This window comes from Modestobacter sp. SYSU DS0657, from assembly GCF_054050925.1.
The window spans coordinates 1-43,440 of record NZ_JBJHAG010000034.1 but is presented as its reverse complement, the minus strand read 5'-3'; the positions used below and the strand labels follow the sequence as shown (position 1 = coordinate 43,440).

The following is a 43,440-nucleotide window of genomic DNA, read 5'->3' as shown; positions in this document are numbered from 1 at the left end:
CCCCCCCCCCCCCCCCCCCCCCCCCCCCCCCCCCCCCCCCCCCCCCCCCCCCCCCCCCCCCCCCCCCCCCCCCCCCCCCCCCCCCCCCCCCCCCCCCCCCCCCCCCCCCCCCCCCCCCCCCCCCCGCGCTCCGGTCGGGGGGCTGCCGGCTGGAGCGCCGGGCTCAGAGCTGCGGGAAGCGCGGGTAGAGGTACCCGGGGCCCCAGTACGCGCCGTAGCCCCACCATCCGTACACGTCCTCGTAGTAGGCCGGGTCGCGGGTCACCTCGGGGTCATACGCGGGGACGTCGGTCATCCGGGCGCGGTCCCGGTCGATCTGGACCTGGTCGGGCTGGACCGACGTCACGGCGTCCACGGGGACCAGGAACCGGTCCTTCCCGATGCCCAGGAACCCGCCCGAGCCGATCTGCAGGAACCGGACGCGGCACTCCTCGTCGTCGACGAGGAGGTCCTCGACCGTGCCGATCTCCTCGCCGCTGCTGTCGACGGCCGAGCGTGCACGGACGTCAGCGGCCGGGTCGGCGATGGTCCGGTCCGTCTCGCTCAGTGGCACCAGGCGGCCTGGGGTGTTCGTGGCGGTCATCTCTCTCCTCAGCTGTCTCGTCGTGTTCTCCGCCGTCCTCGGTGGTGGACGGTGAGCTGCCGTGCGCGGCCGGCCCCTCAGCCGTTGCCGGGGTCGATGAGGGCCAGCCCCGATGCCGGGTCGTGCCGGCGATGCAGGTGGGCAGGGCTCGTCGTCAGGACCAGCTCGAGGGTCGGGCGGGTCACGGCACGCAGCAGGTGGCCGCCGATCGTCGAGCCGTCCCGTCGGCCGCAGACGGCGTGCGCGTGCACCTGCCACCCGCCCGAGCCGTCGAGCGTGATGTCCCCGGTCAGCGCGAGGACCTCGACCTGGTCGGTGACGGGGATCTCGGCGTACTCCTGGTCGTCCAGGTCGTAGAAGCCCAGCGTGGCCTCCGAGAAGGCGCCGATGCCGGTGAACGACGTGGCCGGGAGGCGGTTCTCGGTGGCCCAGTCGGTGAGGCCGGCGACGACCTCCTCGCCGGTGCTGAAGACGACGGCGTGCTGGCGGGGCGGGCCGTCGGTGAGAGCGGACGTCTGCACGTCGTTCCTCCTCCGCCCGGCCGGACGCGAGGTCGCGCATGCGGCCGGGCACGGTGGCTCGGCCGGGAGCGGTCGTGATCGGGCCGCTTCCGGCGCCGGTCGTGACGTCGGCCCCGCTCCGTGGGAGGCGACGTCCTGAAGCACCTACCCGCCGCGGCGCCGGCTCAACACGGACCCGCACCCGGCGGGTCGGTCACCGGCCGCGGCGCCAGGCCGCGAGCGCGGTGGCCAGCACTCCGGTGCCGACGGCGGCGAGCGCCCCGTGGTGGCGGCTCGCCCAGATCTGGGGGTCCCGGCTGCGGGCCTGGTGCGGGAAGCTCCCCTGGGCGCCGAAGTCCCGCCCGCCGGCGCCGTCGGCGGGCTCCCACAGGTTCACCGGGTCGTCGGACGACGCCTGCTCGCCCCGCTGCTGGCCGTCGTAGCCGGTGCGGGCCAGGTACCAGTCGAGGAACTGCGGCCACACCTTGTTGCCGAGGATCGTGTAGACCGTCGGCGTCCCGATCCACCACGCGCGGCGCCGCGGGTGCTCGCTGGCGTGCACCAGGGCCTCCGCCATCGGCGCCACGGCGTAGATCGGCGGCACCGGCTGCGGGCGCTCCGGGAGGCGGTTGAGCACCCAGTCGAACTGGGGGGTGTTGACCCCGGGCAGGTTGACCATCGTCACCCGCACGTTGCTGCCGTCGTGCTTGAGCTCGGTCAGCAGCGACTCGGTGAAGCCCTTGATCGCATGCTTCGCCCCGCAGTACACGCTCTGCAGCGGGATGCCCCGGTAGGCCAGCGCCGACCCGGTCTGCACGATCACCCCGCGGTCGCGGGGGCGCATCCGGCGCAGCGCCGACATCGTGCCGTGCACGAACCCGAGGTAGGTCACCTCGGTCACCCGGGCCCACTCCTCGGCGGAGATCTGGTCGAAGGGCGCGAACACCGTGCTGAACGCGACGTTGCACCACACGTCGATCGGGCCGAGCTCGGCCTCCACCCGGTCGGCGGCGGCGTCGACGGCTGCGGCGTCGGCGACGTCGACCGGGACCACCAGCGGGGTGCCGCCGGCCGCGCGGACCTCGTCGGCGGCGGCCGCCAGCCCGGTCTCCCCGCGGGCCAGCAGGGCCACCCGGTCACCCCGGCGGCCGAAGGCGACGGCGGCCGCGCGGCCGATCCCACCGCTGGCCCCGGTCACCACCACCACCCGCCCGGCGGATGACTCCTGTGAAACGGTCACGTCTCTCCTCCGCGTCTGTGGGCCAGGACCCGCCTGGCCTCCGTCGGTGTGCGCGACGGGGGGCGTGGGCAAACCCGCCGCGACGTCCCGGGAGGCGGGGGACGACCCCCATCGCCATGATCATCCGCATGGTCGACACGGGGGACGGGCGCGTGAGCGGGTCCGGGCAGCCACCGCTCGACCGCTGGGAGCGGGCCGCGGCGCAGGACCGGCAGCGCGCCCGCGACGACGCGCACGCCTTCCTCCACCGGCGTCCGTTCGGTCAGTACCTCGTCGTCCAGGTGGCGTGGGGCTGCCTGGGTGCGGTGGTGGGCCTGCTGCTCAGCGGCTGGGAGCTCGCCACCGTGAACTTCCTGCTCCTGGCCGGTGGGGGGCTGCTGGTCCGCGAGTACGTCCGCCGCCGCTACGCCCGGGACCGGGACCTGGACCGAGACCGGGACATCGAGCCCGAGGGCTGAGTGGGCGACGGGTCAGGAGGTCGGCGGCAGCAGGCGCGGGGCGAAGACCTCGTCGATCGGCCGCGGACCGACGTACTGCCGGCAGCTGCACGCCACCCACGTGTGCCCGGCCCACTTGCCCCGCTTGGTGTAGGCGTCGCGGGCGACCTCGGAGTGGCAGGTGCCCCGCTCCGGGTCGTGCTGGCTCAGCGGGTGACCGCAGCTGCAGGTCGCCTGCGGCAGTGCCGGCGTCGCGTTCCGCCGGCGGCCCAGCCGCCCGGCGACGTAGCCGGCCGCCAGCAACGCGCCGCCCACCAGCAGGCTCACCGGCTCCACTGGCCACCTCCTCGACTCACCGCTCCAACGGTAGCGCCGTCGGGTGGTCAGGTGACAGCGATGATTGACCAGTTGTGGCCTGGGGCACACAGAAGTGCGTGAACAGCTACGCCGTCGGCTTCGCCCGACCAGACCGCCGGTCCTGGGCCCAGCCGGCCGACCAGCCCATGTCCTGGCACGCGGTGGAGGCCCACCGCCCCGCCGACGAGCTCGACGGGGAGGTGGAGCTCGCCGTGTGCGGGGCGATCGTGCAGGTCTGGGGGTCGCAGCGGTGGGAGCGGGTCGGCGCCGGACGGTCCGGCTGCGCCGAGTGCCGACGGCGGACGGCGCCGGAGCTGCAGCAGGTGAGTTGAGTCAGATCGACTGGGGCGGCTCGGGAGCCGTCCGCGGCGCGGACCGGCGGCCGGTGATCGCGGAGATGCCGGTGACCTCCCGGCCCACGATGAGCGCCTGCACGTGGTCGGTGCCCTCGAAGGTGTAGATTGCCTCGATGTCCGCGTGGTGCCGGGCCACGTGGTGCTCCAGCAGGATGCCGTCGCCGCCGAGCAGGTCCCGCGCGTCGGCCACGATCGCCCGGGCCTTCTTCGCGTTGTTCATCTTCGCCAGCGACGCCATCGCCGCGGTCATCCGGTCTTGGTCGGCCAGCACCGACAGCCGCCAGCACAGCAGCTGCATGCTGGTGATCTCCGCCAGCATCCGGGCCAGCTTCTCCTGCACCAGCTGGTAGCCGGCGATCGGCTGGCCGAACTGCTCCCGCCGCAGCGTGTGCGCCAGCGCCAGCTCGTAGGCGGCCTCGGCCACGCCCAGCGCCCGCCAGGCCACCGTGTACCGGGTGCGGTCGAGCACCTTCGCGACGTCCTTGAACGAGGAGCAGCGGGCCAGCCGGTTCTCCGCCGGTACCCGCACGCCGTCGAGGGTGATCTCGGCCTGCCACACCGCCCGGAGGGCGGTCTTCCCGGTCATCCGGGTCGCGGTCCAGCCGGTCGAGCCGTTCGGGACGACGAAGCCGCCGACGTCGCCGTTCTCGTCGCGCGCCCAGATCAGCACCAGGTCGGCGATGGTGCCGTTGCCGATCCACTTCTTCGCGCCGGTGAGCACGTACTCGTCGCCGTCCCTGCGTGCCTGCGTCTCCAGCGCGACGGCGTCCGAGCCGTGCTGCGGCTCGGTGAGCCCGAACGCGCCGATCGTCTCCAGCCGGGCCATCGCCGGTAGCCAGCGCTCCTGCTGCTCGTCGCTGCCGAGCATGGCGATCGACTGCATGGCCAGGAAGCTGTGCACCCCGTAGAACGTGCCCAGGCTGCCGTCGGCGCGGGCCCACTCGCGGGCCACCAGGCCGGCCGCGACCGCGCTCATCCCGGGCGATCCGTGGCCCCGGACGGTGCCACCGGCGATGCCCAGCCCGGCGATGCCCGGCAGCAGCGCGAAGGGGAACTCCGCGCGTTCCCAGTAGTCGTTGATCACCGGGGTGACCTCGCGGGCGCAGAACTCCCGCACCCGGTCGCGGACCTCGACCTCCGCCGGTGCCAGGAGGTCCTCGAGGACGTAGAAGTCGGTGCCGGACGGGGTGGTGGCAGCGCTGCTCACCCGGCGGACGTTACGCCCGGCTCGGGCTCACCGGCGTTCGAGGGTGCCGCGCAGGTAGGCGGCCTGCCCGGCGTGCTGCAGGTCGTCGGTGATCACGCTGACCAGCCGGACGCCGAGGGTCACCGGCGGGTCCCAGCGCTCGTCGACGACGCGGTCGAGGTCGGGGTCGGTGAGGCCGCGGACGAACTCCGCCGTCCGGCGGTGCACCTCGGCGGAGTAGCCGGCCAGCAGGTCCGGGTCGGTGACCCGGGTGGCGGCGACGTCGTCGCTGCTGAAGCCGTAGCCGATGGCCGCGGCGTCGAACGGGAGGTCGAACCGGTCGGCCCAGCCGGCACCGGTCCAGGCCTGCTCGCGGCCGGCCACCTCGGCGACGTGGTCGTCCTGCACCCGGACGAGGTGCCAGACCAGCCAGGCGATGGTGTTGGCCTCGGGGTCGATCCGCTCGTTCAGCAGGGCCGGGTCGAGGCCGTCGAGCACACCCCGGACGGCACCCGCGACGTTGTCGAAGGCGGTCAGCAGCAGGTCACGGCTCAGCATGCCGCCCGACTACCCGGTGAACGGGTGGCGTCAACCGGCCCATCCCGACCGGCGGGTCGCGCGAGGCGCGCCGGATGGGTGCGGCGGGGGGTTGCGGCCGGGGCCGGGGCGACGTTGAGTGCCCCTCGTCGCGTTCGTGCCGGCGTTGGGGGAGACGTCCGGAGCGCAAGACCGCGTGCGGTCGCCGGGCGTTCCCCCGGGTCGGCCTGGGTTCGCAGTGGGGGACGTGCACCGATGGACGATCGCCAGGGCCACGGGCCGCTGGGCGGGCCACGCCACGCTGCGCCCCGGCCGTGCCGAAGCCGGGGCAGCCGTGTGGCCGCCGCCGGGCTGGCCGCCGGCCTGCTGATCGCCATGGGGCAGCCGGACGGCGCTGCAAGCACCCGGCCGGCCGCCCCGCAACCCCCCGACGACCCGTTGCCGTGGGCCGCCTCCCTCCCGCGCTCCGGCGGTCAGGTCGCAGAAGACGTACCGCCGTGGCGCCCCGAGTCGCCGCCGGACCCGCCGACGCCCGCGGAGGAGATGACCGCCTCCGCGCCGGCAGCCGAGGTCCACCCCGTCGTCCAGGCGCCCGGGAGCTCACCGCTGGCTGCCGGCGGGATCCCGGCGGTGGCACTGCGGGCCTACACCCGGGCGGCGGAGCAGGCACCCGCGGCGTGCGCGATCAGGTGGGAGCTGGTCGCGGCGATCGGCCGGGTCGAGTCGAACCACGGCCGGTTCGCCGGTGCGGCGCTGCAGCCCGACGGCACCTCGGCCCCGCGCATCGTCGGCATCGCGCTGACCGGCGCCGGGGCGACGGCGGAGATCCGGGACACCGACCAGGGCCGGCTGGACGGCGACGCCACCTACGACCGCGCCGTCGGGCCGATGCAGTTCATCCCCTCGACCTGGGCGCGCTACGCCGCCGATGGCGACGGTGACGGGCGCAGCGACCCCTTCGACCTCGACGATGCCGCCGCCGCGGCCGCCCGCTACCTGTGCGCCGCCGGGGGTGACCTGTCGACCCTGGCCGGTCAGGCCCGCGCGGTGTTCGCCTACAACCACTCCACCGCCTACGTCGCCTCGGTGCTGGAACTGGCCGCCGGCTACGCGGGGACGGCGACGCCCCCGCCCGCCCCTGCGTCGGCCGCCCCGCCGCCGGCCCCGGACCTGGAGTCGCCGGACCCCGCCCCGGAACCGCCGGGGGTTCTGCTGGCCGCCGAGCCTGCTCCGGCCGCCGCTCCGGCGCCGGGCCCGATCCCGGAGCCGAGCCCCGCGCCGGACCCGGAGCCCACTCCCGCGCCGACGCCCGGCCCGGAGCCCACTCCGCCTGCGCCTGCGCCGACGCCCGGCCCGGAGCCCACTCCTGCGCCGACGCCCGGCCCGGAGCCCACTCGTGCGCCGACGCCCGCTCCGGAGCCCACTCCCGCTCCGGAGCCAACGCCCACGCCCGGCCCGGAGCCCACTCCCGCTCCGGAGCCAACGCCCACGCCCGGCCCGGAGCCCACTCCCGAGCCGACGCCCGGCCCGGAGCCCACCCCCTCGCCGGCGCCCGGGGCGTGCGACCCCGAGTCGTGGACCGTCGACGTCCGTGACGGTTCCGGCGAGCCGGTGACCGCGGAGGCGTTCGCCGCGGAACTGCGGGAGGACGGCGCCGTCGTCGGGTCCGTGGCGCTCACCGACGCCCGGGCGGAGTCGGCCCTGGAGTTTCCGGCCGGCCGGGAGGACGAAGCCCGGGTGCTCGCCGAGGCACTGGGGCTGGCCGGACGTGTGCACGAGGCCGACGTCCCTCAGCTCACCGTGGTCGTCGGCGCCGACCTGGGGGACCTGCTGGCGGTGCTCGCCGAACTGCCGGGCCTGCCGACGCGGCCGTGCGAGGTGCCGCCGGAGGACTGACCGGGGCTCGGGGCGCTAGGTTGCCCCGAGCGTCCGACCCGGCAGGAGGCCCGTGTTCTTCTTCCTCTCCCGGCTGACCCGTGTGGTGGGCAGCCGGCTGCACGGCTGGCGGCTGCCGCTGCTGGTCATCGTGGTCGTCTTCCTCACCAGTTGGCTGGCCATGGCGCTGGTCGAGCCCCCGGGCAGCGAGATCGCCGCGCCGGGCAACTACTGGTGGTACTTCGTGGTCACCGCGGCGACGGTGGGCTACGGCGACCTGTTCCCGGTGTCCACCGCCGGCCACGTCGTCGGCACGTACGTCATCGTCGGCGGGATCGTCACGCTGACCCTGCTGTTCACGCGGCTGTCCGACTATCTGTCGACGGTCCGCGGCAAACGCCTGAGAGGTGTCGTGGCACTGGACCTGACCGACCACGTCGTCGTGCTGGGGTACACCCCGGGACGCACCGAGCGGATCCTCACCGAGTTGGTGACCGAGGGGTGCGGGGAGATCGTGCTGTGCGCGTGGGAGGACGTCGCCGAGCACCCGGTGCCCGAGCAGACCACGGTCTCCTTCGTCCGCGGCGACCTGACCGGCATCGACGTGATGACCCGGGCATGCGTCGCCCGCGCGCGGACGGTCATCGTCGACGGGCGCGACGACAACGAGACGCTGGCGATCGCGCTCGCTGCCGACCACGCCAACTCCGACGCGCACATGGTGGCCGCGCTGCGTGACCTCGGCCGCCGGGACGCCCTGCGCTACGTCGACCCGCGGATCGCCTGCGTGCAGTGGCACATGCCCTACCTGCTCACCGAGGAGGCGCTGGACCCGGGCATCACCGACGTCTACACCGACGTGATGAGCCATGGCGGGCACGGCAACACCTACTCGGTGCGGCTGCCCGCCGGCCACCGGTTCGCCGCCTTCGGCGACTGCCAGACGCACCTGGGTCGGGAGTTCGGCGCGACGGTCCTGGCGGTGCGCGACGGTGGCGAGCTGGCGGTCAGCCCGCCGTGGGACACCCCGGTGCCGGAGGGGATGACGCTCTACTACATCGGGCGCCGGCGGATCGAGCCGCGGGAGCTGCTCAGCCGCTGACCGGCGCGCCGGGCGAGTCGGCGGGCAGCAGCGTGCTGAGCAGCCGGGCGGTGTGCTCGACCGTGGGCAGGAAGCGCGCCGTGGTGCGCGGTTGAGCCCGCGCGGAGAACCCGCACAGCGTGCCGAACAGCTCGCCGGAGCGGGTCACCAGCGGCACCCCGACGTAGGCGGCGATCCGGCCGGGATGGCCGGCCAGCAGCTGGGAGTAGACCGGGACGGCGGCGGTGACGGTCGCGACCCGGGGCCCGGTGCCGCTCACCATCGCCCGGCAGAAGGTCTGCTCCCACGGGAAGGACGTTCCGGCGGGGACGGCCTCGCGGGGATGGGCGTGCAGCACGACCTGCTCGGTCCCGGTCACCTCGGTCAGCATCCAGACGTCGAGCCCGACGGTCCGGTGCAGGTGGGTGAGGGAGGCCCGGACGGCCGCGGGCCAGTCGTCGAACGGCGCGAGGTCGTCGACCACCAGAGGGCGCATGCGGCACCTTGGTCCCGCGCCCGGCCGCACGTCAATGCCCCCGGCCGCTCGGGATCCGGTACAGCCGGGTCCACACGCTGGGTCAGCGGCCGACCGCGATCAGTTCTCGAGTCGCAGTCGCCGGCGCAGCACCTCGTCCTCGCGCCGCAGCACGACACCGACCAGCTCCCGGACGGCGGCCTCCGCCTGCCGCCCGATCAGCGGGGCGTCGACCGAGGCCTCGCCGGTCACCGTCGAGCGGCTGCCGGCAGCGTCCGGGAGCAGGTGCCGCTCACCGGTGACCCGCACCATGCGGCCGAACACCTCGGCCTGCACGTCCAGGTCGCTGCGGTGACCACCGGCGCCGTCCGGTGTCCAGGCGGTGCGTTCGAGGACGGACACGCGGTCGCCGACGAAGCGGGCGAACACCGGGGGGATGCCGGTGGTCGGCGCCGAGAGCCGTACCTCCGTGCGGGGGCGGTCGCCGTCGGCGGACACGGTCAGGTCCTGCACCTGGGCGCCGAGCGCGGCCGCACGCTCGCGGAGGAACGACTCATCGGTCAGCACGGCCAGCACCGTGTCCGGGGCGGCCGGGTAGCGCTCGCTCAGGTCGAAGGGCACACCTCATCCTGCCGCCGGCCGGCTGGGACCGCGCTCCGCGGCTCAGTTGTCCCGGCCGACGATCCGGAGGTGGGGCCGGGTGCGCACTCCGGCGGGTTCGATCACCGGGAGCCCTGCCGCACGGCGCACGCGGTACTCGGGGACGCCGAGCGACCGGGCCAGCGCCCGAGCCACCCGGTCGCTGACGTAGACGGACATGCTCCCTGCGACCAACCCCCGGATCGCCTCCTTGGAGAGCGTCCCCTCGGTCCGCTGAGCCGCGTCCTCCGCGGTGAGACCGGCTCGAACAGCCGGCGCCAGATGAGCCGCTGCAGCGGGAGTTGGTGGATGGTCACCAGTGCGTCGATAACCGCCGGTCGGCGCGAGAAACGTCCACCGCCGGGGTGGCGCTCAGGGGAGTCCCAGTTCCGCGCGTGCAGCGGAGAGGGCGGTGGCGGGCGGGGGCAGCCGGCCAGACGCCAGCACCGCGCCGTCGGCGATCAGCGACTCCACGGCCAGCCCGGCGCGCACCGAGCGCCGCAGCGCGGCGCCCCGCAGGCCCCGGCGCCGCCCGTCGCCCACCAGGGCGGGCACCAGCCACAGCCAGTTGGACGGGGAGACGACCTCCACGGCCACCTCGTCGGGCAGTCCACCGCGCAGGGCGCGGTAGACCGCACCGACCGGGTCGTTGCTGCTCGTGCCCCGGTGGCCCGGGTGGGCGTGCCCGCCGGCGTCGAAGGGGCGCACGTCCCCGCTGCAGCACCCGCCCCCGGCCGGGCCGCGCGCACCGCGGACGAGCACGACCCGCGGGCTCACCGCGGCTCCTCCTGGGAGGCCGCCGACCGGTCCTCGGCACCCGCCGTCGTCCGCCGGTCACGGAACGCGGCGCGCAGCGCCAGCGCGGCCTCGACGATCAGCCACAGGGCCAGCAGGAAGATGACCGCGTCCAGCGGGGCCAGCACCCACTGGTCGTCGCGGACGAAGTTGCGCAGGTTCACCAGCAGCGCCCACGAGGTCATCAGCAGCAGGAACACGAGCGGGATCAGCACCGCCACCGGGCTGCGGCCGCGGCGGGTGACCCACACGGCGATCACGGCCAGCGCCAGGCCGGCGGTGAGCTGGTTGGTGGTTCCGAACAGCTGCCACAGCACGCCGAAGGTGTAGCCGGCCTCGCCGCCGCCGGGGAGCAGCGCCATCCCCAGCGGGATGAGCACGGCGATGGTGGTGGCGAGGGTGAGGTTGCGGGCCAGCACCCGGATGCCGGTGAGCTCACCGATCTCCTGGACGACGTAGCGCTGCAGCCGCACGCCGGTGTCCATCGTGGTGGCCGCGAAGCTGATCACCACGACCGCGGCGAAGATGGTGGCGATGTCCAGCGGGACGGCCAGGTTGTTGGCGAAGACCGCGACGCCGTTGACGAAGTTGCCGGTGGCGCCGCCGCTGGCGGTGGCGAAGTCGGGGTAGAGCGCCTCCCACTCGGCCTGGGAGGCGGCCACGCCCGCGGTGGCGGCGAGCACCGCGCCGGTGGCCAGCGAGCCCTCGCCGACGGCGCCCATGTAGCCCACGTACCGGGCGTCGGTCTCCCGGTCCAGCTGCTTGGAGGTCGTCCCGGAGGCGACGAGCGAGTGGAAGCCGGAGATGGCGCCGCAGGCGATGGTGATGAACAGGAACGGGAAGAAGCTCGGCGAGCCCTCCGGGACGTCGTTGACCACCGGCGCCTGGATGGTGTTCAGGCCGACGATCACGCCGAGGGAGATGACGCCCAGGGCGATGAACAGCTGGTGGCTGTTGATGTAGTCGCGCGGCTGGAGCAGCACCCACACCGGGATGCGGGAGGCGACCCAGGTGTAGACGAACAGCAGGATCACCCAGAGGTTGCGGGTCTGCTCGAACCCGAGCGTCTCGGCCAGCCCGTCGAGGGAGATCGGGAACGCGTTGCCCACCAGGATCAGCGCGTACAGGATCAGCACCCCGACGATCGAGGGGATGAGCGCCGAGGAGCGGGTCTTGTAGATGTACTGGCCGATGGCCATCGCGACCGGGATCTCCACCACGATCGGGATGACCGCCCCGGGGTTGTTCACGAACAGGTTGCCGATGACCACGGCGAAGACGGCGTTCACCAGGGTCAGCAGGAAGAAGATGATCGCCAGGAACAGGCCCCGGGCGCGGCCGTTGACGACCTCCCCGGCGAGGGTGCCGATGCTGCGGGCCTTGTGCCGCACCGACACGACCAGCGAGCCGAAGTCGTGCACGCCGGCGGCGAAGATCGTGCCCAGCACGATCCAGGTCAGCGCCGGCCCCCACCCCCAGAACACCGCGATCGCCGGGCCGACGATGGGCGCGGCCCCCGCGACGGAGGTGAAGTGATGGCCGAACAGGACGTGCTTGTTGGTGGGCACGAAGTCCACGCCGTCGTTGAACTCGTGCGCCGGCGTGACGAACGCCGGGTCGAGCACGTACACCTTCTGGGCCAGGTAGCGGGAGTAGTACCGGTACCCGAGGAAGAACAGCACCCCGACCACGGCGGCCACGACGACTGCGGGCACGGCGACCTCCAGCGCAGGGCGGCCCGAGCGGCCGCAGGCCCGCAGAGTAGACAGTGAACGTGACAGAGCGCACAACTCCGACGCGGGCGATTCGCGCCGCCGGCCTCGCCGAGCTGGTCTGGCGACGCCCCGGCAGCCCGCCCGGAGCACTCGGCGTGGTCCCGCTGCTGCTCGGCGAGCGACCGGCCGTGGCCCTGCCGTGGGCGCAGGTGGCGGCCGCCCGCAGCGTCGCCGCCGCGGGCGCCGCGGCGCTCGTCCTCTCCGATCCGCGGCTCACCGGGCCCGGCTGGGAGCCGCTCGCGCTGAGTGGCCGGTGCACCCTGGTCGAGGACGGCGACGGCCGCCTGTTCACCGACGAGCTGCTGCCGCAGGAGCTGCGCAAGCACCCGCCGTCCCGGGCGCTGGCCGACTCGGCGATGCTCCGCCGGGAGCACTGGTGGTACCTGCCGCGGCTCGTCCTCGTGCTCGAGGACGTCCGGGTCGTCCCGACGAGACGCCGCGACGGGCCGGCCGACGCCGTCCTCGCGGTCGACGACGGCGGCCTGCACGCCGGCACCGTGCGGGTGGGGGAGTGGGGCGCCGATCCGCTGGTGCTCGACGGTGCCCCGGCGACGACCGGCCCGGCGACGCTCGTCGGGCAGGAGGTCTCGGTGCCCGACGCCGAGCGGTGGACCGTGCACGTGACCACCGGGCGGCTGGCCGACGGGCGGCTGACCGACGTCACGCCGGCGGCCGGCCGCGAGCTGGAGCCGACGCCCGGGCTGCTGGCCCGGGTACGCCGGCAGCGAGCGCTGCACCGGACCTGCCTCGCCGCCCTCCGGGACGCCGGGCACGCCTGACCGGCGGGGGGGGGGGGGCAGGCCGCGTCGTCGCGCAGGGCGCCGGCGTCGCCGGCCCGCGCCGCCTCGATGCGCAGCCGGGTCAGCTCGGCCCGTGCCTCGGACAGGTCGCCGGCCGAGCGCAGCAGGTGGGCGAGCGCGCCGGCGTTGTCCGCGCGCGCCGCGCGGGCGAGCTCATCGAGGAGCTCGCGGCGGGCGCCTTCCTGCTCGCCGTGCTGCACGAGCCGGGCGACGCCGTTGACCGTGCTGCGGACGTCCTGGATCAGCAGCGGGGCCTGCCGCACCAGGTAACCGAACAGGACCAGCAGGTCGAACGGCAGGCGCACCAGCGCGATGACCGCCCCGACCAGGCCGAACCGCGGTGGTGGTGGAGGGGTGGCCGGGCCGAGGTCGTCGTGGTCGAGCAGCGCCTTGCCCCGGCGATGCCGGCGTTGTTGAAGATGACGTCGAGCTTGCCGAAGACGTCGACCGCGCGCTGCACGGCGGCCTCGACGTCGGAGTACACCGAGGCCGCCCAGCTCGGCACCGTCGCCGACCATGCCCACGACCGGGGCGTGGCGATGACCTTCGAGGTGCTGAACCGCTACGAGTCGGCGTTGATCAACACCGCCCGGCAGGCGCGGGACTTCGTGGCCGCGAGCGGGTCGGCGCACCTCCGGGTGCACCTGGACACCTTCCACATGGCGGTGGAGGAGGCCGACATGCTCGGCGCGGTCCGGGAGACGGCGCCGGTCCTCGGGTACCTGGAGCTGGGCCAGTCCGGCCGGGGGCCGCTGTCGGCCGGTTCGGTCGACGTCGAGGCGGTCGTCCGCGCGGCGATCGGCGCCGGGTACGGCGGACGGGTGGGGCTGGAGGCGTTCTCCCGGTCGGTGCTGTCGAGCGAGGCGAGCGACCTGCTCGCCATCTGGCGGGAGCCCTACGCCGACGGGGCGGCGGCCGAGGCGATCGAGCTGGTCCGGAAGGCCGAGGCGGCAGTGGGGTCGGTCAGCGACAGCCCGAGCTGAGCGCCGCGCGCCGCGCGCCGCGTGTCCACCGGTCCATCCGGGCGGCCCGGGGGTTGAGTCCCCGGGCCGCCCGGAGGTCAGGCGGCCGTGTCGTCCAGCTGGGCGCGCAACCCGGCCAGCACCTCGAGGGTCACCGGGGACCCGGGGAAGGTGGCGAGCTTGCGCATCGGCATGCTGCCGATCATCTTGCGCAGCTCCGGGTCGGCCAGCATCCCGCCGGCGCCGGCCACCAGCGGCGCCAGCAGCGGGCCGCCGGCGGGGTGCGCCAGCCACTCGTCGAGCGTCGAGTCGTCATCCAGCGGCAACGCCAGCGGCGGGGTCTCCACGGTGACCGTCCCGGTCAGCCGCAGGTCCCGCGATGACGCCCCGACGGCGATGTCGAACTCCCCACCTTCGAGCACCCAGTCCCGCAGCACGGGGTGCCAGTAGCTCAGGTCCCGCCGGGTCAGTGCCAGCTCCACCCGCTGCGACGCCCCCGGCGCCAGGTCGACCTTGGTGAAGGCCTTCAGCTCGCGCACCGGGCGGGCGACCTGGCTGACCGGGTCGCCCACGTAGACCTGGACGACCTCCTTGCCGGGGCGGTCACCGGTGTTGGTCACCGTCACCGCCACGGTCACCGGGTGCTCGGCCTCGGCACCGTGCACGGTCACGGCCAGGTCCGACCAGCCGAACGTCGTGTACGACAGCCCGTGCCCGAACGGATAGCTCACCTGCTGCGCGCTCGCGTCGTAGCCCCGGTAGCCGACGAACACCCCCTCGCCGTACCGCACCACCCCGAACTCCCCGGGGAAGTTCAGGTGCGCGGAGCTGTCCTCCAGCCGCAGCGGGATCGTCTCGGCCAGCCGCCCGGACGGGTTGACCCGGCCGAACAGCAGATCGGCGACGGCGGCGCCCCCGGCCTGCCCGAGCAGCCACCCCTCCAGGACGGCGCGGGCGTGCTGCTCCCAGTCCGACACCTGCACCGCCGAGCCGTTGGCCAGCACCACGACGACCCGATCGTTGACCTCGGCCACCGCGCGCAACAGGGCCACCTGGTTCTTCGGCAGCTGGATGTGCTCCCGGTCGAACCCCTCGGACTCGTAGCTGGCCGGCAGGCCGAGGAAGACCACGGCGACCCCGGCGTCCCGGGCGGCGGCGACTGCCTCGGCGCGCAGCGCCTCGTCGTCGGCGGTGGTGTCGACGCCGAAGCCGGCGGCGAAGGTGACGCGGTCCCCGGCCACCTCGCGGATCGCGGCGAGCGCGTCGTCCAGCCGGGTGGGGTTGACCTGCGAACTACCGGCGCCCTGGTAGCGGGGGGTGCGGGCGAACTCGCCGATGACAGCGATCGTGCCGGTGCCGGCCGGGTCCAGCGGGAGCAGGTCGGCGTCGTTCTTCAGCAGCACCGCGCACTCGGCGGCCACCTCGCGGGCCAGCGCGTGGTGGGCGGCGGGGTCGAACCGGCCACCGTCGACGACGGCCGGCAACGTCCGGTCCACCAGGGTCAGCAGCCGCTCGACCGCCCGGTCGAGCACCGCCTCGTCCAGTTCTCCGGCCCGCACCGCGGCGACGATCTGCGCGTCGGTGGCCCCGCCGCTGGCGGGCATCTCCAGCTCCAGGCCCGCGGCCAGGCCGGCGACCCGGTCGTTGACCGCGCCCCAGTCGGAGACGACGACGCCGTCGAAGCCCCACTCGTCACGCAGCACCTCGGTGAGCAGCCACGGGTGCTCGGAGGCGTACGTGCCGTTGACCCGGTTGTAGGAGCACATCACCGTCCACGGCTGCGCCTCGGTGACCACCCGCTCGAACCCGGCCAGGTAGATCTCGCGCAGCGTGCGCTCGTCCACCTCCGCGGATACCCGCAGCCGGTCGGTCTCCTGGTTGTTGGCCGCGTAGTGCTTCAGCGAGGTGCCGACGCCCTGGCTCTGGATGCCGCGGACCAGGGCGGCGCCGAGGACCCCGCTGATCAGCGGGTCCTCCGACAGGTACTCGAAGTTGCGGCCGCACAGCGGGGAGCGCTTGGTGTTGATCCCCGGCCCGAGCAGGACGGCGACCTGCTCGGCGCGGGTCTCCGTCCCGAGGGCAGCCCCGACCCGCTGGAGCAGCTGTGGGTCCCAGGAGGAGCCGAGCGCGGCGGCTGTCGGGAAGCAGGTGGCCGGCACCGAGGCGTTCAGGCCCACATGGTCGGCGGACCCGGCCTGCTTGCGGAGCCCGTGCGGGCCGTCGGTGACCATCACCGCCGGGATGCCGAGCCGTTCCACCGGCTGGGTGTGCCAGAAGTCCGAGCCCGAGCACAGCGACGCCTTCTCCTCCAGGGTCAGCTGGGCGAGCAGGGCGGGGACGTCGAGCCGGGTGCGCGTTGCGTCGACCAGGGTCATGCGGATGCGCCTCCAAAAGGCAGGTCGTAGGTCAGGCCGGTGCCGAACCGGAACAGCGGATCGGCGGTGTCGAAGGGGACGTCGGTGCGGCTGGCGAGCACCGCGGCGGTCGAGGACGGCAGGTCGAACGGCAGCCGGCCACGCGGGGCCGCCACCCCGAAGAGCACGTCGAACAGCGCGTCGTCGCTGGAGCCGAAGCTGGCCAGCAGGGCCGCCGCGGCGCCGGCGATCTCCGGGAGCACCGCCGGGCGGTCCAGGTGGACGTCGACCACCGTGGGCACCGTGGCGCACAGCTGCTCGATCCGAGCCCGTTCCTCGGCCGGGTACTCCAGCGACCCGGCGTGGAAGAAGGCCTCGAAGCCGCCGGGTCGCGGCTCGTACGGCCCCTCCAGCCGGACGACGGCGACGTCGGCGTCCGCGGGGGAGTCGACGACCACGCCGAACCGGCCGGCGACGGCGGGGTCGACGCCTTCCACGTAGATCCGCAGCCCGCGGCCCAGCGGCAGCAGCGGCGCGCCCTCCCGGCCGTTGGTCAGCAGGGTGAGGGCGGCCCGCTGGGCGGCCGCACCGGCGGCCCGGAACTCCGCCCGACCGACAGTGGCCGCCGCGGCGTCCTCGTCGAGGGCGGGCTGGTCGAACAGGCCGAGCACGAACTTCTCCCGCAGCAGCCGGCGCACCGAGACGTCGATGCGCGCCTCCGGCACCCGGCCGGACTCCACCAGCTCGACCACCAGCTCGGGGCAGGACTCACCGCCGAACTGGTCGACGCCGGCCGCCAGCGCACGCTCGGCCCGCTCCAGCGGGGTGAGGTGCTCCAGACCCCAGGCCCGGGCCGGCATCTCCTGGCCCATGATCACCGCGTCGGTGAGCAGGCCCCAGTCGGTGCAGACGATCCCGTCGAAGCCGTAGCGCTCGCGCAGCAGGCCGGTGATCACCCCGTGGTTGAAGCCGAAGGCCACCTCCTCGTACTCGGTGCCCACCGGCATGCCGTAATAGGGCATCACCTGCGCGGCTCCCGCCGCGAACGCCGCCTCGAACGGGCGGAGGTGGTGCTCGAAGGCGCCCCCGGGGTAGACCTGCTCCCGGCCGTAGGCGAAGTGCGGGTCCTCGCCGTCCAGCTGCGGGCCGCCGCCGGGGAAGTGCTTGACCATGGTCGCGACCGACGTCGTCCCCAGTTGCTCGCCCTGGAAGCCACGGACGTAGGCCAGGACGAGCCGGGAGGTCAGCTCGGCGTCCTCCCCGAAGGTGCCGTTGATCCGCGACCAGCGCGGCTCGGTGGCCAGGTCGATCTGCGGGTGCAGCGCCACCCGCAGGCCGACGGCCAGGTACTCCTGGCGAACCGTGTCGGCGAAGTGCGCCACCGTCTCCGGGTCACCGATCGCGGCCAGGCCCAGGGGCTCCGGCCACTGCGCGAACGGGCCGGCCATCGCCGCAGTCCCAGGGTTGTCGGTGAACGCGCTGCGCGGGTCGGTGGAGACGGTGACCGGGATGCCCAGCCGGGTCGACGCCGCCAGCTCCTGCAGCCGGTTGTGCCAGCGGGCGAGCTCCCGGGCGGTGGGGGCGGCGCCGAGCAGGTTGAAGTGGGTCATCGAGCGGCCGACGACCATCTCCTGCGCGGAGGGCAGCCCGAACGCCGGGTTGCCCTCGGGCAGCGTGCCGTCCGGACCGACGGTCAGCATCGTGTGGAACATCAGGCCGGCCTTCTCCGCCAGCGCCATGCGGGCGAGCAGGTCCTCGACCCGGTCGGCGACCGGGGCCTGCGGGTCCCGGTAGATGGCCTCCTGGATCGCGGTCACCGGACCGACCGGACGCGGTAGACGGCGAGCGCACCGGCCAGCGCGACGAGCGCGCCGAAGACGTACCAGGTCGGGTAGCCGCCCAGGGCCGTCCCCTCGCCGAGCGCGATCACCGCCGGTGCGATGAGGGGAGCCAGCGACTGGGGGAGGGCGTTGGCGATGTTGAGCACCCCGAGGTCCTTCGCGGTGTCCTCGGGGTCGGGCAGCACCTGGGTGGCCAGCGCCAGGTCGACCGACATGAACGAGCCGGCACCCAACCCGATGATCCCCTGGGCGAGGACGACGACGCCGACGCTCGGCGCGAAGGCGAGCAGCAGGAGCCCCAGGACCATGATCCCGCCCGCGGCGGCCACGAACGGACGGCGCTTGCCGGCGCGGTCGGACAGCCAGCCACCGGCCGCGCTGGACACGACCATCGCCACGGCGCTGGCCGCGCTCGCCGCCAGCACGGTCGCCACCACCTGGGACTCCTCCAGCCCGAATTGGCTCTGCAGGAAGTAGGGCAGGTAGGTGGCGATGCCGGCGTAGCCGAACATCACCAGGAACTTGGACAGCCAGGTCCAGCCGAAGTCCGGGTGCTTGCGCGGGTCGAAGACGAACGAACCGAGGAACTCCCGGGGGCCGAAGCGCTCGGTGGGCTTGCTCGCGCGCACCTTGTCCTTGAGCAGGGCGGCGAAGAGGAAGGACAGCAGCAGGCCGAGGGCAGCCGGCGCGACGAAACGGGTGACGTCGGAGCTGAACAGGTTGGCGATCAGCGAACCGGTGAGGATCGCCAACGGGATGCCGATGCCCACCAGCCCGGAGGCCAGGCCGCGGCGGTGCTCGGGGACCTGGTCGGGCAGCGTTGCGTTGACCGCGGCCAGGGTGCCGTTGAGCAGCGCCTGGGCGATGCACCAGCCGACCAGCAGCATCCACACGCTGCTGGCGGTGCCGACGAGGAGCAGGCCGAGGAACCCGCCGATCGCTCCGCCGACGATCCAGGGCCGGCGCATGCCCATCCGTGAGGTGGTGCGGTCCGACAGCCGGCCGACCAGCGGGTTGCAGACGAGTGCGAACAGCGCGCCGACGCCCAGGACGGTGCCGAGCACCGACGCCTGCCGCTCCTCACCGACCAGGTGCTGGACCTTCAGCGCCATGGTCAGCATGACCGGCGTCAGCAGCGCGATGTAGACGCCGAAGTTGGTCAGGGCGAGCGTCGGCAGGTAGGCCGCCGGCTCACGGCCGGCCGGCTCCTTGACGGGGAGCGGGGTCGCCGCCTCGGCGGCGGCGGTGAGCACGGGCTCGTGCGGGGGGACGGTCATGACGACTCCCGGTCCGGTGCGACCTCCATTGGTCGCCGTGGCGGGGACGGTAGACCAATACTTACCAGCCGGTAAAGATTTGTCGCCTGGGAGGATCGTGTGACCACGTCCCGACTGGATCCGGAGGAGGTCGGCATGACGGCTCCGTCCACCCGGGGGTACGCCAAGGGTCGCGCCCGCCGCGCCGAGATCCTCGACGCCGCGATCACGCTGTTCGGCGAGGTCGGCTACCGCTCGGCCTCGGTCCGGGAGATCGCGCAGCGGGTAGGCATCTCCCACGTCGCGCTGCTGCACCACTTCGGCGGCAAGGAGGAGCTGCTGGCCGCGGTCCTCGCGCACCGTGAGGAGCGGGACGTCGAGGAGTTCGGCTTCGAGTCGGCGCACGGCCTCGAGGTGCTCCGCCGGCTCATCGCGCTCGTCGCGGCGAACGCCGGGCGCCCCGGGATCGTCGAGCTCTACTGCGTCCTGTCCGCGGAGGCGACGGCGGCCGGCCACCCGGCGCACGACTACTTCCGGGAGCGGTACGCACGGGTGCGCGCCGTGCTGCAAGGGGCGTTCGAGGCCGTGGCGGTGGCCGGCGAGCTCCGACCGGGGGTCGACCCCCGGGCTGCAGCGGCCGGGGTCATCGCGCTGACCGACGGGCTGCAGGTGCAGTGGCTGCTGGACCGCGACTCCACCGACATGGCCGCGGAGCTGCGCCACTGGGTGAACGGCATGCTCGTCGACCCGCTGTAGCGGCGCGCGCGTGCGTGGGTGTCCGTGCACGGCCCGGGAGCTTGCGCCGCGAGGTGGACCCGGCCAGGGTGTGCCCATGCTCGGGCTGACGGTGCGCGCGCCGTACCTGTGGTTCGGCGGGCTGTACGCCGCGGCGCTGCTGGTGGCGCAGCTGCCCGGCGACCCGGGCGGCTCGTTCCCGCTGCCGTGGCTGGCCGTGGATGCGGTGCTGACCTTCCTGGCCTGGCGGGGGAGCCGGGTGGCGTGGGTGGTGCTGCTGACCCTCCACCTGCTGTTCCTGGGCAGCTTCCTCCTGCTGGCGTGGCCGATCGGGGGACAGCTCGCCGCGTTCTACGGCCTGCTGGCGCTGGCGGTGGTGCCGCTGCTCAGTCGGGAGGCCCGCGCGGCGCGGCCCGTGGTCGCGACCTGAGCCGGTCTCACCGCCGGTCGAAGCGGGTGACCTGGTCGGGGCTGGCGGTGAACGGGTTGGCCCACTCCGACGCGGCGCCGGTGATGGGCTGGGCGTCGGTGACCACGGTGAACGGCGACCCCGGGTAGATCGCCAACACCCGGGACGCCGAGGTGAGCTCTTCGGTGTGCTCGAGCACCTCCCCGCGGCGCAGCAGCCTGGTCGTGCGCTCGCCGCGCAGCTCTTCGCCGACCTCGGCGGTCCACCGGGCGTCGTCCTGCGTGAAGGTGATCGCGCGGACCCGCTCGCCGGCCGGGGCGGGCTCGCAGCCGGCGAACTCCGCCAGCGCGTCGTAGAGCCGCTCGGCCTGCTCGGCGTCGGCGGCGCGGGGGACGAAGAAGGCGACCATGACGTCAGCCTGCCCGCCGACACCGACGCTTTCGTGTCGACCCGGTGGGATGACCCCGGGTCGGGGGAACCCGGAGCCCGCGGCTACCCGGCGTGACGATCAGGGGGTGAGATCCACGGGTGACCCGACCCCAGGACCGCCCGACGCCGCCGCTCAGCCAGCCGAGGCAGGTGATGGCGTCGCTGCTCACCGTGGGGGCCGTTGCCGCCCTGATGCTGTTCGCCACCTTCGGGCAGTTCACCGTCGAGGAGAGCCCGTTCCCGCGGTCGGTGGTCCAGCCGGAGCACTCGCCAGGACGCAGCTGACGGCCACGGTCCGACGATCGCCGGACCGAGGGCCGCGCTCGTGACGGCGGCGCGGTGGTGGGGCGGGTGGGGCTCGAACCCACGACCCAGGGATTATGAGTCCCATGCTCTGACCGGCTGAGCTACCGCCCCAGGGCGTTCACGCTAGCGGTCGCCCTCAGTCGCCCAGCACGGTGCTGCCCAGCACGGCACCGTCGGCGTCCAGCGCCTCCACGGCCACGTACGCCGGGTCGCCGTCCACCGGGACCGCCGTCTCGAAGCCGGTGCGCCGCACCGGGTCGCCGGCCACCGCGCTCTCCTCGTCGTTCCCGGTCAGGAGCCGCCAGGCGGCGACCTCCGTGGCGCCGTTCCAGCTGACGTGCACCCTGCCGGCCTCCCGCACCGCATCGGGATCGGTGTCCGGCCGGCCGGTCCACTGGGCACGATCGATGCGGTAGTTGTCCCCGCCGCCGAGGGCCGCGTCGTAGCGCAGCGTGCCGTCGGCGGCGAACTCCGAGTAGAACGGCCGCGACCCCCAGCCGATCAGGACGCTGCCGTCCGGCAGCTGCTGGAAGCTGCCCTGGCTGCCGGCCAGCCGGTCCGGGTCGGGCGGCAGGTACTCGGTGACCACGGTGGCCGTTCTCGCCTGCTCGTCCAGGGCCAGGCGCAGTCCGCGGGACGTCGGGCCGATGTCGGGTTCGGACTGGTTGTCGAAGAGCGTCAGCGTGCCGTCGGCCTGGCGTTCGGCATCGTGCTGCCAGGCGAACTCCACGCCCTCGCCGAGGTCGAAGTCGCTCGCTTCGCCACCGAGCGTCCACTCGACGGCACCGGTCGCCCGGTCGACGTCGTAGACCGCCCAGGTGTTGCGCGCGGAGACCAGCAGCGACCCGTCGGAGTCCTCGGCGACCGAGTTGACGTGGAACCAGTCGAACGGCTTCTCCTCGGTGCCGCCGTCCTCGGGCAGCTCGCTCCGGGTCTGCTCCAGCGGCACGTGGTCCAGGGCGCTCCACTGGAGGACGACCTCGCCGGTGGCGACGTCCACCTCCTGGACGACGCCGTCCCAGATCCAGCCGTCCTCGGGGCCGCCCACCGGCGTGAGGTCGTGCTCCTGCTTGACGTAGGCGGTGAGCAGCATCGTCCCCCGGTCGGTCAGCCGTCCCTCGTGGAAGTCGGCCTGGCCGGGGTCGAGGTCGCCGCCGGTGGTGACCGTGCCGATCTCCTCGTAGGACTCGTCGACGAGCACGAACTCGCCGGCTCCCAGCCCGACGACAGGGCTCTCGCCGCGCCACCAGGTGAGCACCGGCTCGCCGCGGAAGGTCTGCACCCGGACGTCGTAGGCGCGCCCGTCGGTGGGGTGGATCCAGACCGGCTCCCCGGCGTCGTCGACGATCAGCACCCCGGTGAGCGGTGCGCCCTCGCTCTTGGGCCCCAGGAACACCAGGGAGCCGTCGGAGGCGCGTGCCGGCCCGCGCTGGTCGATGTCCAGATCGGGGGCGACGAGGTCGGGGCGGCTCACGAACTCCAGCGCCGGACCGGTGCTCGCCGCCGCTTCCGAGGTTGCCTCCTCACCCCAGCCGCAGGAGGTCAGCAGCAGTGCGAGGCACGTTGCCGCTGCGATCTGCCGGGCGTGTCCGCGGTGCACCTCTGGAGAATCTCAGGCGCGTGCAACTCGAACGCTCGCCGCATGCCGATCGAGCTGTCGGACCGCCACTAGCCTGGGCCAGGTGCGCGCAGACCAGTCAGGCAGTTCCACGGTCCCCGTTCCCGACGGTGGCCTCCGCACCGCGCCCGGCCACGTGGTCCGCGGCCTGGCGATGGGGGCCGCGGAGGTGGTGCCCGGCGTCAGCGGCGGCACCGTCGCCCTGGTCCTCGGGGTGTACGAGCGGCTGATCGACGGCGCCGCGCACGTCGTCACCAGCCTGCGCTACGCGGTCACCGGGCGGCTCGCCGAGGCGCGCGCGGAGATCGGCCGCGCGCACTGGTGGACGATCCTGCCCCTGCTGGCCGGCATGGCCGTCGCCGTAGTCGTCGGCGCCCGGTTGCTGGAGCCGCTGATCGAGGACCACCCGGTCGGCGCCCGGGCGGTCTTCTTCGGCATGGTGCTGTTCTCCATCGTCGCCCCGGCCCGGATGGTCGGGCGCTGGTCGACCCGCGACGTCGTCGTCGCCGTGCTGGCGGCCATCGCCGCCTTCCTGCTCACCGGCCTGCCGCCCGGCGGCGACGCGACCCCGGCCTTGCCCGTGGTGGTGCTCGCCGCCGCGGTGGCGATCTGCGCCCTGGTGCTGCCCGGCATCTCCGGGTCCTTCATCCTGCTGACCCTCGGCCTCTACGGCCCCACGCTGGCGGCGGTCAACTCCCGCGACCTCGCCTACGTCGGGGCCTTCGCCCTGGGGGCCGCTCTCGGCCTCGGGCTGTTCGTCAAGGCGTTGCAGGCGGCCCTGCGCTCCCACCACGCGCTGACGCTGGCCCTGATGACCGGCCTGATGGTCGGCTCGCTGCGCGCCCTGTGGCCGTGGCAGACCGAGGACCGCGCCCTGCTGGCACCCGACGACGGCGCCCTCGCCATGGCCGCGCTGGCGCTCGGTGCCGGCCTGCTGGTCGCCCTCGCCCTCACCGTGCAGACCCGGCTGGACCGCCGGGCGGCAGCGGAGGCCCTGGCGCGACACCGGGCCTGACCGGCAGACTCGTCGGGGGTCTACCAGCGCGGCCCCGGATGCGCCGAGCTGTCCACACCGTGGGATGGACACTTTCTGCCTGAATCGTCCACCTTTCGCTGCGAAAGCCGTGGTCGACGTGCGCCTCACTCGTCCCACTGGACACATCGGGCCTCAGACGTCTCGTTCGCCCCAGCTCGCACTGGCGCGCCGAGCGGCCCGTCGGGCAGACTGACGACCGGTTGCTCCTGGAGCCGCCGCAGTGTGAACGCAGTGCCACCGAACACGACAGGTCCGTTGGGGAAGACGAACCAGTCGAGTCGATGGAGGTGCGCCGTGCAGCGACGGTCAACCCAGGGTGTCGTCTTCGTGCACGCGTGCCCGAAGGCGTTGTGCCAGCACGTCGAATGGGCGCTCGAGCGCGTCGTCGGCGCGCCGGTGTCTTTGACGTGGGCTGACCAGCCCGTGGCGCACGGCTCCTACCGTGCCGAGATCGCCTGGACGGGCGCCCCCGGCACCGGGGCCAAGCTGGTTGCTGCCCTGAAGCAGTGGCCGATGCTGCGCTTCGAGGTGACCGAGGAGGCCAGCCACGGCAACGACGGTGAGCGCATGTCCTACGTGCCCGGGCACGGGGTGCACCGTGCGCCGGTCAGCGCCAACGGCGACCTGATCATCACCGAGCAGCAGCTGCGGCACCTGGCCGCCACCGCCACCTCGGTCGAGGCGTTCCGGCACGGCGTCGACCAGCTCCTGGGCGCCGCCTGGGACGCCGACCTCGAGGCCTACCGGTACGCCGGTGACGCCGCCCCGGTCACCTGGCTGCACCAGGTCGTCTGACGGCAGGCGGCGTCCCGACTCGACCGCCGCCCAGCCGAACGCGCAACGGCCCGGCACCCCTCGAGGGTGCCGGGCCGTTCGTCGTCCTGGCTCACCGTGCCTGCTCCTGGCTCACCGCAGGAGGTGAGCCAGGAGCAAGCACGATCAGCTGACCTGATCCCAGCGGGACCCGCGCTGCTCAGAGCGGGATGTTGCCGTGCGCGCCCCGCCCGGCCGGGGTCTCCGCCAGCGCGGCCACCAGCCGCCGCTTGGTCTGGGCCGGCTCGACGACGTCGTCGACGACGCCGATCTCCCGGGCCCGGTTCACCCCGCCGGCGATCCGCTCGTGCTCCTCGGCCAGCTGCGCGTGCAGCGCCTCCCGCTCCCCGGGCGGTGCCGCGGCGAGCTTCTTGCGGTGCAGGATGCCGACGGCGGCCTTGGCGCCCATGACGGCGACCTCGGCCCCGGGCCAGGCGAACACCGCGTTGGCCCCGAGCGAGCGGGCGTTCATCGCGATGTAGGCGCCGCCGTAGGACTTGCGGGTCACCAGCGTCACACGCGGCACCACCGCCTCGGCGAAGGCGTGCAGCAGCTTCGCCCCGCGGCGCACGACGCCGTCCCACTCCTGACCGACGCCGGGCAGGTAGCCGGGCACGTCGACCAGCACGACGAGCGGCACCCCGAAGGCGTCGCACATCCGCACGAACCGGGCCGCCTTCTCCGCGGAGGCGGAGTCCAGGCAGCCGCCCAGGCGCAACGGGTTGTTCGCGATCACCCCGACGGTGCGCCCGGCCAGCCGGCCGAGCGCGGTCACGATGTTCGGCGCGAACCGCGGGTGCAGCTCCAGGCCGGGGCCGTCGAGCAGGGTGGCGACCAGCGGCTTGACGTCGTAGGCGCGGTTGCGCTGCTCGGGCAGCAGCGCCATGAGGTCGACGGCCGGTTCGTCCTGGGCGGGGGCGAAGCTGCCCTGCGCGGCCAGCAGGTCGACCGCGGTGCGGGCGGTCTCCAGCGCCTCGGCCTCGGTCTCGGTCACCACGTGCACGACGCCGGACCGCCGACCGTGGGTGTCCGGGCCGCCGAGCTGCTCCTGGTCGACGACCTCACCGGTGACCGACCGGACGACGTCCGGGCCGGTGACGAACACCCGCCCGGCCGGGCCCATGATCACCAGGTCGGTGAGCGCCGGCCCGTAGGCCGCGCCGCCGGCGGCAGCGCCGAGGACGACGGAGATCTGCGGCACCCGCCCCGAGGCGCGCACCATCGCGGCGAACACCTCGCCGACCGCGTGCAGGGCGGTGACGCCCTCGGCCAGCCGGGCGCCACCGGAGTGCCAGATGCCGACGACCGGCACCCGCTCGCGCAGCGCGGTGTCGATGGCGTCGACGATGTGCCGGCAGCCGTCGACGCCCATCGCGCCGCCCATGATCGTGGCGTCGGTGCAGTAGGCGATCGTCGGGGAGCCGGCGACGGTGCCGCGCCCCGCCAGCACCCCGGAGGTGTCGCGGGCGGCCAGCAGCTGCAGCGAGCCCGGGTCGAAGAACCGGGCCAGCCGGTCCTCGGGGTCGCGGGGGTCGACGGTGGCGACCGGCGGCGCGGGGGTGGCGGTGGTCATGAGCAGCTCCTCAGAGGGACGTGCCGGAGGGAACGGCCGCGCTGCAGGGGCCCGCCGCGAGCGTGGACGGCCCCGTCCGGAGGCTCACTGCGAGCTTGCGAGCGGTGAGGGGGACGGGGTCCTTCACGGGGGGCAGCGGGGTCCTTCGTCATGCCGTGGTGAAGACCAGGGCCATGTTGTGGCCGCCGAACCCGAAGGAGTCGTTCAGCGCGGCGGTGAACGAGGCCTTCCGCGGCTCGCGGCGGACGATGTCCAGCGCCTGGACCGCGGCGTCGTCGTCGGGGTCGTCGAGGTTCGCCGTCGCCGGCACCAGCTGGTCGCGCAGCGCCAGGACGGTGAAGACCGACTCCAGCGCCCCGGCCGCCCCGAGCAGGTGCCCGGTCTGGCTCTTGGTGGCGGTGACCAGCGGGTGGTCGCCGATGGCGTTGCGGATGGCGGAGGCCTCGGCGGTGTCGCCGATCGGGGTCGAGGTGGCGTGCGCGTTCACGTGACCGATGTCGGCGGGGGTGAGCCCGGCGTCGCGGATGGCCGCGGCGATCGCCCGGCCGGCACCCTCGCCCTCCGGGTGCGGGGCGACCAGGTCGTAGCCGTCGGCGGTGGCGCCGGCGCCGGCCAGCCGGGCGTGGACGCGCGCACCGCGGGCCTTGGCGGCGTCGGCGCGCTCGAGCACGAGGGCGCCCGCGCCCTCGCCGAGGACGAAGCCGTCGCGGCCCTTGTCGAAGGGCCGGGAGGCGCGCTCGGGCTCGTCGTTGCGGGTGCTCATCGCGCGCATCGCGGCGAAGCCGGCCATCGGCAGCGGGTGCACGCAGGCCTCCGTGCCGCCGACGACGACCATGTCGGCGCGGTCGAACCGGAGCAGGTCCAGGCCCCAGCGGATCGCCTCGGCGCCCGAGGCGCAGGCGCTCACCGGGGCGTGCACGCCGGCCTTGGCGCCGACGGCCAGCCCGACGGCGGCGGCCGGGCCGTTGGGCATGAGCATCGGGATGGTGAAGGGGGAGACCCGCTTGGGGCCCTTGGCCTCCAGGACGTCGTCCTGGTCGAGCAGGGTGACCGCGCCGCCGATGCCGGTGCCGAAGACGACGGCGATCCGCAGGGGGTCGACGCCGGAGTCGGCGCCGGCGGCGTCGCGCCAGGCCTCCTCGGCGGCGATCACGGCGACCTGCTGGCTGCGGTCGAGCCGGCGGGAGCGGACCCGGTCCAGCTGCTCGGACGGCTCGACGGCGAGCTGGGCGACGAGCTGGGCGGGGAAGTCCGCCGCCCAGTCGGCGCTCAGCCGGCTCACCCCGGACCGGCCGGCCAGCAGCGCCTCCCAGGTGGAGGCGACGTCACCACCGAGTGGCGTGGTGGCGCCGAGCCCGGTGACGACGACGTCGGCGGTGGGCGTGCTCATGACTTCCTCCTGGGACTGGCTGGCCGGACGGCCGGGGGGGAGAACGGTGACGGGCTGGGTCAGCCCTGGTTCTTCTCGATGTAGGACATGGCGTCCCCGACGGTCTTGATGTTGCCGAGCTCGTCGTCGGGGATGGCCACGCCGAACTTGTCCTCGACGGCGGTGGCGATCTCCACCATCGAGAGCGAGTCGACGTCGAGGTCCTCGGTGAAGGACTTCTCGGGGGTGGCGTCGGCCGGGGCGACGCCGGCCACCTCCTCCAGGATCTCGGCGAGGCCGGCCTGGATCTCTGCGGTGCTGGGCACGCGGGGTCCTCTCTCTGTCTGCGGTTGGCGGGGCCGGGTGGCTCCGCCGTCGACCGGGACGGGCGTCCCGGCGAGGTCACTGGTCTATCAGGGCAGGCGGAGGACCTGGCCGGCGAACGTCAGTCCGGCGCCGTAACCGAGCACCAGGGCCAGGTCGCCGCTCTTGGCCTCGCCGGACTCCACCAGCGCGGTCAGCGCCAGCGGGACCGACGCCGCGGAGGTGTTCCCGGACTGCACGATGTCGCGGGCGATCACGGTGTCCGGGCCGAAGCCGAGCTTCTTCGACATCGACTCGATGATCCGGAGGTTGGCCTGGTGCGGGGCGAAGACGTCGATGTCGGCGGCGGTGACGCCGGCGGACTCCATCGCCTCCTCGAGGGTGGCGGTGAGCTTCGTGGTGGCCCAGCGGTACACGGCCTGCCCGGCCATCGTCATCGTCGAGCGGCCGGCGGCGATCTCGATGGCGGTGTACTGGTCGCCGTCGCTGCCCCAGGCGACCGGGCCGATGCCGGGCTCCTCGGACGGCCCGACCACGGCCGCCCCCGCGCCGTCGGCGAAGATCACCGCGGTCGAGCGGTCGGTCAGGTCGGTGACGTCGGTGAGCCGCTCGACGCCGACGACGAGCACGTGCCGGGCGTCGCCGGAGCGGATGGCGTCGGAGGCCATCCCCAGCGCGTAGCAGAACCCGGCGCAGCCGGCGTTGAGGTCGAACGCCCCCGGGCGGGGGACGCCCAGCCGGTGGGCCACCTGCGGGCCGATGCCCGGGATCGGGGCGGTCAGGCTCGCGCTCGCCACGATGACCAGGTCGACCTGGTCGGGAGCCAGCCCGCTGGCGGCCAGGGCCTTGCCGCCGGCGGCCACCGCCATCTCGACCAGCGTCTCGTCCTCCGAGGCCCAGCGGCGCTCGGCGATGCCGACCCGGGTCTGGATCCACTCGTCGTTGGTGTCCATCACCGTCTCGAGCTCGGCGTTGGTGACCCGCCGGCGTGGCCGGTAGCCGCCCAGGCCGAGGATCTGCGCGCCGGGCGCCCCCTCCCGCAGTCGGATCGACGTCACTGGGCAACCTCCGGGTAGAGACGGGCGATCGGGTCACCGGCGTCGACGAGGTCGCCGTCGGCCACCAGCCACTCGGCGAGGACGCCGTCGTAGCCGGCGGAGACGTTGACCTCCTCGCGGCGGCTGCGGATGCAGCCGAGCGGGGTGCCGGCCGGCAGGTGCGTGCCCTCGGCGACGTCGGCCGGGTTGACCGTGCCGCGGGCGGGGGCGACGACCACCCGCCAGTCGGGGGAGTGCTGGGCCTCCGCGCGCCCGCGTTCGGCGTCGATCAGCTCCCGCGCGCGGTCGAGGTCGGCGGGCTTGGTCAGCGCCAGCACCTCGATGTCGGTTCCCTTCCACTCCCGCTTCGCCAGGCCGGCGAGCGCACCCGCCGGGGGCAGCTCCAGCACGGCGGTGACGCCGAGGTCGCGCAGGGTCGCCAGGCACGCGTCGAAGCGCACCGGGCTGGTGACCTGGGTGACCAGCCGGGAGAGCACCTCGGCGCCGTTGTCGACCGCGGCGCCGTCGGCGTTGGACAGCAGCAGCCGGCTCGGGTCGGCCGGGCGCAGCCCACCGATCAGGCCCTCGAGCTCGTCGCGGGCGCTGGCCATGTACGAGGTGTGGAAGGCGCCGGCGACCGACAGCGGCATGATCCGCGCCTTCTCCGGCGGGTCGGCCTTGAGCGCGGCGAGACCTTCCAGCGAACCGGCGGCGACCACCTGACCGCCGCCGTTCATGTTCGCCGGGGTCAGGCCGTGGCGCTCGATCGCCGCGAGCACCTGCTCCGGGTCGCCCCCCAGGACGGCGGACATCCCGGTCGGCGTCTGCGCGCAGGCCCGGGCCATCGCCCGGCCGCGCACCGCGGTCAGCGCGATCGCGGCCTCGACCGAGAGCACGCCGGCCAGCGCGGCGGCGGTCAGCTCGCCCACCGAGTGGCCGGTAATGACGACGTCGCGGCCGGCGGCGGGTGCGTGGAGCACCGGGCCCGGCATCCCGCCGAGCTCGCGGGCGATGAACAGGCTCATCGCGACGACGAGCGGCTGGGTGACCGCGGTGTCCTTGATCGCCTCGGCGTCACCGGTCGTGCCGAGCTCCAGGAGGTCGGCGTCGGCGATCGCCCCGGCCCAGCGGAAGAACGGCTCCGCGCCGGGGAGGTCGAGCCAGTCGGTGAGCATCCCGGGCTTCTGGGCACCCTGTCCGGGGGCGAGAACGGCCAGCACGGAACAACCCTGGCAGGTGGCGGCGCCGCGCGGAGCCGGAAGACCCACGAATTACTGCGGTTGCTCTTTGGAGGAACCCTCCAAAAGCGGCCTCCGGAACTGCTCCAGATGACGGTTCGGGGTGGGGGAGGCCACAATGGCCGGTCCGGTCAGTGCCAGAGCGACCGGGCGCCCTCGAGGCGGGTCAGCGCCAGCGCCAGCTGCAGGGTCCAGGCCCCGCGGGGGTCGGTGATCGAGCACCCGGTCAGCTCGGTGGCCCGCTTGAGCCGGTACCGCACGGTGTTGGGGTGCACGAACAGTGCCCGCGCCGTCCCCTCCAGGTTGCCCCCGTGGGCGAGCACCGCCCGGACGGTCTCCAGCACCTCCCCGCCGGCGGCCTCCAGCGGGCCGGCGATCCGTTCGGCCAGCGCCGTCCGGGCCACCGGGTCGCCGTCGAGGGCGCGCTCGGGCAGCAGCGCCTCGGCGTCCACCGGGCGGGGCGCGTCCGGCCAGGCTGCGGCAGCGCGCAGCCCGGCGAGCGCCGCGGCCGCGGACTCGGCGGCGCGGGCCAGCGAGTCGACCTGCGGGCCGACGACGACCGGGCCCGGCCCGAACTCCCGGCACACCCGCTCGGCGACCTCGGTCAGCCGGTCGACGCCACCCAGGACCACCACCAGCTTGTCCGCGTGCACCCCCACGAGCACCTCGCTGCGCAGCGAGCGCGCCGCCCGCCGCACCGCGGCGCGGGAGTCCCGCTCCGCCGGCGGCGCGGCGCCGACCAGCACCAGCACCGGGCCGGTGGTGGCCCAGCCCAGCGCCGCGGCCCGGCCCGGCAGCTCCTCGGACCGGTCGCCGCGCACCAGGGCGTCGACCACGAGGGCCTCCAGCCGCGCGTCCCAGGCGCCGCGGTTCTCGGCGAAGCTGGCGTAGACGTGCGCGGTGGCGAAGGCGACCTCACGGCTGAACTGCAGCACGGCCAGCCGCAGCGGCTCGGCCTCGCCGGGCTCGGCGACCTGGCCCACCCGGGCCTCGACGACCTCCACGGTGACCTTGATCAGGTCGACGGTCTGCTTGAGCGGCACCGCGCGCGCCAGCTCCCGGGGAGCGGCGCCGAAGACCTCGCCGGTCAGCCGGGGCGGCCGGCCGGGGTTGCGGCACCACTCGACCAGCGAGGCGATGCCCGCCTGGGCGACCAGGGTGACCCAGGACCGCTGGTCGGCCGGCATCGCCCGGAACCAGGCGAGCTCCTCGTCCATCCGGGCGACCGCCTGCGTGGCCAGCGATCCGGAGGCCCGCTCCAGCCGGCGCAGCGTCGCCTCCGACGGGCGCACGCGCGCGGGCCGCGCCGCTGTGGTGTCCTCCACGGCGGCAAGGGTGTCATGGCGGCATCGACGGGGGATCCTGGAGACCGTGCACACACCACTTCCGGGGCTGGTGGCGACGTGACCGGTCTGGACTCGCGGGTGCTGCTGGACCCCGCGGACGGCTCGCTGGGCCCGCTGCTGCGGCTGGCCGACGACCGGCTGACCGGGGGAGCGGGCTACGGCCGGCACGCCCACCGGGACGTCGACGTGGTCGCCGTGGTGCTCAGCGGCTCGGTGCGGCACGCCTGGGGCCGGGAGGCGGTGGTCGGCCCGGGCGACGTCGCGGTGCTGCGGGCCGGTCGCGGTCTGGAGCACGACGAGGTCGCCGGCGCCGACGGTGCGCACGTCCTGCAGACCCACCTGCGCTCGGCCGCGCCCGGAGCGACACCGGCACACGACGTGCTGCTGCGGCCCACCGGCTGGATCGACCTCGGCCGTTCCGACGCCCGGCTGTGGCTCGGGACGGCCGGCCCGGCCGTACCGCCGGGGCTGCGGGTGGCCGTCGGCGACGACGGCGTCACGGCCGCCGTGGGGGAGGGGCCGGTGCCGGGTTCCGGCGTCGTCCTGGTCTGGCAGCTGGACACCGCCCGGCCCGCCTGGGCCGACTGACCTCCCCGGATCTTGAGCACTGCTACAGACTGGCCGACATGCCTGCCGATGCTGACCTCCTCGCCGCCGCCCGTGCCGACGCCGACCGCACGCTCGACCTGCGCCGCCGGCTGCACCGCCGTCCGGAGATCGGCCTGCACCTGCCGGAGACGCAGGCCACCGTCGTCGAGGCCTTCGCCGGCCTGCCCGTCGAGCTGACGACCGGCACCACCACCAGCTCGGTGGTCGGGGTGCTCCGCGGCGCCCGGCCCGGGCCCAGCTACCTGCTGCGCGCCGACATGGACGCGCTGCCGGTGCAGGAGGACACCGGGCTGCCCTTCGCCTCCGAGGTGGCCGGCGTGATGCACGCCTGCGGGCACGACACCCACGTCGCGATGCTGCTGGGCGCCGCCCGGCTGCTCGCCGAGCGCCGCGACCAGCTCGCCGGGCAGGTGGTGTTCATGCTGCAGCCCGGGGAGGAGGGCTTCCACGGCGCCCGGTTCATGCTCGAGGAGGGGCTGCTGGACGCCGTCCCCGAGGCCCCGGTGAGCGGAGCGTTCGCGCTGCACATCTCCACCATGTTCCCGACCGGCACGATCAACGTCCGGCCCGGCCCGATGATGGCCTCGGCCGACCAGTGGACGATCACCGTCCACGGCCGCGGCGGGCACGCCTCCACCCCGCACCTGGGCGCCGACCCGGTGCCGGTGGCCGCGGAGATCGTGCTCGCCCTGCAGACGATGGTGACCCGCACTGTCGACGTGTTCGACCCCGCGGTGGTCACCGTCGGCCACCTGGAGGCCGGCACCACCGACAACGTCATCCCGGACTCGGCGCTGCTGCACGGCACCATCCGCGCGCTGTCGGCGGAGCGGCGCGCGCAGGTTCTCGCCGCGGTGCAGCGGGTCGGGGAGCACGTCGCCGCCGCCCACGGGCTGACCGCGGTGTTCGAGCGGATCGAGGGCTACCCGGTGACGGTCAACGACGCCGACGTCGCCGCCCGGGTGACCGCTGCCGCCGGCGCGGTGCTCGGCGCGGACGCCAGCCGGGTGATGCCGGTGCCGCTGATGGGCGCGGAGGACTTCTCCTACGTGCTGGAGCGGGTGCCCGGTGCGATGGCCTTCCTCGGCGCCTGCCCGCCCGATCTCGACCCGGCCACCGCTCCGGGCAACCACTCGAACCTGGTGGTCTTCGACGAGGACGCGCTGCCCGCCGGCGTCGCCCTCTACGCCCGGGTGGCGCTGGACGCCCTCGCCGGCTGACCCGCTCGCCTGATGCGCGGCAGTGATCAGGTCACCTGATCACTGCCTGTCCTCCCGCAGCAGCATTGGTGCGGGAGGACAGGCATTGCTCCGGGGGGACGTCGTGGGCGTCAGCCGGCGGCGGTCGTGCGGGGCGACCGGAGCCCCCGGTTCCAGGACTCTGTCCGGTAACGCGGGGCGGCCCGGCGGCCCCGAGCGAGCAGCGACCACAAGCGGTCGACCTTCTCGCTCCAGGGGTGCCCGCGGTCCTCCGGGGTGATCCGTACGCCGTGCAGGTCGAGGTCCAGCAGCGCATCCTGCCGGCGCTTCTCCTCCCACAGCACCTGGGCGGGGGTGCGGCCTCGCCACGGATCGGCGTACTTGACCATGCCGTCGCACTCGGCGAAGACGCCGTGCTCCGGCCAGTACATGTCCAGGACGGCGACGAGGCGCGAGTCGAGGAAGACGGCCTGCTGCAGCAGCGGCTCGGGGAGTCCTGCAGCGAGCAGGGCGAGCCGGGTGCGGGTCTCGTGCGGGGAGTGCGCCCCGACGCGCGCCAGTGAGAACGCCTGAGCCGCGCGCCCGCAGCCGGACCAGTGGGTCTGGGCGAGGGCCGCGTCGCGCAGTCGAGCCGGGGTGGTCAGCCCGTCGGCCAGGGCGTCGTCCACTGCCACGACGGTGTCGGCGAGGTCCCACTCCCGCCCCGCGTCGGCCAGGCTCCGGGTGATCGTGGTGACGCGCAGCCCCTGCAACACCACGACGTCCTCGGCCGGGAGGCTGGCTGGACTGATCCGGTAGCCCCGGCCGGTCCGGTAGTTGTCGGGGTCCGTCAGCCGCACGACGCCGTCGGTGGCTCGCGGGACGACCAGGCCGTGCAGCCGAGCCGCCGACGTGTGGCTGACCGCGGTGGACGCGTGGTCCAGGCGGCGCAGGACGGCGGCGCACTCCAACCGGTGGGTGCGGCCCTCAGCCTCGTGTCGGCGCCACACCTCACCGGTCGTGTAGACGCCGTAGCGGATGCGCCGCCAGGCACCGGACCGGACCAGCGGCCCGATGGCGTTGCGGTCTGTCCCGGTGGCGAGCGCGTCGGCGGTGGAGAAGACACCGGCATGCCGGTCCATCGCGCTGGCGAGGGTCGGTTCCATGGCGCCACCGTCGCGTCGACGGCGGCCACGCAGGAAGCGTCCGCGGTTTCCTGTGGGCAGCCACCGACGGTGTGGATGGCGGCCGGCGGAGCGGGCGTGCGGGTGAGCAGGCGTCTCGGCGCACCTGCATCGACGTCCCCCTGCACCAATGACTGTCCCCCCGCACCAACGCTGGTGCGGGGGGACAGTCGTTGATCAGGTCACCTGATCAGTGCTGAGCAGCGGAGCGGCAGGCGTCAGGTGGCCGGGTGCTCGTCCGTCCGCTCCTCGGCCGGGGCCTTCTCCTCGTCCCCGATCTGGTACTTCTCCACCGCCTGCCGGACGACGTCGCGCTCGATCTCGCCGCGCTGGGCCAGCGACGCCAGCGTGCGGACGACGATCGACTCGGCGTCGACCTGGAAGTGCCGACGCAGCGCCGGGCGGGTGTCGGACAGGCCGAACCCGTCGGTGCCCAGCGATGACAACCCACCGGGGACGAACGGCGCGATGAGGTCGGGGACCGCCTTCATCCAGTCCGAGACCGCCACGACCGGGCCGGGGGCGTCGGTCAGCTGCCGGGTCACGAACGGCACCTTGGGCTCCTCGGCCGGGTGCAGCAGGTTCCACTCGTCGGCCTCGACCGCCTCGCGGCGCAGCTCGGTCCAGGAGGTCACCGACCAGACGTCGGCGGAGACCCCCCAGTCGTCGGCCAGCAGCTGCTGCGCCCGCAGCGCCCACGGCACGGCCACCCCGGAGGCGAGCACCTGGGCCTTGGTGCCGTCCTCCAGCTGCGGGCCCTCGGCGTAGCGGTACATGCCGGCCAACAGGCCGGTGACGTCCAGGTCCTCCGGCTCGGCCGGCTGCTGGTAGGGCTCGTTGTAGACCGTCAGGTAGTACATGACGTTCGGGTCACGGTGCCCACCCAGCGGCGCGCCCGGGTCGTTGCCGTACATCCGGGCCAGGGCGTCCTTGGTGATGTGCCCGACCTCGTAGGAGAACGCGGGGTCGTAGGTGACGACGGCGGGGTTGGTCGCCGCCAGCAGCAGCGAGTGCCCGTCCTCGTGCTGCAGCCCCTCGCCGTTGAGCGTCGTCCGGCCGGCGGTGGCGCCCAGCAGGAAGCCGCGCGTCATCTGGTCGCCGGCCGCCCAGATCGAGTCGCCGGTGCGCTGGAACCCGAACATCGAGTAGAAGATGTAGATCGGGATCATCGCCTCGCCGTGCGTGGCGTAGGAGGTGCCCGCGGCGATGAACGAGGCCGTGGAGCCGGCCTCGTTGATCCCCTCGTGCAGGATCTGCCCCTGCTCGGACTCCTTGTAGGCCAGCATCAGCTCGCGGTCGACCGACGTGTAGTTCTGCCCGTGCGGGTTGTAGATCTTCTGCGACGGGAAGAGCGAGTCCATCCCGAAGGTGCGGGCCTCGTCGGGGATGACCGGCACGAAGCGCGGGCCGAGCTCCTTGTCCTTGATGAGCTCCTTGAGCAGCCGGACGAAGGCCATGGTGGTGGCGACCTCCTGCTTGCCCGAGCCGCGCTTGAGGACGTCGAACGCCTTGTCTTCGGGGGTCTTCAGCGGCTTGTGCTCCGACCGCCGCCGGGGCACCGACCCGCCCAGCTGCCGGCGCCGCTCGAGCATGTACTGCATCTCGGGGGAGTCCGGGTCGGGCTTGTAGTAGGGCGGCAGCGTCTTGTCCAGCTGCTCGTCCGGGATCGGGATCTCCAGCCGGTCGCGGAAGCCCACCAGGTCCTCGGCGGTCAGCTTCTTCATCTGGTGGGTGGAGTTGCGGCCCTCGAAGTGGCTGCCCAGCGTCCAGCCCTTGATGGTCTTGGCGAGGATGACCGTGGGCTGGCCCTTGTGGTCCATCGCGGCCTTGTAGGCGGCGTAGACCTTCTGGTAGTCGTGCCCGCCGCGGGCGAGCTGCCAGACCTCGTCGTCGGTCATGCCCTCGACCAGCTTGCGGGTGCGCGGGTCGCGGCCGAAGAAGTGCTCGCGGACGAACGCGCCGTCCTCGGCCTTGTAGGTCTGGTAGTCGCCGTCCGGCGTCGAGTTCATCAGGTTGACCAGCGCGCCGTCGCGGTCGGCGGCCAGCAGCTTGTCCCAGCCGTGGCCCCAGATCACCTTGATGACGTTCCAGCCGGCGCCGCGGAAGAACGACTCCAGCTCCTGGATGACCTTGCCGTTGCCGCGGACCGGGCCGTCGAGGCGCTGCAGGTTGCAGTTGATGACGAAGGTGAGGTTGTCCAGCTCCTCACGCGCGGCCAGCCCGATCGGGCCGAGCGACTCCGGCTCGTCGGTCTCGCCGTCGCCGAGGAACGCCCACACGTGCTGGTCGGCGGTGTCGGCGATGCCGCGGTTGTGCAGGTAGCGGTTGAACCGAGCCTGGTAGATCGCGTTCATCGGGCCCAGGCCCATGGAGACGGTGGGGAACTCCCAGAAGTCCGGCATCAGCCGCGGGTGCGGGTAGGACGACAGCCCGCCTCCGGGGTGGCTGACCTCCTGGCGGAACCCGTCGAGCTGGTGCTCGGTCAGCCGGCCCTCGAGGAAGGCGCGGGCGTAGATGCCCGGCGAGGCGTGGCCCTGGAAGTAGATCTGGTCGCCGCCGCCGGGGTGGTCCTTGCCGCGGAAGAAGTGGTTGAAGCCCACCTCGTAGAGCATCGCCGACGACGCGTAGGAGGAGATGTGGCCGCCGACGCCGATCCCCGGCCGCTGCGCGCGGTGCACCATGATCGCGGCGTTCCAGCGGATGGCGTGGCGGATCTTCCGCTCGGCCTCCAGGTCGCCGGGGAACCACGGCTCCTGCTCCGGCGGGATCGTGTTGATGTAGTCGGTGCTGCGGAGCGCGGGGACGCCGACCTGCTGCTCACGGCTGCGCTCGAGCATGCGGAGCATGAGGTAGCGGGCGCGGTTGCGACCGGCGTGGTCGACGACCGCGTCGAGGGACTCCAGCCACTCCTGGGTCTCGTCCGGGTCGGTGTCGGGGAGTTGGCTGGCCCGCCCGTCGGTGATGACCGCGCGGGGGGTGCCGGTGGTGCGGGCGGGGTCTCCGTCCGACTGCTGCGGTGCGCTCATGCCCCACATCGTCCCCTGTCGGGGTAGCGCGCGTCACGCGCCCCGCCCGACGCGTCCCGAACGACCCGATCCGGGGCCCCGGTGAGCCCCGCGCCGCGAGGCGCCGGGCGGCCCCGGGACGGCGTGGCGGGCACGCGATGAGCCGGTCGGGTATCGCTGAGGGCCCCCGACCCAGCAGACTGTCGGTCCACCGGCACCGTGCGGGGTGTGTGATCGTGCGCGGGACCGCCGGAACCGATCTACTGGGACACATGGAGGACGAGCAGGGATGAGCGTCGACTCGGGCAGCACCAGCATGGCTGCCCGGCTGGGGATCAAGCCGGGCATGGTCGTGCAAGAGCTCGGCTGGGACGAGGACGTCGACGAGCAACTGCGCGACTCCGTCGAGGAGCTGTCGGGCAGCGAGATGGTCGACGAGGACTCCGACGAGGTGGCCGACGTCGTCCTGCTGTGGTGGCGGGAGGAGGACGGCGACCTGATCGACGCGCTCGTCGACTCGATCGCCTCGCTCGCCGACGACGGCGTGGTGTGGCTGCTGGTGCCCAAGTCCGGGCGTCCCGGCCACGTCGAGCCCGGTGACGTCACCGAGGCGGCGCCGACGGCCGGCCTGCAGCAGACCTCGAGCATCTCGGCCGCCAAGGAGTGGTCGGGCATCCGCCTGGTCACCCCCAAGGCAGCTCGCCAGCCCCGCCGCTGAAGAAGGACCCCGTCCTCCTCATCCCTCGCACGCTCGGGACGAGCCTCTGGACGGGGCCGGAGGTGGGGGCAGGACGCCGCTGGGGCAGCATCAGGGGCATGAGCCTCTCCGTCGGTGACGTCGCGCCCGAGTTCAGCCTGCCCGACCAGGACAAGCAGGTGGTCTCGCTGAGCGGGCTGCGTGGCGCCCCGGTGCTGGTGGTCTTCTACCCCTTCGCCTTCTCCGGCACCTGCACCGGTGAGCTCTGCCAGCTGCGCGACGACCTCGCCACCTACACCCGGACCGGCGTGCAGGTCGTGGCGATCTCCACCGACCCGGTGTTCAGCCTCAAGGCGTTCCGCGAGAAGGAGGGCCTGCAGTTCCCGCTGCTGTCGGACTTCTGGCCGCACGGGGCGACCGCGCAGGCCTACGGGGTGTTCAACGAGCGGGCCGGCATGGCGCTGCGCGGCACCTTCCTGATCGACGCGGACGGCGTCGTCGCCTTCACCGAGGTGAACCAGCCCGGTGACCCGCGGGCGCAGTCGGGCTGGAAGGACGCGGTCGCCGGGCTGGCCACCTGATCCCGGCGACCAGGGGCGGCCCTTACCCTGGCCGCACGGGCGCGTAGCTCAGCGGGAGAGCTCTCGCCTTACAAGCGAGCGGTCGCAGGTTCGATCCCTGCCGCGCCCACCGGTTCATCCCGAGCAGTTCGTCACCCCGTCGGGGTGGCCCGGCTCAATGCGACGTGCGGCACAGCCGATGGCACTCTCGTGCTGCGCAGATCGACGACGACGCGACGCCGCTCCCTCCGGGGCCGCGGCCGCGGCGTCCCGCTGTGGGTGTACCTGACCGCGCTCACCCTGGTCCCGCTGCTGGGAGCGGCCGCCCTCACCGCGGCGCTCACCCGGGCCAGCATCGCCGAGGCGGCCAGCGCCGCCCGTGCCGAGGCGGCGGTCGGGGCGCTGGCGCACCTGGACACCGCGCGCAGCAGCGTGGAGCAGGAGATCCTGCCGACCCTCGCGCTGTCGGTCATCGACCAGCCCGGCGCCGCCGACGCCCTCGGCCTGCCCGTCCTCATCCTGGCGCAGCAGCGCACCGTGGCGCTGGAGACGCTGCAGACCGCACGAGAGACCACCGACCAGGCGCTCGCGGAGGCCGCCCGCGGCGCCTACGGCGCGGAGGCCGCGGTGCGGGTGCGCGCCCAGCTGACCACGTTGCGGGAGCGGGCCGACACGTTCGCCGTCTCGATCGAGGGCATCTACCTCGGCTACCTGGCCATCTCCAACGACCTGGTGCACAGCCAGCGCGCGGTGGCCGCCGAGGCCAGTGCCGAGGGGCTGCCGGCGCGCACCCAACGAGCCATCCAGGACGTGCAGGTCGTGGCCCAGCTGGCCACCACCGCCAGCCGGCAGACCCCGCTCTACCTGGGTGCGGTGTTCGGGGACAGCGGCACGCTGATCGGGTCGCAGCTGGCCTGGGAGACCGGGTGGCTGGCCTACAACGACGCCCTCGAGCAGATGGCGGACCTGTCCCAGCCGTCCCTGCAGGCCGCGTGGCAGGAGGTGCGCGGCGCCGACGTCTCGACGGCCCTGGACGCGCTGCTCGGGCCGACCGCGGACGGCAGCCGGCCGGCGGCCCCCGACGTGGCCCGGATGGTCTCCCTCCTCTTCCAGAGCAGCGACCGCGACGCCCTGCTCAGCGGGCTGGTGCACACCGCCGCCGACGAGGCCCGGGCCGCGGCCGCGGCCGACCGGGACCAGGCGGTGGACCGGCGCAACCGGACCCTGGTGCTCGGCGTCCTCGTGCTGCTGGCCTCCCTGCTGAGCGTGGTGCTCGTCGGCCGGGTGGTGACCCGGGCGCTGCGCGTCCTCGCCGGGCAGGCCGACCACGTCAGCGAGGGAGCCCTCGTGCAGGTGGAGGTCGCCGGCCCGCGGGAGGTGCGCACCGTCTCCGCCGCGCTGGCCTCCGCGGTGGCCAGTCTGCGTCGCGTGCAGGAGCAGGCCGGCGCCGTCGCCCGCGGCGACCTGGACAACGCGCTGCTCGCCGAGCCGCTCCCCGGGCCGCTGGGCGAGGTCGTGCACGCCTCGGTGCGCCAGATCGTCAGCTCGGTCCGCCAGCGCGAGGAGCTGCAGTCGGCGCTGGCCCACCGCGCCGCCCACGACGCGCTCACCGAGCTGCCCAACCGGGCGCAGGCGATGCAGCTGACCGAGTCGGCGCTGTTCCGCGCCCGCCGCTCCGGCGCGATGACCGGGCTGCTGTTCGTCGACCTGGACGGCTTCAAGGCGGTCAACGACACCCACGGGCACGCCTGCGGCGACGAGGTGCTGCGCACCGTCGCGGCCCGGCTGGAGGCCGCCGTGCGCTCGGGGGACGTCGTGTGCCGGCTGGGCGGGGACGAGTTCGTCGTCCTGGTCGAGCCGGTGGAGGCCGAACGCGACCTGCTGGAGCTCGCCGAACGGCTGATCGCGGTGGTCGGCCAGCCGATCGCCACCGACGGCCACCAGGTGCGGGTCGGCGCCAGCATCGGCGTCGCGGTGAGCCGGGACGCCACCACCGACGCCGACGTGCTCTTCGCCGAGGCCGATGCGGCCACCTACCGGGCCAAGCGGCACGGCCGCGGGCGGGCCGAGGTCTTCGACGAGACGCTGCGCGCGCAGCTCGCCGAGCGGGCCGAGCTGGAGGCGGCGGTGGCCTCGGGCCTGGCCGCCGGGGAGATGCTGCTGCACTACCAGCCGGTGGTCGACGCCGGGACCGGGCAGCTCACCGGCTTCGAGGCGCTGGTGCGCTGGGATCGGCCGGGGGTCGGCATGGTGTCCCCGGACGAGTTCATCCCGGCGGCCGAGGGCTCCCGGCTGATCTGCGACCTGGACCGCTGGGTGCTGCACGAGGCGACCCGGCAGCTGGCCGAGTGGCGGCGCAGCGTGCCGGTGCCCGTCGGGCACCCGGAGCCGACGGTGGCGGTGAACATCTCCGGCCGGCACCTGGCCGACCGGCAGGTCGTCACCGACGTCGCCGACGCGCTGGCCGCCTCGGGCCTGCCCGCGCGCCTGCTGGTGCTCGAGGTGACCGAGACGGTGCTGGTCGACGACCCGGTGGCCATCGAGCACCTGGTGGCGCTGCGGGAGATGGGCGCCGCGATCGCCATCGACGACTTCGGCACCGGCTACACCTCGATCGGGCAGCTGCGGCACATGCCGGTCGACACGCTCAAGATCGACCGGAGCTTCGTCGCCTCGACCGACGCCGGCTCCGGTGAGCTGGTGGCGCTGATGATCCGGGCGGCGCACACCTTCGGGCTGTCCGTGGTCGCCGAGGGCGTGGAGGAGCCCGGACAGCTGGACCGGCTGCGTGCCGAGGGCTGCGACCACGCGCAGGGGTTCCTGCTGCACCGGCCGCTGCCGGCCGCAGCGGCCGGGAACCTGCTGGTGCGGAGCGCGATCCCCGCGCCGCGCTGAACCGTTCAGTCGTCGGCGCCGCGCACGCCGGCCCACCGGCCGGGGGTGGTCTCCCGCACCAGCCGGCGGGCGGCGTCGACCTCCCGCGCCACCAGCGCCAGCACCCCCTCGGCGTGCACCTCGGCGTCGTCGGGGAGGCGGTGCTCGCGCAGGTCCTGCTCCAGCTCACGGATGGCCTTGCGCAGCACGGCCACCTGCGCCGGATCGGGCACCGGTTCCCCGGCGCGCAGTTCGATCACCGCCTCGGTGACCGCGTCGGACGTGCGCTCCAGCTGCACGATCACCGGCCACCAGGCGGCCGCCCGGGTGCTCACCGGCGGCGGCTCGGCCAGCCGCCGCTGCAACTGGGTCTGCAGCTCGGCCAGCGCCCGGTAGCTGGCCCGGCGGGCGCGGCGGGTGGCCTCCGGGCTGCCGGTGAACGCCGCGTCGACGAACCGTTCCAGCGCCAGGATGGCGGCGCGCAGGGCGTCGTCCAGCGGGGCCCGCCAGGTCTGGGGCCACAGCAGGTAGCCGAACACCAGCACGATCCCGCAGCCGATGAGGGTGTCGACCAACCGGGCGCCGACCAGCCCGGCGCCCGTCGGGGTGGCCAGGTCCAGCAGCAGGATGATCAGCGGGGTTTGGAAGACGGAGAAGAGCCCGAAGCTGCCGCTGCGCGCCCACGGCAGCGCGGCCGCCGACAGGGCCAGGGGCAGCAGGACCCAGGCGTCCCGGGACAGGAACGTGAGCAGCAGCGAGCCGATCAGGACGCCGAGCAGCGTGCCCGCACCACGCTGCACGGCACGGGTGAACACCGAGCCGTAGTCGGGCTTGAGCACGATCGCCACGGTGAGCAGCACCCAGTAGGGGCGCTCCACCGGCAGGGTCTGGCGGGCGATCTCGGCGACGGTCATGCAGAGGGTGAGCCGGACGACGAACGCGCGGGAGTCGGCGTCGCCGACCGTGCGGTCGAGCAGGTCGCGGGCGCGGGCCCGGCGGTCGACCTGCGGGCGGGGGACGGCGGCCGAGGCCCGCTCCTCGGGGTCGCCCACCACGTTCCACACCAGGCGGATGCCGTGCCGCACCGCGCGCCGCTGCGCCGGCCCGTCGTCCACCGGGGGCGGCCGCTCCCCGGCCAGCGGACGGCGCTCGGTGACCGCGGTGGCCAGCGCGTGGGCCGCGCCGATGTCCCGGGAGTCGGCGGCGACGCCGGTGCGGGCGCTGGCGACCGCCGCCTCGACCAGGGGCGCGGCCGAGTTCAGCACGCCGGCGAGCTCACCGAGCTCGGCACTGCGCCCGGCCGAGCGGCTGCGGGCGTGGATCACCCGGTCGTAGCCGGTGTTCAGCGCCAGGGTCAGCGCCCGCCGGGCCTCCTCCGACCGGTCGGTGCCGATCGCCTCCAGGAGCTCGGCCACCCGGGTGAAGACCGCGCCGACCGCCGCCCGGTCGGGGTCGACCTGCTCGGTGCGCGCCTGCACCAGCACGGCGAGGGTGCCCAGCGATGCACCGGACAGGAACCACCCGACCTCCGCAGCGGGCGGCAGCGGCGTGCTCAGGCCGGAGGAGATGGCGGTGTAGATCAGCAGCTGCAGGGCCCCGAGCGACAGCGGCGCACTGACCGCGCTGATCAGCGCCGCGAACGCCGACACCGCGGCGAGCAGCAGCACCGGCACCCAGCCACCACCGGTGAGCGACTGCCCGACCACCAGGCCGAGCCCGCCGAGCAGGGAGGCCGCGGCGACCCGGCGCAGCCGGATGCGCAGCGGCCCCTGCTGCGGGGCGAGCGTGGCGGCCAGCGCGCCCATGGTGGCGAAGGCGCCGGCGCCCAGCGCGCTCCCGGACGTCCCCCCGACGGCGAGCGCGACGGCGAGCGGGGCGGGGACGACCAGCCCGAAGCGGACGACGTCGCGCCAGGGCACCGAGGGGTGGTTGGTGTGCACCAGCTCCTCGAGCCACGCCGGCGCTCGCAAGCCCCTGTCCGCCACGGCCCAACCCTGCCACCCGCCGACGGCGTGTCGCGGCACGGCGTCGCACACTGGACGCCGTGCCGC

The 43,440-nt window shown here is 74.4% G+C and carries 41 protein-coding genes and 2 tRNA genes; 17 read left to right on the top strand and 26 right to left on the bottom strand.

Features of this window, described 5'->3' with window-relative positions:
* Window positions 1-163 precede the first annotated feature (163 nt).
* The 3 genes from ACI79A_RS17620 to ACI79A_RS17610 all read right to left on the bottom strand — a co-directional run bounded on the left by ACI79A_RS17620 (window position 164) and on the right by ACI79A_RS17610 (window position 2,323).
* Window positions 164-583, bottom strand: a complete 420-nt coding sequence (locus ACI79A_RS17620) for a PRC-barrel domain-containing protein (RefSeq protein WP_457085056.1) — start codon at window positions 581-583, stop codon at window positions 164-166.
* Between the two features lie 77 nt (window positions 584-660).
* Entirely contained in the window at window positions 661-1,104 is a 444-nt protein-coding gene (locus tag ACI79A_RS17615; protein WP_457085055.1) for a PPC domain-containing DNA-binding protein, read from the bottom strand.
* A 193-nt stretch (window positions 1,105-1,297) separates the two neighbouring features.
* The gene (locus tag ACI79A_RS17610; protein WP_457085054.1) at window positions 1,298-2,323 is read right to left on the bottom strand and encodes an SDR family oxidoreductase; all 1,026 of its coding nucleotides are present in this window, start codon (window positions 2,321-2,323) and stop codon (window positions 1,298-1,300) included.
* A 152-nt stretch (window positions 2,324-2,475) separates the two neighbouring features.
* Here ACI79A_RS17610 and ACI79A_RS17605 point away from each other — a divergent pair, with 152 nt between their 5' ends.
* Complete coding sequence (locus ACI79A_RS17605) at window positions 2,476-2,781, top strand: hypothetical protein (RefSeq protein WP_457085053.1); 306 nt, start codon at window positions 2,476-2,478, stop codon at window positions 2,779-2,781.
* A 12-nt stretch (window positions 2,782-2,793) separates the two neighbouring features.
* Here the strand turns inward: ACI79A_RS17605 and ACI79A_RS17600 are convergent, their stop codons facing one another.
* The gene (locus ACI79A_RS17600) at window positions 2,794-3,096 is read right to left on the bottom strand and encodes a hypothetical protein (protein WP_457085052.1); all 303 of its coding nucleotides are present in this window, start codon (window positions 3,094-3,096) and stop codon (window positions 2,794-2,796) included.
* A gap of 98 nt (window positions 3,097-3,194) precedes the next feature.
* On the opposite strand from ACI79A_RS17600, the gene ACI79A_RS17595 reads away from it, so the two are divergent.
* Window positions 3,195-3,449, top strand: coding sequence for a hypothetical protein (locus ACI79A_RS17595; protein WP_457085051.1), 255 nt, complete (start codon window positions 3,195-3,197; stop codon window positions 3,447-3,449).
* Between the two features lies 1 nt (window position 3,450).
* Here ACI79A_RS17595 and ACI79A_RS17590 read toward each other — a convergent pair whose 3' ends face one another.
* On the bottom strand, window positions 3,451-4,680 hold the full coding sequence (locus tag ACI79A_RS17590) for an acyl-CoA dehydrogenase family protein (RefSeq protein ID WP_457085050.1): 1,230 nt from the start codon (window positions 4,678-4,680) through the stop codon (window positions 3,451-3,453).
* Window positions 4,681-4,707: 27 nt separating this feature from the next.
* On the bottom strand, window positions 4,708-5,217 hold the full coding sequence (locus tag ACI79A_RS17585; RefSeq protein WP_457085049.1) for a mycothiol transferase: 510 nt from the start codon (window positions 5,215-5,217) through the stop codon (window positions 4,708-4,710).
* Window positions 5,218-5,532: 315 nt separating this feature from the next.
* Between ACI79A_RS17585 and ACI79A_RS17580 the strand changes: the two genes are divergently transcribed.
* Window positions 5,533-7,092, top strand: a complete 1,560-nt coding sequence (locus tag ACI79A_RS17580; RefSeq protein ID WP_457085048.1) for a lytic murein transglycosylase — start codon at window positions 5,533-5,535, stop codon at window positions 7,090-7,092.
* A 52-nt stretch (window positions 7,093-7,144) separates the two neighbouring features.
* Window positions 7,145-8,173 carry an ion channel gene (locus tag ACI79A_RS17575; RefSeq protein ID WP_457085047.1) on the top strand — a complete coding sequence of 343 codons (1,029 nt, stop codon included), beginning with the start codon at window positions 7,145-7,147 and terminating at the stop codon, window positions 8,171-8,173.
* Here the strand turns inward: ACI79A_RS17575 and ACI79A_RS17570 are convergent.
* From ACI79A_RS17570 to ACI79A_RS17550, 5 genes are all read right to left on the bottom strand, one after another.
* Entirely contained in the window at window positions 8,163-8,648 is a 486-nt protein-coding gene (locus tag ACI79A_RS17570; protein WP_457085046.1) for a GAF domain-containing protein, read from the bottom strand. The genes ACI79A_RS17575 and ACI79A_RS17570 overlap by 11 nt on opposite strands.
* Window positions 8,649-8,747: 99 nt before the next feature.
* Window positions 8,748-9,248, bottom strand: a complete 501-nt coding sequence (locus tag ACI79A_RS17565) for a DUF2505 domain-containing protein (RefSeq protein ID WP_457085045.1) — start codon at window positions 9,246-9,248, stop codon at window positions 8,748-8,750.
* Between the two features lie 42 nt (window positions 9,249-9,290).
* Window positions 9,291-9,446, bottom strand: coding sequence for a hypothetical protein (locus ACI79A_RS17560; protein WP_457085044.1), 156 nt, complete (start codon window positions 9,444-9,446; stop codon window positions 9,291-9,293).
* Between the two features lie 192 nt (window positions 9,447-9,638).
* Complete coding sequence (locus tag ACI79A_RS17555) at window positions 9,639-10,043, bottom strand: hypothetical protein (protein ID WP_457085043.1); 405 nt, start codon at window positions 10,041-10,043, stop codon at window positions 9,639-9,641.
* Window positions 10,040-11,776, bottom strand: coding sequence for a carbon starvation CstA family protein (locus ACI79A_RS17550; RefSeq protein ID WP_457085042.1), 1,737 nt, complete (start codon window positions 11,774-11,776; stop codon window positions 10,040-10,042). The genes ACI79A_RS17555 and ACI79A_RS17550 overlap by 4 nt, the downstream gene beginning before the upstream one ends.
* Before the next feature lie 59 nt (window positions 11,777-11,835).
* Between ACI79A_RS17550 and ACI79A_RS17545 the strand changes: the two genes are divergently transcribed.
* Complete coding sequence (locus tag ACI79A_RS17545; RefSeq protein ID WP_457085041.1) at window positions 11,836-12,615, top strand: hypothetical protein; 780 nt, start codon at window positions 11,836-11,838, stop codon at window positions 12,613-12,615.
* 128 nt (window positions 12,616-12,743) lie between these two features.
* Window positions 12,744-13,619, top strand: coding sequence for a TIM barrel protein (locus ACI79A_RS17540; protein WP_457085040.1), 876 nt, complete (start codon window positions 12,744-12,746; stop codon window positions 13,617-13,619).
* Between the two features lie 77 nt (window positions 13,620-13,696).
* Here ACI79A_RS17540 and ACI79A_RS17535 read toward each other — a convergent pair whose 3' ends face one another.
* From ACI79A_RS17535 to ACI79A_RS17525, 3 genes are read right to left on the bottom strand one after another with little or no spacing between them, the layout of a single operon-like run.
* Window positions 13,697-15,973 (bottom strand): glycoside hydrolase family 3 C-terminal domain-containing protein, encoded by a 2,277-nt coding sequence (locus ACI79A_RS17535; RefSeq protein ID WP_457085039.1) that lies wholly within the window; start codon window positions 15,971-15,973, stop codon window positions 13,697-13,699.
* Entirely contained in the window at window positions 15,970-17,769 is a 1,800-nt protein-coding gene (locus ACI79A_RS17530) for a glycoside hydrolase family 3 protein (RefSeq protein WP_457085038.1), read from the bottom strand. Before ACI79A_RS17530 ends, ACI79A_RS17535 begins: the two co-directional genes overlap by 4 nt.
* Window positions 17,766-19,070 (bottom strand): MFS transporter, encoded by a 1,305-nt coding sequence (locus tag ACI79A_RS17525; protein WP_457085037.1) that lies wholly within the window; start codon window positions 19,068-19,070, stop codon window positions 17,766-17,768. The genes ACI79A_RS17530 and ACI79A_RS17525 overlap by 4 nt, the downstream gene beginning before the upstream one ends.
* 135 nt (window positions 19,071-19,205) lie before the next feature.
* On the opposite strand from ACI79A_RS17525, the gene ACI79A_RS17520 reads away from it, so the two are divergent.
* Window positions 19,206-19,805, top strand: coding sequence for a TetR/AcrR family transcriptional regulator (locus ACI79A_RS17520; protein WP_457085036.1), 600 nt, complete (start codon window positions 19,206-19,208; stop codon window positions 19,803-19,805).
* A 76-nt stretch (window positions 19,806-19,881) separates the two neighbouring features.
* Window positions 19,882-20,214 carry a hypothetical protein gene (locus ACI79A_RS17515; RefSeq protein WP_457085035.1) on the top strand — a complete coding sequence of 111 codons (333 nt, stop codon included), beginning with the start codon at window positions 19,882-19,884 and terminating at the stop codon, window positions 20,212-20,214.
* A 7-nt stretch (window positions 20,215-20,221) separates the two neighbouring features.
* Here ACI79A_RS17515 and ACI79A_RS17510 read toward each other — a convergent pair whose 3' ends face one another.
* Window positions 20,222-20,602 (bottom strand): hypothetical protein, encoded by a 381-nt coding sequence (locus tag ACI79A_RS17510; protein ID WP_457085034.1) that lies wholly within the window; start codon window positions 20,600-20,602, stop codon window positions 20,222-20,224.
* Window positions 20,603-20,721: 119 nt separating this feature from the next.
* On the opposite strand from ACI79A_RS17510, the gene ACI79A_RS17505 reads away from it, so the two are divergent.
* A complete protein-coding gene (locus ACI79A_RS17505) occupies window positions 20,722-20,907 on the top strand; it encodes a hypothetical protein (RefSeq protein WP_457085033.1) in 186 nt (61 codons plus the stop codon).
* 55 nt (window positions 20,908-20,962) lie between these two features.
* Here ACI79A_RS17505 and ACI79A_RS17500 read toward each other — a convergent pair.
* Together ACI79A_RS17500 and ACI79A_RS17495 are read right to left on the bottom strand one after the other, a co-directional pair.
* Window positions 20,963-21,039, bottom strand: a tRNA-Ile gene (locus ACI79A_RS17500).
* A gap of 25 nt (window positions 21,040-21,064) precedes the next feature.
* Complete coding sequence (locus tag ACI79A_RS17495) at window positions 21,065-22,402, bottom strand: arylsulfotransferase family protein (protein WP_457085032.1); 1,338 nt, start codon at window positions 22,400-22,402, stop codon at window positions 21,065-21,067.
* Window positions 22,403-22,610: 208 nt separating this feature from the next.
* Here ACI79A_RS17495 and ACI79A_RS17490 point away from each other — a divergent pair, with 208 nt between their 5' ends.
* Together ACI79A_RS17490 and ACI79A_RS17485 are read left to right on the top strand one after the other, a co-directional pair.
* Window positions 22,611-23,561 carry a DUF368 domain-containing protein gene (locus tag ACI79A_RS17490; protein WP_457085031.1) on the top strand — a complete coding sequence of 317 codons (951 nt, stop codon included), beginning with the start codon at window positions 22,611-22,613 and terminating at the stop codon, window positions 23,559-23,561.
* A 315-nt stretch (window positions 23,562-23,876) separates the two neighbouring features.
* The gene (locus ACI79A_RS17485; protein ID WP_457085030.1) at window positions 23,877-24,377 is read left to right on the top strand and encodes a DUF3145 domain-containing protein; all 501 of its coding nucleotides are present in this window, start codon (window positions 23,877-23,879) and stop codon (window positions 24,375-24,377) included.
* A 178-nt stretch (window positions 24,378-24,555) separates the two neighbouring features.
* Here ACI79A_RS17485 and ACI79A_RS17480 read toward each other — a convergent pair whose 3' ends face one another.
* The 6 genes from ACI79A_RS17480 to ACI79A_RS17455 form a co-directional block, all read right to left on the bottom strand.
* Window positions 24,556-25,968, bottom strand: coding sequence for an acyl-CoA carboxylase subunit beta (locus ACI79A_RS17480; protein WP_457085029.1), 1,413 nt, complete (start codon window positions 25,966-25,968; stop codon window positions 24,556-24,558).
* A 148-nt stretch (window positions 25,969-26,116) separates the two neighbouring features.
* Window positions 26,117-27,358, bottom strand: coding sequence for a beta-ketoacyl-[acyl-carrier-protein] synthase family protein (locus tag ACI79A_RS17475; protein ID WP_457085028.1), 1,242 nt, complete (start codon window positions 27,356-27,358; stop codon window positions 26,117-26,119).
* 59 nt (window positions 27,359-27,417) lie between these two features.
* Window positions 27,418-27,663, bottom strand: a complete 246-nt coding sequence (locus ACI79A_RS17470) for an acyl carrier protein (RefSeq protein ID WP_457085027.1) — start codon at window positions 27,661-27,663, stop codon at window positions 27,418-27,420.
* 87 nt (window positions 27,664-27,750) lie between these two features.
* Window positions 27,751-28,719: a beta-ketoacyl-ACP synthase III gene (locus ACI79A_RS17465; protein ID WP_457085026.1), complete on the bottom strand. Its 969-nt coding sequence runs from the start codon at window positions 28,717-28,719 to the stop codon at window positions 27,751-27,753.
* Entirely contained in the window at window positions 28,716-29,918 is a 1,203-nt protein-coding gene (locus ACI79A_RS17460; protein WP_457085025.1) for an acyltransferase domain-containing protein, read from the bottom strand. The genes ACI79A_RS17465 and ACI79A_RS17460 overlap by 4 nt, the downstream gene beginning before the upstream one ends.
* Before the next feature lie 149 nt (window positions 29,919-30,067).
* Complete coding sequence (locus ACI79A_RS17455; protein WP_457085024.1) at window positions 30,068-31,261, bottom strand: PucR family transcriptional regulator; 1,194 nt, start codon at window positions 31,259-31,261, stop codon at window positions 30,068-30,070.
* Between the two features lie 78 nt (window positions 31,262-31,339).
* Between ACI79A_RS17455 and ACI79A_RS17450 the strand changes: the two genes are divergently transcribed.
* Together ACI79A_RS17450 and ACI79A_RS17445 are read left to right on the top strand one after the other, a co-directional pair.
* A complete protein-coding gene (locus ACI79A_RS17450; protein WP_457085023.1) occupies window positions 31,340-31,870 on the top strand; it encodes a pirin family protein in 531 nt (176 codons plus the stop codon).
* A 38-nt stretch (window positions 31,871-31,908) separates the two neighbouring features.
* Window positions 31,909-33,111 carry a M20 metallopeptidase family protein gene (locus tag ACI79A_RS17445; RefSeq protein ID WP_457085022.1) on the top strand — a complete coding sequence of 401 codons (1,203 nt, stop codon included), beginning with the start codon at window positions 31,909-31,911 and terminating at the stop codon, window positions 33,109-33,111.
* Between the two features lie 110 nt (window positions 33,112-33,221).
* On the opposite strand, the gene ACI79A_RS17440 is transcribed toward ACI79A_RS17445, so the two are convergent.
* A complete protein-coding gene (locus tag ACI79A_RS17440; RefSeq protein ID WP_457085021.1) occupies window positions 33,222-34,235 on the bottom strand; it encodes a type IV toxin-antitoxin system AbiEi family antitoxin domain-containing protein in 1,014 nt (337 codons plus the stop codon).
* Window positions 34,236-34,471: 236 nt separating this feature from the next.
* Complete coding sequence (gene aceE / locus ACI79A_RS17435; protein ID WP_457085020.1) at window positions 34,472-37,279, bottom strand: pyruvate dehydrogenase (acetyl-transferring), homodimeric type; 2,808 nt, start codon at window positions 37,277-37,279, stop codon at window positions 34,472-34,474.
* Between the two features lie 268 nt (window positions 37,280-37,547).
* Here aceE and ACI79A_RS17430 point away from each other — a divergent pair, with 268 nt between their 5' ends.
* From ACI79A_RS17430 to ACI79A_RS17415, 4 genes are all read left to right on the top strand, one after another.
* Window positions 37,548-37,976 (top strand): DUF3052 domain-containing protein, encoded by a 429-nt coding sequence (locus ACI79A_RS17430; protein ID WP_457085019.1) that lies wholly within the window; start codon window positions 37,548-37,550, stop codon window positions 37,974-37,976.
* A 98-nt stretch (window positions 37,977-38,074) separates the two neighbouring features.
* Window positions 38,075-38,536 (top strand): peroxiredoxin, encoded by a 462-nt coding sequence (locus ACI79A_RS17425; protein ID WP_457085018.1) that lies wholly within the window; start codon window positions 38,075-38,077, stop codon window positions 38,534-38,536.
* A 37-nt stretch (window positions 38,537-38,573) separates the two neighbouring features.
* Window positions 38,574-38,645, top strand: a tRNA-Val gene (locus tag ACI79A_RS17420).
* 80 nt (window positions 38,646-38,725) lie between these two features.
* Window positions 38,726-41,410, top strand: coding sequence for an EAL domain-containing protein (locus ACI79A_RS17415; RefSeq protein ID WP_457085017.1), 2,685 nt, complete (start codon window positions 38,726-38,728; stop codon window positions 41,408-41,410).
* 5 nt (window positions 41,411-41,415) lie between these two features.
* Here the strand turns inward: ACI79A_RS17415 and ACI79A_RS17410 are convergent, their stop codons facing one another.
* Entirely contained in the window at window positions 41,416-43,359 is a 1,944-nt protein-coding gene (locus ACI79A_RS17410; protein ID WP_457085016.1) for an FUSC family protein, read from the bottom strand.
* Window positions 43,360-43,440: the final 81 nt, after the last annotated feature.

Bases quoted from the DNA above. Each gene is read 5' to 3' on its own strand.
- aceE (WP_457085020.1), bottom strand. From the start codon at position 37,279: ATGAGCGCACCGCAGCAGTCGGACGGAGACCCCGCCCGCACCACCGGC.
- ACI79A_RS17525 (WP_457085037.1), bottom strand. From the start codon at position 19,070: ATGACCGTCCCCCCGCACGAGCCCGTGCTCACCGCCGCCGCCGAGGCG.
- ACI79A_RS17475 (WP_457085028.1), bottom strand. From the start codon at position 27,358: ATGAGCACGCCCACCGCCGACGTCGTCGTCACCGGGCTCGGCGCCACC.
- ACI79A_RS17620 (WP_457085056.1), bottom strand. From the start codon at position 583: ATGACCGCCACGAACACCCCAGGCCGCCTGGTGCCACTGAGCGAGACG.
- ACI79A_RS17445 (WP_457085022.1), top strand. From the start codon at position 31,909: ATGCCTGCCGATGCTGACCTCCTCGCCGCCGCCCGTGCCGACGCCGAC.
- ACI79A_RS17430 (WP_457085019.1), top strand. From the start codon at position 37,548: ATGAGCGTCGACTCGGGCAGCACCAGCATGGCTGCCCGGCTGGGGATC.
- ACI79A_RS17535 (WP_457085039.1), bottom strand. From the start codon at position 15,973: ATGACCCTGGTCGACGCAACGCGCACCCGGCTCGACGTCCCCGCCCTG.
- ACI79A_RS17510 (WP_457085034.1), bottom strand. From the start codon at position 20,602: ATGGTCGCCTTCTTCGTCCCCCGCGCCGCCGACGCCGAGCAGGCCGAG.
- ACI79A_RS17440 (WP_457085021.1), bottom strand. From the start codon at position 34,235: ATGGAACCGACCCTCGCCAGCGCGATGGACCGGCATGCCGGTGTCTTC.
- ACI79A_RS17570 (WP_457085046.1), bottom strand. From the start codon at position 8,648: ATGCGCCCTCTGGTGGTCGACGACCTCGCGCCGTTCGACGACTGGCCC.
- ACI79A_RS17425 (WP_457085018.1), top strand. From the start codon at position 38,075: ATGAGCCTCTCCGTCGGTGACGTCGCGCCCGAGTTCAGCCTGCCCGAC.
- ACI79A_RS17515 (WP_457085035.1), top strand. From the start codon at position 19,882: ATGCTCGGGCTGACGGTGCGCGCGCCGTACCTGTGGTTCGGCGGGCTG.
- ACI79A_RS17585 (WP_457085049.1), bottom strand. From the start codon at position 5,217: ATGCTGAGCCGTGACCTGCTGCTGACCGCCTTCGACAACGTCGCGGGT.
- ACI79A_RS17520 (WP_457085036.1), top strand. From the start codon at position 19,206: ATGACGGCTCCGTCCACCCGGGGGTACGCCAAGGGTCGCGCCCGCCGC.
- ACI79A_RS17560 (WP_457085044.1), bottom strand. From the start codon at position 9,446: ATGTCCGTCTACGTCAGCGACCGGGTGGCTCGGGCGCTGGCCCGGTCG.
- ACI79A_RS17480 (WP_457085029.1), bottom strand. From the start codon at position 25,968: ATGACCACCGCCACCCCCGCGCCGCCGGTCGCCACCGTCGACCCCCGC.